29 protein-coding genes are annotated in these 41690 nt (G+C 64.0%); 16 read left to right on the top strand and 13 right to left on the bottom strand.

Features of this window, described 5'->3' with window-relative positions; genetic code table 11:
• The first annotated feature begins 183 nt into the window (after window positions 1–183).
• The 3 genes from HX830_RS13840 to HX830_RS13830 all read left to right on the top strand — a co-directional run bounded on the left by HX830_RS13840 (window position 184) and on the right by HX830_RS13830 (window position 4664).
• Entirely contained in the window at window positions 184–1104 is a 921-nt protein-coding gene (locus HX830_RS13840; RefSeq protein WP_103499764.1) for a hydrogen peroxide-inducible genes activator, read from the top strand.
• A gap of 5 nt (window positions 1105–1109) precedes the next feature.
• The gene (recG, locus tag HX830_RS13835; protein WP_103499765.1) at window positions 1110–3185 is read left to right on the top strand and encodes an ATP-dependent DNA helicase RecG; all 2076 of its coding nucleotides are present in this window, start codon (window positions 1110–1112) and stop codon (window positions 3183–3185) included.
• Between the two features lie 78 nt (window positions 3186–3263).
• Window positions 3264–4664 carry an aminoacyl-tRNA deacylase and HDOD domain-containing protein gene (locus tag HX830_RS13830; RefSeq protein WP_177100779.1) on the top strand — a complete coding sequence of 467 codons (1401 nt, stop codon included), beginning with the start codon at window positions 3264–3266 and terminating at the stop codon, window positions 4662–4664.
• 331 nt (window positions 4665–4995) lie between these two features.
• Here the strand turns inward: HX830_RS13830 and HX830_RS13825 are convergent, their stop codons facing one another.
• From HX830_RS13825 to tagH, 13 genes are all read right to left on the bottom strand, one after another.
• The gene (locus tag HX830_RS13825) at window positions 4996–5373 is read right to left on the bottom strand and encodes an SCP2 sterol-binding domain-containing protein (RefSeq protein ID WP_103495506.1); all 378 of its coding nucleotides are present in this window, start codon (window positions 5371–5373) and stop codon (window positions 4996–4998) included.
• Between the two features lie 140 nt (window positions 5374–5513).
• Window positions 5514–6455, bottom strand: coding sequence for a type VI secretion system-associated lipoprotein TagQ (gene tagQ / locus HX830_RS13820; RefSeq protein ID WP_103495507.1), 942 nt, complete (start codon window positions 6453–6455; stop codon window positions 5514–5516).
• Between the two features lie 85 nt (window positions 6456–6540).
• Complete coding sequence (locus tag HX830_RS13815) at window positions 6541–8268, bottom strand: formylglycine-generating enzyme family protein (protein WP_177100777.1); 1728 nt, start codon at window positions 8266–8268, stop codon at window positions 6541–6543.
• Window positions 8261–9466 (bottom strand): FtsX-like permease family protein, encoded by a 1206-nt coding sequence (locus HX830_RS13810; protein WP_152736661.1) that lies wholly within the window; start codon window positions 9464–9466, stop codon window positions 8261–8263. The genes HX830_RS13815 and HX830_RS13810 overlap by 8 nt, the downstream gene beginning before the upstream one ends.
• Complete coding sequence (locus tag HX830_RS13805) at window positions 9463–10179, bottom strand: ABC transporter ATP-binding protein (RefSeq protein WP_103495510.1); 717 nt, start codon at window positions 10177–10179, stop codon at window positions 9463–9465. Before HX830_RS13805 ends, HX830_RS13810 begins: the two co-directional genes overlap by 4 nt.
• On the bottom strand, window positions 10179–13241 hold the full coding sequence (locus tag HX830_RS13800) for a serine/threonine-protein kinase (RefSeq protein ID WP_177100768.1): 3063 nt from the start codon (window positions 13239–13241) through the stop codon (window positions 10179–10181). The genes HX830_RS13805 and HX830_RS13800 overlap by 1 nt, the downstream gene beginning before the upstream one ends.
• 14 nt (window positions 13242–13255) lie before the next feature.
• Complete coding sequence (locus HX830_RS13795) at window positions 13256–13984, bottom strand: PP2C family protein-serine/threonine phosphatase (RefSeq protein WP_103495512.1); 729 nt, start codon at window positions 13982–13984, stop codon at window positions 13256–13258.
• Window positions 13985–14638, bottom strand: coding sequence for a type VI secretion system-associated protein TagF (gene tagF / locus HX830_RS13790; RefSeq protein WP_152736659.1), 654 nt, complete (start codon window positions 14636–14638; stop codon window positions 13985–13987).
• Window positions 14635–18138 (bottom strand): type VI secretion system membrane subunit TssM, encoded by a 3504-nt coding sequence (gene tssM / locus HX830_RS13785; RefSeq protein ID WP_177100766.1) that lies wholly within the window; start codon window positions 18136–18138, stop codon window positions 14635–14637. The genes tagF and tssM overlap by 4 nt, the downstream gene beginning before the upstream one ends.
• On the bottom strand, window positions 18135–19454 hold the full coding sequence (locus HX830_RS13780) for a DotU family type VI secretion system protein (RefSeq protein ID WP_103495515.1): 1320 nt from the start codon (window positions 19452–19454) through the stop codon (window positions 18135–18137). Before HX830_RS13780 ends, tssM begins: the two co-directional genes overlap by 4 nt.
• Window positions 19455–19460: 6 nt before the next feature.
• Complete coding sequence (gene tssK, locus HX830_RS13775; protein ID WP_177100764.1) at window positions 19461–20795, bottom strand: type VI secretion system baseplate subunit TssK; 1335 nt, start codon at window positions 20793–20795, stop codon at window positions 19461–19463.
• 15 nt (window positions 20796–20810) lie between these two features.
• Window positions 20811–21320, bottom strand: a complete 510-nt coding sequence (tssJ, locus tag HX830_RS13770) for a type VI secretion system lipoprotein TssJ (RefSeq protein WP_177100762.1) — start codon at window positions 21318–21320, stop codon at window positions 20811–20813.
• Window positions 21321–21538: 218 nt separating this feature from the next.
• Entirely contained in the window at window positions 21539–22936 is a 1398-nt protein-coding gene (tagH, locus tag HX830_RS13765; RefSeq protein WP_177100760.1) for a type VI secretion system-associated FHA domain protein TagH, read from the bottom strand.
• A gap of 392 nt (window positions 22937–23328) precedes the next feature.
• Between tagH and tssA the strand changes: the two genes are divergently transcribed.
• The 13 genes from tssA (at window position 23329) to HX830_RS13700 (ending at window position 41385) form a co-directional block, all read left to right on the top strand.
• Window positions 23329–24357, top strand: coding sequence for a type VI secretion system protein TssA (gene tssA / locus HX830_RS13760; protein ID WP_177100758.1), 1029 nt, complete (start codon window positions 23329–23331; stop codon window positions 24355–24357).
• 81 nt (window positions 24358–24438) lie between these two features.
• Entirely contained in the window at window positions 24439–24954 is a 516-nt protein-coding gene (gene tssB, locus HX830_RS13755; RefSeq protein ID WP_103495520.1) for a type VI secretion system contractile sheath small subunit, read from the top strand.
• A gap of 15 nt (window positions 24955–24969) precedes the next feature.
• Complete coding sequence (tssC, locus tag HX830_RS13750) at window positions 24970–26463, top strand: type VI secretion system contractile sheath large subunit (RefSeq protein ID WP_177100756.1); 1494 nt, start codon at window positions 24970–24972, stop codon at window positions 26461–26463.
• Between the two features lie 86 nt (window positions 26464–26549).
• Complete coding sequence (locus HX830_RS13745) at window positions 26550–27038, top strand: Hcp family type VI secretion system effector (protein ID WP_103495522.1); 489 nt, start codon at window positions 26550–26552, stop codon at window positions 27036–27038.
• A 146-nt stretch (window positions 27039–27184) separates the two neighbouring features.
• Window positions 27185–27709: a type VI secretion system baseplate subunit TssE gene (gene tssE, locus HX830_RS13740; protein ID WP_218171289.1), complete on the top strand. Its 525-nt coding sequence runs from the start codon at window positions 27185–27187 to the stop codon at window positions 27707–27709.
• Window positions 27706–29565 carry a type VI secretion system baseplate subunit TssF gene (gene tssF, locus HX830_RS13735; RefSeq protein ID WP_177100754.1) on the top strand — a complete coding sequence of 620 codons (1860 nt, stop codon included), beginning with the start codon at window positions 27706–27708 and terminating at the stop codon, window positions 29563–29565. Before tssE ends, tssF begins: the two co-directional genes overlap by 4 nt.
• Complete coding sequence (tssG, locus tag HX830_RS13730) at window positions 29529–30581, top strand: type VI secretion system baseplate subunit TssG (protein WP_177100752.1); 1053 nt, start codon at window positions 29529–29531, stop codon at window positions 30579–30581. The genes tssF and tssG overlap by 37 nt, the downstream gene beginning before the upstream one ends.
• Window positions 30574–33249 (top strand): type VI secretion system ATPase TssH, encoded by a 2676-nt coding sequence (gene tssH, locus HX830_RS13725; protein WP_177100750.1) that lies wholly within the window; start codon window positions 30574–30576, stop codon window positions 33247–33249. The genes tssG and tssH overlap by 8 nt, the downstream gene beginning before the upstream one ends.
• Window positions 33250–33387: 138 nt before the next feature.
• A complete protein-coding gene (locus HX830_RS13720) occupies window positions 33388–35319 on the top strand; it encodes a type VI secretion system Vgr family protein (protein WP_103499387.1) in 1932 nt (643 codons plus the stop codon).
• 15 nt (window positions 35320–35334) lie between these two features.
• Window positions 35335–35769 carry a DcrB-related protein gene (locus HX830_RS13715; RefSeq protein ID WP_100939801.1) on the top strand — a complete coding sequence of 145 codons (435 nt, stop codon included), beginning with the start codon at window positions 35335–35337 and terminating at the stop codon, window positions 35767–35769.
• Between the two features lie 12 nt (window positions 35770–35781).
• Entirely contained in the window at window positions 35782–40188 is a 4407-nt protein-coding gene (locus HX830_RS13710) for an RHS repeat-associated core domain-containing protein (protein ID WP_177100748.1), read from the top strand.
• Window positions 40189–40205: 17 nt separating this feature from the next.
• The gene (locus HX830_RS13705) at window positions 40206–40820 is read left to right on the top strand and encodes a DUF6707 family protein (protein ID WP_177100746.1); all 615 of its coding nucleotides are present in this window, start codon (window positions 40206–40208) and stop codon (window positions 40818–40820) included.
• Between the two features lie 91 nt (window positions 40821–40911).
• A complete protein-coding gene (locus tag HX830_RS13700) occupies window positions 40912–41385 on the top strand; it encodes an SMI1/KNR4 family protein (RefSeq protein WP_177100744.1) in 474 nt (157 codons plus the stop codon).
• Window positions 41386–41690: the final 305 nt, after the last annotated feature.

Below are 41690 nucleotides of genomic sequence, written 5' to 3'. Positions count from 1 at the left end.
CGCCAAAAGCTTCGCTCCCACAAAATCTCCGCTACGCCCGCACACAAGTTCACGTCCTACCGCCCGAACAAAAACCCACTAAAACCGCCCTGAACGACAATCGTCGTTCTTCCTGCGTCTGATAACGTGCGTCTATCGATTGCAGCCGTTATGCTTGGCCCGGCAACCTCATGGACGCTCGCTATGACTCTTACAGAACTACGCTATATCGTCACTCTCGCCCAGGAACAACACTTCGGCCACGCGGCCGAGCGTTGTCATGTCAGCCAGCCGACCCTGTCGGTCGGCGTGAAAAAGCTCGAGGACGAACTCGGTGTGCTGATTTTCGAGCGCAGCAAGAGCGCCGTGCGCCTGACCCCCGTCGGCGAAACCATCGTTGCCCAGGCGCAGAAGGTCCTCGAACAGGCCCAGGGCATCCGCGAGCTGGCCCAGGCCGGGAAGAACCAGTTGACCGCACCGCTGAAAGTCGGCGCGATCTACACCGTCGGTCCCTACCTGTTCCCGCACCTGATCCCACAACTGCACCGGGTCGCCCCGCAGATGCCGTTGTATATCGAAGAAAACTTCACCCACGTGCTGCGCGACAAGCTGCGCAACGGCGAACTGGACGCGGTGATCATCGCCCTGCCGTTCAATGAAGCCGATGTGCTGACCCTGCCGCTCTACGACGAACCGTTCTACGTCCTGATGCCGGCCTCGCACCCCTGGACCAAGAAGGAAACCATCGACAGCGCCCTGCTCAACGACAAGAGCCTGTTGCTGCTGGGCGAAGGCCACTGCTTCCGCGACCAGGTCCTCGAAGCCTGCCCGACCCTGGCCAAGGGCGGCGACGCGGCCCGGCACACCACGGTCGAGTCCAGCTCGCTGGAAACCATCCGCCATATGGTCGCTTCCGGCCTGGGCATTTCGGTTCTGCCGCTGTCGGCCGTGGACAGCCATCACTACGCTCCCGGCGTGATCGAAGTACGTCCGCTGACGCCGCCGGTGCCGTTCCGCACCGTGGCCATCGCCTGGCGCGCCAGCTTCCCGCGGCCCAAGGCGATTGAAATCCTCGCCGACTCGATCCGCCTGTGCTCGGTGGCCAAGCCTCCCGCAGCGAGCTGATCGACGTGGCTGAACTGTCGCAAGTGTCGGTCACGGCACTCAAGGGTGTCGGCGAGGCCATGGCCGAAAAGCTGGCCAAGGTCGGCCTGGAGAATCTCCAGGACGTGCTCTTCCACTTGCCCCTGCGCTACCAGGACCGCACCCGCGTGGTGCCCATCGGCGCCCTGCGTCCGGGCCAGGACGCGGTGATCGAAGGCGTGGTCAGCGGCGCCGATGTGGTCATGGGCAAGCGCCGCAGCCTGTTGGTGCGCCTCAACGACGGCACCGGTAGCCTGAGCCTGCGCTTCTACCATTTCAGCACCGCGCAAAAGGACGGCCTCAAGCGCGGCACCCATGTCCGCTGCTACGGCGAAGCCCGCCCCGGCGCCTCCGGCCTGGAAATCTACCACCCGGAATACCGCGCCATCAGCGGCGACGAACCGCCGCCGGTGGACACCACCCTGACGCCGATCTACCCGCTGACCGAAGGCCTGACCCAGCAACGCCTGCGCCAACTCTGCCAGCAAAGCCTGGCGATGCTCGGCCCGCGCAGCCTGCCGGACTGGCTGCCCCAGGAACTGGCCCGCGACTACCAGTTGGCACCGCTGGACGAAGCCATCCGCTATCTGCACCAACCACCCGCCGATGCCGATGTCGACGAACTCGCCCTCGGTCATCACTGGGCCCAGCACCGCCTGGCCTTCGAGGAACTGCTGACGCATCAGTTGTCCCAGCAACGCCTGCGCGAAAGCCTGAAGGCCCTGCGCGCACCGGCCCTGCCGAAAGCGCAACGGCTGCCCGGGCAGTTCCTCGCCAACCTCGGCTTCCCACCGACCGGCGCCCAGCAACGGGTCGGCAACGAAGTGGCCTATGACCTCAGCCAGCCGGAGCCGATGCTGCGGCTGATCCAGGGCGACGTCGGCGCCGGCAAGACCGTGGTCGCCGCCCTCGCTGCCTTGCAGGCCCTGGAAGCCGGCTACCAGGTGGCATTGATGGCACCGACCGAGATCCTGGCCGAACAACACTTCATCAACTTCCAGCGCTGGCTGGCACCGCTGGGCATCGAAACCGCCTGGCTGGCTGGCAAGCTCAAGGGCAAGGCCCGGGTCGCCGCCCTGGAGCAGATCGCCGGCGGCACGCCGATGGTGGTCGGCACCCACGCGCTGTTCCAGGACGAAGTGCAGTTCAAGAACCTGGCCCTGGTGATCATCGACGAACAGCACCGCTTCGGCGTCCAGCAACGCCTGGCCCTGCGCCAGAAAGGCGTCGGCGGACGGATGTGCCCGCACCAGTTGATCATGACCGCCACGCCGATCCCGCGGACCTTGGCCATGAGCGCCTATGCCGACCTCGACACCTCGATCCTCGACGAACTGCCGCCAGGCCGCACGCCGGTGAACACCGTGCTGGTGACCGACAGCCGGCGCTTCGAAGTGGTGGAACGGGTGCGTGCCGCCTGTGCCGAAGGCCGCCAGGCTTATTGGGTCTGCACACTGATCGAGGAATCCGAGGAACTCACCTGCCAGGCCGCCGAAACCACCTTCGAAGAGCTCACCGCAGCCCTCGGCGAACTGCGCGTCGGCTTGATCCACGGACGTATGAAACCGGCGGAAAAGGCGGCGGTGATGGCCGAATTCAAGGCCGGTGCCCTGCAACTGCTGGTGGCGACCACAGTGATCGAAGTCGGCGTCGACGTGCCCAATGCCAGCCTGATGATCATCGAGAACCCCGAGCGCCTGGGCCTGGCGCAACTGCACCAGCTGCGTGGCCGGGTCGGCCGGGGCAGCGCCGCCAGCCACTGCGTGCTGCTCTACCATCCGCCACTGTCACAGATCGGTCGCCAACGCCTGGGCATCATGCGCGAGACCAACGACGGCTTTATCATCGCCGAGAAGGATCTGGAGCTGCGCGGCCCCGGGGAAATGCTCGGCACCCGCCAGACCGGGCTCCTGCAATTCAAGGTCGCCGACCTGATGCGCGACGCCGATCTGCTGCCGGCGGTCCGCGATGCCGCGCAAGCCCTGATGGCACGCTGGCCGCAGCATGTCAGCCCGCTACTCGACCGCTGGCTGCGCCATGGACAGCAATACGGCCAAGTGTGATAGACCTCACAGTTTATAGACCATTAGGACGGCCAAGCTGGTTATACTGGGAAAATTGTAGGAACCCGGATACAGACCATGACAGAAGTTGCCCTCATCGATGCAACCCCGCACACCCCGTCTGTGGTCCGGCTGCTGCTCGACAAGCTCGCCATCCGCTATAGCGAAGTCCTGGACCACCCTGGTCTGCCGGCCGCGCGCAAGGTCCAGGCCGTGCTGCTCGACGATGCAGTCGGTGCACTGATGGTCCTGTTTCCCCAGGACCAACTGCTCGACCTCAACCGCCTGACCGAATTGACCGGCCGGCGCCTGACGGCGGTGCCCACCGAACGCATGGAACGCATGCTCGGCAAACACAACCTGCACCTGCTGCCGGGCTTGCCCGGACTGACCAGTTCGCCGTGCCTGTACGAAGAGCAACTGCTGCGTGTACCGAGCCTGCTGATCGACTCCGGTGAAGCCGGCCTGCTGCTGGAAATTTCCAGCGACGACTTCAAGGGTATGCTGAGCAAGGCCAGCGCCGCCAGTTTCGGCGAAGCCGTATCCAGTATCCGTCCCAACCTCGACCGCCCTCATGATGACCGCGAGGAAATCACCCAGGCCGTGCAAGCCTTCACCGCGCGGCGGATCCAGCAGCGCCTGGAAGCGACCATCGAGATTCCGCCCCTGGCGGAAACCGCACAAAAGATCATCAAGCTGCGGGTCGACCCCGACGCGACCATCGACGACATCACCGGCGTGGTCGAAACCGACCCGTCGCTGGCGGCCCAGGTCGTGAGTTGGGCGGCTTCGCCCTACTACGCCTCGCCGGGCAAGATCCGCTCGGTGGAAGATGCGATTGTCCGTGTGCTCGGTTTCGACCTGGTGATCAACCTGGCGCTGGGCCTGGCCCTGGGCAAGACCCTGAGCCTGCCCAAGGACCACCCGCAACACAGCACGCCTTACTGGCAGCAATCGATCTACACCGCCGCGGTGATCGAAGGCCTGACCCGCGCCATGCCCCGCGCCCAGCGCCCGGAAGCGGGCCTGACCTACCTGGCTGGCTTGCTGCACAACTTCGGCTACCTGCTGCTGGCCCACGTCTTCCCGCCGCATTTCTCGCTGATCTGCCGGCACCTGGAGGTCAACCCGCACCTGTGCCACAGCTATATCGAGCAGCATTTGCTGGGTATCAGCCGCGAGCAGATCGGTGCCTGGCTGATGCGCTACTGGGATATGCCGGAGGAGCTGTCCACCGCGCTGCGCTTCCAGCACGATCCGAGCTACGACGGCGACTATGCCGCCTATCCGAACCTGGTGTGCCTGGCCGTGCGCCTGTTGCGCAGTCGCAATATCGGCTCGGGCCCGGATGAAGAGATTCCGGATGCCTTGCTGGAACGCCTGGGGCTGTCCCGCGACAAGGCCGACGATGTGGTGAACAAGGTACTGGAAGCCGAAGTGCTGTTGCGCGAACTGGCTTCGCAGTTCAGCCAGGGCTGAAGCGGCGTCTGGAACACCGCTATCGCGAGCAAGCTTGCTCCTACAGGTTCAGCGTCGATCACAAATTGTGCGAACGACACGGAACTGTAGGAGCTTGGCTTGCCAGCGAAGAGGCCCTTGAGACCGCCAAAAGCTTCGCGGGCAAGCCCTGCTCCTACAGTCCGGCGTCGATCACAAATTGTGCGAACGACACGGAACTGTAGGAGCCTGGCTTGCCAGCGAAGAGGCCCTTGAGACCGCCAAAAGCTTCGCGGCGGTGCAGCGTCCCGACAAGCCCTACCCCTACAATTCGGCGCCGATTTCCAGCCATGTGGTGAAAATCAGAGCCGACTCAGGCCTTCTTCTTCCGCGGCTTGAGGTACTTCATCAAGCCCTGGAACCACATCACCAGCGCCGGATTGCCCTTGATCTGGATCGACTTGTCCTGAATCCCCGTCATGAACGCCAGTTGCTTGTTCTTCGCCTGCAGCGTGGCGAAGCCATAGGCGGCATCCTTGAAGGCAATCGCAAACGCAGGCTCCGGATAAGTCCCGGAGCGGCTGCTGATGCGCTGATCCTTGACGATAAAGTGGCGGGCGACCTTACCGTCCAGGGTCTGCAGCTGGAACACCAGGGCCTTGTCGGCCAGTTGCTGCTGGAAGGCGGGGTTTTTACGGCTGGCCCGGGCCATCAACAGACCCAGTGCCCAGAGAAGAAAGCGAAATTTCATGCACACAGCCTCGGCAGAAAAGATTAACGGCCGGCGCAGTGTAGCGCTTTACCTGAAGAACGCCACCGATCTCCCGTTTTACCCGGGAGATCGGCAGGCGTTTAACGCTTATACCGACAAATTGTCAGACGATCCGTAGCTTAGGCATTCGGGCAAGGTACCGGTGCCCAGTCGCCCAGGTCCGGGTTCTTGCACATGCTGTTGACCTGGGACTGACCGCTGGTGGCCACGTCCTGGCTGACGGCTTTCTTGGCGTTGGCGTCCTGGAGGGTCTTCTCGGTAGCCACTGCTTCCTTAGGCACGACCGGCAGCGCCGCCTTCTTCGCCACTTTCACCTTCTTGCCCTTGGTGGTGGTCGGCACGACCGGGTTGCTGTCGGCGGTCGCCACGGTGACCACGTCGGTACGCTGCACGCCGACCTGACGCAGATCCTGCTCATAGGCCTGGGTGTAGTTGTTCAGGTCTTCGGCCGAACGCCCGTTCACGGCGACGATCAGGTCATTGGACTCTTTCAGGCCCGAAACGATTTCCGCCAGGCGCTTGCGACCTTCGGCGTCGCCGACGGTCTTGGCCTTGCGTGCCGACACCAGGTTGGCGAACTCACGCTGGTAGCAGCTCTGCGACGCCTTGGCATAGGCCGTGTTGCGGTCCATGTCGGCGGCACTTTTGTTGATGTCCTGGGCATAGGAGCCGATGCGCTGGTTGTCATCGGTGATCTGCTTCTGCTTCTCGGTGTAGTAACCCGCCGCGCCACCCGCGAGGGCACCGCCGGCCGCGCCGATGGCGGCATTGCGGCCACGCTTGGCCGAGTCGTCGCCGGTCAGCGCGCCGAGAGCGGCACCGCCCAACGCACCGATCACCGCGCCGGTGGCGATCGACTTGGTCATGTCCGAGTCAGTCGCACGCAGGTGCTGCACCGGCTCGTAGCAGGTCGGGTAGAACTCGACCTTGGTCGTCGCGCCGACTTTCGAGGTCGGTGAAGTGGCGCAACCGCCCATCAGCACGGTGCTGAATCCGGCGGCAACCCACAGCGCGGCACGGCACTTGGAGGTCGAAACAAGGGGTTTGCTGGAGAAGATCATGTTTATTTCCCTTTTTTGGTTTTGACTTGCCCGGTACGGCACCCTGCCGTCCGAGTCCCCTCTACACTCGCCGGATACCGACCGCTCATGGCTGCTGGGCGGTCGATGCGAGTAACGCTTTCAAGATCGCCGCCGGATCGGCCCGCTGTTGCTTGCGGTAATCCCCGACATGACGAACGAACAAGGTGGCCCGTGCGACCAGGCTGTTGCCGAGCACGGGTTTGCGATTGAGTTCTTCCTTGACCCGCTGGAACTGCGCCTGGATCACCGCATCGGTATAGCGCGTGGCCGTTGCCAGGTTGTCGATATAGATCGCCACCGCGCCGTCCAGGGCGCTGGTGCCGTTCTCGATGGCCCCGGCGAACAGCTTGGCGGCGGCATCGTCCTTGGCATCGACGGCCTGCTGGCGGCTCTTCTTCAGGTTGGTCAGGCGAATGTTGTAGTTATTGACCGTCTCGGCCACCAGGGCCGCCGACTGGATCAGGTTGCCGGCCGCCTCTTCACGCTGGCGGGCGATCAACGAGACGTTGCGCTTGAGCTCTTCGTTGACCAGCCCCAGCTCGGCTTGCAGCTTCGGGTCGGTGCTGGCGGAAATGATCCCGTCCAGGCGCTTGGTCGGGTCCTGGGCGTCGTCGATGGCGTCGGTCAGGGACGCCAGGCGGCCTTCCTGCTGCCATTGGCTGAACAGCTCCTTGTAGCGCGAGCGCGGCGCCGAGAGCGCGCCGACGGCCACGCGGAAACCGGTGGTCTCGTTGCTCTGCTCGGTGCCGTCGGCGGCGAACAGCGGGTACTCGCGGCGCATGCCGGTAAACAACGTGCCCTCGCCTTCCAGGTAGTTACCGCCCTTGACCACAAAACCGCCGTAGGTGCCCTGGCGGCGTCCGGCATGCACCAGCTGGAAGGATTCCTGGACCATCTGCGCGGCGTTGCCGATCACGTCGAACATACCGATGGGATTGGGCAGCTTGGTGCCGATCGGCATCAGCCGCGCCGCCTGGCCGGTGCCGCCGGCCACCTGGTTGAACACCGCGTAGTCGGACAGCGGCCCGTCGCTGTCGCTCCCCGGCGCCCGCCGTGGAAACAGGCGGCCTTCCAGGTCCTGGCGACTGACCGCCTGGGCGCCACGGGCAGCGAACTCCCACTCGACTTCGGTGGGCAGGCGGACAAAGCCCAGGCCACCGTCGTCAGCCGACGAGCCACGGCCGCTGACCGGCAGCAGGTCGCGGTGATACTTCATCAACCAGGCGCTGTAGACCGCCGAGAAACGCTCGGCGTCAAAACGCGAGACCTTGACCTTGGGCAGGCGCCCGGCCACGCCACTCGGCGCATCACAGGCCGGCGCCGGCTCGCCGCTGGCCAGGGCTTGTGCCTGGGCCATCACCAGGGCGTACTGGCGCGCCGTGACCGGGTACTTGCCGATGAAATAGAACATCGGCTTGAGCGGCGAGTCGGCGTCGGTCTTCGGCAGGGTCGGGGCAATGGATTTCTGCCAGGCGCCGGGCAGGTCCTTGAGGGTGAACTGACCGTTGATAAAGTCGCGGCGATAGCCGGAAATAAACGACTGCTTGTAGCCCGGTTCATCCTCGCTGAAGGGATAGCCGAGGCTGATCTCACGGTCATCGAGGGTGCCGCGCGCCAATACATAGACCGCGCGAAACACCATCTCGCCCTCGCAGGGCAGCGGCAGGCTGATGTCATCGGCCAGGGGCTTGGGGTTGTCGAGTTTTTCGCTGTCCTCATCGGCCCGCGCCCAGGCCCCCAGGCACAGGGAAGCGATGAGAACCGCCAGGGCCGCGCCGCGCAACTTATACATCTCTGATTCCTTCCGAAGCTTCTATCCGCGCCACGCGCCAGCCCCCCAGGGCGGCAGCCAGAGCACAGACCGCCAACACGCTGAAAAGTGCCAGCAGGTAGTGCGGCAACAACAGGCGGCTGGCGTACTCGCCGGCCGCCTGTACGAACAAAAGGTTCAGGCCCCACTCCGCCACGCCGTAGAGCACGTCACTGAGCAGTACCGCAAACAGGCCGCTGTACAGCGCTTGCAGCACCACGAACAGCAGCAGTGCGCGGGTGCCGAGCCCGAGCAGACGCAACACCGACAGCTCGCGGCGCTTGCGCTCGACCGCCGCCAGGGCGCCGGCGAAGAGCGCCGCGAAGGCACCGGCCAGGGCCAATGCAGCGATGACCCAGAACACGATGCCGAGGTTGCGGCTCAGGGATTGCACCTGGGCAATGGTCTGGGCCTGGGTCGAGACCAGCAGGTTGCGCTCGGCGAAATAACGTCGCAGCGGCTCGACATCGGTCAGCCCGCGGGCATACAGGCGAAACCCCGGATAGACCCGTTGCGCGGCGGTGCCCGCCGGTTCCCCGGCCCAGCCAAGCACCGGCACGCCAAGGCCGTCGCGATAATCCTCGGCGGCCTCCAGCAGACCCAGCGGGGCGAACAACGCATCACGCTCGAAGGCCTCCAGCGGCAACACCGCCTGCACCTGAATCTGTGTGTGGCGGCTTTCCAGGCGACCGGCCACCTGCCGGCCGAAAGACACCTGCAACCAGTCGCCGGCCTTCACCCCGAGCTTCTCCGCCGCCGTCTGGCTGAGCAGCATCGCCGCCAGGCCGACCGGCGCGGGCAAGGCGCCGAGCAAGGGATCGCCCTCGGCGGTGGGCAGCATTTCCACATTGACCACCGGCCCCTGGCCGCTGGTCGAAAGATCGGCGGTCGCGGCGATCTGCCGGGTTCGCGGCAAGGCAAAGGCGACGTCTTCACGCTGCCCCAGCCCGGCGATAAACGCCGCACTGAAACGCCCGCCGCCGAGGGGAATGATCTCGCGCACCGTCGGGTCGCGCTCCAGGCGTTCGGTGAGGCTGCTGACCAGGCCGAACTTGAGGCCGAACAGCACCAGCAACGGCGCGATCACCGCCACCAGGGCCAGCACCGCACAGGCCGACAGCCGCCAGTCGGTGCGATAGTCCTGCCAGGCCAGGCCGGCGATCAGGGCGGCGCGGGTCATGGCGTCTGCTCCAGGATCGCCGTCACACCACCGTCGCCATCGCGCTGGCAGGCAATCCGCAATACCGGCACGCCGAGGTCGCGCACCAGGGCTTCGTCATGGGTCGCGATAACGCAACAGGCGCCCTGCTCCCGAGCCTGGTTCAGCAACAACTGCATGACCCGTCCGGCATTCAGCGGATCGAGGGCTGCCGTCGGCTCATCGGCCAACAGCAGCCGTGGACCATGGGCCAAGGCCCGGGCACAACTGACCCGCTGGCGCTGGCCTACTGAAAGCGCCTGGGGCTTCTTGTCCAGTTGATCGGCGATTTCCAGTTGCTCGGCGAGCCGCTGGACACTGCCGTCCTCCTTCATCCCCAGAAGCCGACGCGACAAGGCGATATTCCCGCGCACATCGAGAAACCCCAGCAGGCCGCCGGTCTGCAGCACATAACCGAGCTTTCGGCTGCGCAGGTCCGCCAGGCGATCGTGCTGGCCCTGACGCCAGAGCGCGGCAATATCCTGCGCACCCGCCGAATCGTCGAAGGCAAACAACCCCGCCCGGTCCGGCGCCAACACCAGCGCCAGCAGGTCGAGCAAGGTGCTCTTGCCGCAACCGCTGGGCCCGACCACCGCCCACTGCGCGCCGGGCGCCAGGCTCAGGCGCGGCACCTCCAGGCTGTAACGCTGGGCGCCTTCGCCCCGCGTCTTGCGCACTTCTCGCAGACTGATCATCACGGCAACGTCGACAACGGTACGCGGTACAGCGCATCACCCGGCTCGGCATCGCCGAACCGGACCCAATTGGCCACATCGTTGTGGAAGGTTTCGTAGAGGCGGATCTTCGAGTCCAGTTCGTCGATAAAGTCTTCCTGTTCGGCCACGCTCAGCGACAGCCACAGGTCCTGGGTCATGTTCAGCGACTTGCTGCGGTACGGCAGGCCTTCCAGGTACTCGCCGAGCAGGCCGCCGTCGGCCAGGTTGCCGCCCTTGCGCAGGGCCTGCGGATCGCGGCTCATGTAAGCACTGGCACTGGCGATTTCCTGGAAGAAATCCTTGGGCGAGGTCTGGGTCTTGCGCGCCGCGTCGACGATCAGTTTCAGCGACTGTTGCAGCTCGTTGAGTTGCAGTTTGGTCAGCATCACGCAGACCTGGAACGCCGGTAGCGCCGGATTGGTCAGGTCGCGGTCGGCGGTCCAGGCGCTGACCAGTTGCGGTGCCTGGCTGGCGGCCTTGTGGCCGAGAAAATCCATGTGCATGGCATAACCGATGGCCGCCGTCTTGTCCGCCAGGCTCGGCGAAGCGGCCAGCAGCGGTACGGCCTGGGTCTGGTTGCTGCGCACCTGGTGCACCAGGTTGGCGAACACCGAACCGATTTCGCCGACCCGCTCGCCCAGCTTGTGCACGTCGCCGCCCTGGACCGGGATATACAAATCGCCGATCTGCGGGTTGGCATCGGCGGTCAGGGTCCGGTACTGCTGCTCGGCGAACGCATGGTTCTTCTTCCCGGCATCGGTGCGCAGGTGCAAGGCGTAGATCTTGATCTGCTTGCCCAGCGCGGCCTGGCGGATCTCCGCTTCGTTCATTTTGGTGCTGCTGTAGGGATCGTTCTTGCGCAACGAGCCCGCATCGGTGACCAGCAGGATCAGCCGGCCGCCGTAGCCCGACCAGTCCATGCCATCGACCGCCTGCATGACCCCGGCAAAGGAGTCCTCGTTGAACGAGTGACTGGAGATCGTCGACGCTTTCACATCCCGCGCCAGCGCCAGGAAGCGCTCCGGGTCGCGGCCCTGGTCGAGGGTCACCAGGGTCTTGGTCAGGTACTGCAGGCCCGGGGTCTTCTGGATATTGTTGCGAAAGCCGATCAGGCCGAAGCTCACGCTGTCCAGCTCGCCACGCTGGGCAATCTGGCTTTGCAGCTCGTGGACCACGTCGCGGACCTGATCGATATAGGGTTGCATCGACTCCGTGGTGTCCACCACCAGCACGATGGCGGTGCGAAAGGTGTCGGCGGCGACTGCCGGGGCAGCGCCATTGCCGACGGCTTTCGGCGTGCTGCCGGGGTCGATGGAGGCGACATTGAGCAACTGCACCGGCTGGCCGTTTTCATCCAGGCTTTCGCGGGAATCGAAAATCGGCAGCAGGTAGAACTGGTTCTGCGGCACCGCGCTGGCGGCCGGCTCCAGGGCCAGCACGCGCTGGTCATCCTGGGGATTTTTCTGTGCATTGAGCAACAGGTTCTTCGCCGCCGAAGGATTGGCCAGCAGCTTGTCGATATCGGCGGCGTCACGCAGGAACATCACCGGCGCACGCCCGGAGCGCTCGGTAAATTTCAGCACCAGGCTCTGCTTCCAGTCGCTGACCGCATCCTGGGGCAACCAGCCTTCGCTGCGACCGTCAGTGGCGGCACCGACCCGCAGCCAGGCGCTGCCGTCGACAGTCTTGCGCTGGTAGACATAGAGCACCGAGAACGCCGGCAGCGGCTTGTCCGGCTTGGCCCCCGGCTCGCTGGCAAAACTCGCCCCGGGCTTGCTCAGGACCCGCTGGAACAGGGTCTTCTTGCCGGCCATCAACAAGGGGCGCTGGCCGCCGTCGAGATCCGCCGCCACGGCTTGGGTCACGCCAGGTGGCTGGGTCGGCGGCGGGTTGGAAGCCGGTGGCCGATTCAGCACCGACGGTGTTTTTGCCGGTGGCTGCGCCGCTGTGCTCGGCGTCGCGGGATGGCTGTCACGCCCCAACCACCAGTAACCGACGCCCGCCAAACCAAGGGCGGCGGCTACCGCCACGGCGACCAGCGTCAGCACCGGGCCACGCCGTTGTCCGGACTCGGCGGAACGGTCGAGCACCGGCGTAGCCGCGGGTCTTGGTGGCGGCGCAGGTGTCGGGGGCGCAGTGGGAATCTCGATCGACACCGGTGTCAGTCCACCCAGGTCGCTGGCGGGTGGCGCAGTCGGAGTCGGCGGCACAATCGCCAACGGCTGGACCAGAGTGGCATCAAGGTTTTCCGCCGGGAGGTTATCCAGCGCCCGCAGCAGGGCCGCCGCATCCGCGAAACGCGCCGCCGGGTCCTTGGCCAACAGCTGGCGCAGGACTTCCTGGTAGCGCCCATGCTGCAGCGGTAACTCCGGCAGCGGCTCGGTCAGGTGCGCCAGGGCCGTGGACAGTGCATCGGTGCCGATATAGGGCAACTTGCCGACCAGGATTTCATAGAGCACCACCCCCAGCGCATACAGGTCGGAACGCCCGTCGAGGTCCTGGCCCCGGGCCTGTTCCGGGCTCATATAGCTCGGCGTACCCACGGCAAACCCGGCCTGGGTGAACTGGGTGCGATCATCCAGCGACTTGGCGATGCCGAAGTCCGAGAGCACCGCGGTACCGTCGGCGCGAAAGAGGATGTTGGCCGGCTTCACATCGCGGTGCACCAGCCCCTGGGCATGGGCATACCCCAGGGCCGAGGCAATCTGGCGGACATATGCCAAACCCTGCTCAGGGCTCAGCCCCGCCGCGATCCGCTCCTTGAGCGTGCCGTTGGGCAGGTATTCCATGGCCATGTAATACAGCTCGCCGACATTGCCGATATCGTGGATGGTCACGGTGTTCGGATGCGACAGCCGCGCCAGGGTCCGGCCTTCGCGCAGGAAACGCTCGCAGAAGGTCGGGTCGGCGGCCAGGGCGGCCGCCATCACTTTCAGCGCCACCTTGCGCTCCAGCGACCGTTGGGTCGCCAGATAGACGGTTGCCATGGCGCCTTCGCCAATCTCCTCGCCTATATCGAATCCGGGAATCAGAATGTCCATGGTGTCGGGGGTCTTCAGGTGGCTTTGACGACAATCGCCGTGATGTTGTCGGGGGCGCCCCGGGTCAGGCCCAGGTGCACCAGGCTGCGGACCACGTCATAGGGGTCGGCATGGGCCAGCACGTCGCGGATCTCGGCGTCTTCGGCGGTCTTGTTCAAGCCGTCGCTGCACAGCAGGTAGGTGTCGCCGGGCAGTACCTGGAACGGCACCATCGACAACTCCACTTGCGCCTCCACGCCAATCGCCCGGGTGACGATGTTTGCTCGTGGGTGCACCCGCGCCTCGGCCTCGCTGAGCAGGCCGCTGTCCTGCAGGTCCTGGACATAGCTGTGATCGCGGGAAATGCTCTCCAACTGGCCGTCACGCAGGCGATACAGGCGACTGTCGCCGGCCCACAGGCACACGCCTTCGGCCCCACGTACCGCCAACAACACCACGGTGCTGCCCATCATCGCCACGCCACGGTGGGCGGTTTCCTCGCGCACGGCGGCATTGACCTCGGCCAGGCGCGAACGCAAGGCCGAGGTGTAGAGCCCCAGGGCGTCCGAGGGCGGGATGCGCCGCAGGGTGTCGACGATCAGGCTGCTGACGTAGTCCCCCGCCGCGTGCCCGCCCATGCCGTCGGCCACTACCCAGAGCCCGGCGCCGGGCAGCTCCAGGAAGGCGTCTTCGTTGATCTGGCGGACCATGCCGACATGACTGTAGCTGGCCGACTGGTAAGTGATTGCAGGTGTCTGTGCCATTTAGATCGACGCCCCCCTGCCCAAAAGGAAACTGCCGAAATCGGCGGTCGCCGGCAGGCCCGCGCAGCGCATCAGGCCGGCCTCGATCCGCTGCGAACCACGTCCCCACCAGAGGCTGCTGCCGACACAGGCCTGTTCGGCCAGGGCGCTGGCGCGGCTCGCTGCGTCGAGCGCGGCAAAGCGTTGCAGGCCGGCGAACTCGCTGCTCGGTGCCTTGTTGGCGAACGGTAGGCCACCCAGGTCCTGGACACCCTGGTCGAAAGCCTCGAAACCGGCGTCTTCCTCCAGTGTCGCCAGCAACAGGGCTTCGGCCCGTTCGAACCAGGCATCCGCGCCGCCGACCACCGCCGCCAGGGCGTGCTCGGAATCGAGGGCCACGGCCACGGTCAGTGGAAAATAGCGGCCGACCCGGTCGATGCTCGGCATCAACACCCCGGCCACCGCGTCCGGCCCGCAGACGCCCGGCGCCAGCACAAAACGCCAGAGCGGGCTGACCAGGTACACACCCAACCAGTCAGCACCGAGTTGCTGCTGGCTGGCGAGCAAGCCCGAGGCCAGCCAGGCATCCCAGGGCTGGATAAAGCTCTGCGGCAAACCGCGACTGACAAAATCGCCGCGACTGGCCAGCTTGCCGTAGAAACCCACCGTTGTCATAACCGCTCCGGCAGGCTGAAGCCATTGAGCACGCGGCTCTTGAAGGGATTGAAGGCACTGCTGGCGCGCAACTCGTAGGAGATGCTGGCGCCATCCACCCGCAAGCGCAGGTTGAAACGATCCGGCGCGTTGCCGGCCACCAGGTCCGATTGCTCCAGCAGGCGGAACCAGGCCCAGGGCCCGTCCAGGGTGATCCCGGAGCGCCCGCTGGCCGACGGCGGCGTGATCGACAGGCGCACCACGCCGACGCTGCCGGGGTTCGGCCATTGCATCGCCACCGGCCGGCTCGGGCCATGGTCATAACCGACCTGCTGGCCGTCGAGCTCAAGCTGGAACTGGGTGATGGACGCATCCATCGCCACTGGCTTGAGTTCGAAACGTACGGTCGGCTGGGTACCGCCCGAGCGGAAAAACGCATCGCGAATCGCTGCCGCGCGTTGAAAGGTCTGCAACACACCAGGGGCAATCCCGAGTTTCTGCGCTGCCCCCGGCTGCCACCGCCAAGGGGTTGCCGAGGTGTCGACATAGGGTTGCAGATACTTGCGGAAGTAGTTGTCCATCACCCCACCAACGCCGAAGAACAGGCCGAAGTCCTCCAGCGTCGCATCCCGGGCACTGCCGGGCGCCAGCGGATAACGGCCGCTGAGGGATTGTCGGTAGACGTTGACCACTTCGCTGGTCCAGGCCGCGTTCAGTTGATTGCGCACCCCGCCCATCATGCTGTTGGTGGTGGAAGTAACCACCGACTTGACCAGACCCTGGACCAGCGGTGGCTGGCGTTCGGCATTCAGGCTGACCCGCGTGGCGGCGGCCGAGGCCTGGTTCTTCGCCTCACCAAGCAGGGCATCGCCACTGGCACCGGACATGGCGCTGACCTGCACGTAGAGCGCATTCAGGTCCGCCAGCAAGGCATCGATGGCCGCCGGCTCGCCTTCACCCTTGTTGACCAGGGCATTGAGTTCGGCGAAGTGCGCACTCACCGGGTCTTGCGTCTCCACCGGCGCAGCATTGCCCGTCGCCTGTTCCTGACCGAGCAGGGAACCGAGGCGCTGCTTGAGTTGATCGACATTGCCCGCGACCGGCTTGCCTTGGGCCGCCAGCAGACGCTCGTCCTGTTGCAGATCCGTTTCCTTGGCCACCGCCACCAGCAGCTTTTTCAGCGGCGAGGTCGGACCGGAAATCACCCGCAGCACATCCGAGGCCTGGGCCACGCTGGTGATGGGCACGAAGTCGATATCGGCGAGCAAGGCATCCCACTGGCGCAGATAGTCCTGGAAATACAGGCGCCGCACATCCGCCGCGAGGCTGGCGACATTCTGCTGTTCGGCCGGGTCGCGGCCCAGCACCCATTGCTCTTCGGCAACGGTATTGGCCTGGTTCAGGCTGGTCAGCAGAAAGGCCTGGCGATAACCCTTGGCAGTGAAGAAGCCGCTCAGGGGATCGCCCAGGGGCTTGCCGCTCTTGCGACTGAACACCAGCGCCGCATCCCGCCCGGCGGCCTCGTTCAGACGGAAATCCGGCACGCCTTCCGGCAGCTTCTGGCGTTTGACCCGGTCATAGACCCGTTGCGCCACCGGCAGCTGCTGCAGTTGGCGGCGCAGGTCGTCGATCAGCCGTTCGTCCAGCCGGGCATTCGGTGGACGGCGTTCGAACAGGGCTTGCAGATGCTCACCGAGGGCGGCGCGCTGCTCCGGCGGCAAGTCTCGCGGCAAGCTGCGGTCCCAGTCGAGGGCGATCCAGGCCTTGATGAACTGCGGGTCGTAATGCTCGTTGTCGGCCAGCATCAGGTAGGCTTTCAGGCCTTCGTAGAGGAAGTCCGAATTGCCGCCGCCGTGCAGTTGTTCTTCGACCCGGGTCAGCAGGCGCGGTGCGAACACCGCGATCAGCAACTTGCGATAGACGCTGGCGGACTCGGCTTCGAGCATATCGCCCTGGTACAGGCCCAGGCCTTCGGCCCAGTTTGGCGCATCGCCGGCCAGGTGCTTGACCGCATTGAGCAACGGCAGCACCGCCAGCACGTCGCGTTGCGCCGGGCTGAGCTCCTGCACGCTCTGGCCCAGGGGCGCGACCTTCTGGTCGACCTGGGCGATATAGGCCTCGTTGGCGCGGAAACTCACCCACCACAGCGTACCGACCACCAGCACCACCGCAACCGTGGTCGCCAGCACCCCACGGGCCAACCATTTGCGCCGCTGTTCGACCTTGGGGTTGACCCCCACCAGCCCGCGCTCGGCGAAGGCCACGGCGGTGAACAGCTTCTCGATAAAGTAGCTGCGCCCGCTGCCGCTCTGGCGCGCCAACTGCTGGCGGTCGAGGTTCATGCTCTGGGCCATGGCGCCGATCAGGCGGTCGATGGGGCTGCCTTCCTGGGTGCCGCTGGTGAAATACACCCCGCGCAACAAGGCGCGATCTTCATAGGCATTGGGCTTGAACACGCCGTCGAGGAAATCCTGCAAGCAGGTCTTCAACGCACCGAACTGCTGGGGGAAACCGTAGATCAGGTCGCGCCGCGCCGGGTCGCGTTCCTGTTGCAGACGCTCCACCAGCCGCGCATTGAGGCGCTGCTCGAGCCCGGCAAACTCTTTTTGAAAACTCGCCAGCGGACCGGCGGCGTTCTTGCCGTCGTCCAGGTCGAAGGTCATGCCCCAGACCTGGGCCCGCTCTTCCTTGCTCAGGGCGTCGAAGAACTCCATGAACCCTGGCACCAGGTCGAGCTTGGTCAGCATCAGGTAGATCGGGAAACGTACACCGAGCTGGGTGTACAACTCCTGGATACGGGCGCGGATCGCCGTGGCATGGGCGGCGCGCTCGGCGTCGGTGCTGAGCAGCAGGTCCGAGAGGCTGATGGCGATAAAGGCGCCGTCGATGGGACGCCGCGGACGCTGGGTTTTCAGCAGATCGAGGAAACCCAGCCAGGCCGCCTTGTCCACCTGGGCATGGCTGTCCTGGGTGGTGTAGCGGCCGGCGGTGTCCAGCAGCACGGCTTCGTCGGTGAACCACCAATCGCAGTTGCGCGTACCGCCGACACCGCGAATCGCCCCGGCGCCGAACTGCGCGGCCAGGGGGAAATGCAGTCCGGAGTTGACCAGCGCGGTGGTCTTGCCCGAACCCGGCGGGCCGATGATCACGTACCACGGCAGCTCGTAGAGGTTGCGACGTTCATCACCGCCGAGCTTGGCTTTCTTGAGCAACGCCAGGGCCTCGGCCATGCGCTGGCGCAGGGTCGCCAGTTCTTCGGCGGTGGCGACGCTGGCGGGGTCCGGCGGGGTTTCCGCGGCCAGGCTCTGCATGACCTTGGCGGCCTGGCGCCGGGCCTGGATCAGACGGAACACGCGGTAAGCGATCCACACCGCGAAGATCAGGATGATCAGCGTCCAGCGCCGACCTTCCGGCACCAGCACTTCCAGCAGCGGACCGACAAACCAGATGATCAGGCTCAGGGCGATCAGCCCCAACAGCGGAATCACCCAGCGAACGACAAAACTGAAAAACGCCTTCACTCGACGCCCTCCGCCAAGACTGTGATTTCCACCCGACGATTCTTCGCCCGGCCCTCGGCCGTGGCGTTCGAAGCCAGCGGCTCGGTGTCGCTACGCCCTTCGGCGCTGAAGCGTGCAGGCGTGCCGGTTTTCGCCGCGAGGATCTGCAGCACCTGCTCGGCCCGGGCCTGGGACAATGCCCAGTTGGACGGGAAACGCAGGGTGGCGATGGGCCGGTTGTCGCTGTGCCCGGTGATCCGCACCTGGCCTTTCACGTTGCGAATGGCATCGGCGATGCGCAGCATCAGCGGCTGGTAGTCGTCGACAATGCTGGAACTGGCCGAAGCGAAGAGTTCGTCGCCGCGAATCGTCACCACCGAGCGGTCGACCTTGTCTTCCACGGCGACCTTGCCGGCCTTGATGTCATCGGCGAGGAAACCGGCCAGGCGTGGCCGTTCCACCACCTTGGGCTGGATCACCGGACGGTCGATGGTCTGCACCGGGATCTCGCCCAGGGCATGGATATTGCGAAACACCGGCTCGGCGTCGGCGGCCAGCTTCAGGCGCAGGCCGAACAGCAGGACCAGCAACAGCGCCAGGCCGACGGCGATACCGACCCAGGGCGGCATGAACTGGCTCAGGCGATCCCGCACCACCGTCAGGCCGCGCCAATGCGGCGACAGCTCGCGCTCATATTCGCCACGGGCACTGCGGATCGCCGCGCTGGTGCGCTCGCGCAGGGCATCGAGCTGGCTGCGACCGTCGATCATCACCCGGTAGCGGCCTTCGAATCCGAGGCAGATGCACAGGTACAACAGCTCCAGCAGATACAGGCGTTCGCGCGGACTTTGCAGGCAATGGTCGAGCAACTGGAAGACCTTCTCGCCACCCCAGGCTTCGTTGTGCACGGTGATCAGCAGACTCTGCTTGCCCCAGTCGCCGGCACTGCCCCAAGGCGTGCTCAGCACCGCTTCGTCGAGGGCGGTGCACAGCGCGTAACGCGCCAGCAGCACCTCGTTGCGGGCCATACCGGCACCTTCGGCACGCTCTTCGAACTGGCGCAGATAAGCCAGCAATTGCGCCCGCAGGCTGGCCGGCGCCGGATGGGCGATGGTGTTGCGCAGACGCGTCAACAGCGCCAGCAAAGGACCGGCAGCGCTCTCCAGCGGGTTCAGGCCTTGGGACTGGCCGATCGGCAGCGGCGCGGCCGGCACCGACAGCGGTGCCGCCGGTTCGGCGCGGGCAGGCTCCGGCGCCCGGCCACCGGGACGCGGCATAAACTGGGTACGGTCGTTGGCAGGCAAGGGCTGGCCCGACAGATCATCATTGGCATTCATCGCGGCTTATCCTCGGATTGCCCAGAAGGCCAGGTTCAAGCCGGGAAAATCACCGGCGACATGGAAGGCGAAGCCGCCGGAATTCACCAGTTGCTTCCAGTGCTCACTGCCGCGGTCGAGTTCGTAGTAGGTCGACCCGGCATGGAACGGAATCTGTCGTGGCGCCACCGGCAGCGGCAGCAGGCCGATGCCCGGCAGTTGCAGGTTGACCAGGTCGCGGATGTGCTCCACCGAACCGACCTTGCTCTGCTGGGCGAAGCGCCCGCGCAGGGTTTCGCTGGGGATATCGGCGCGCACCACGAGGATGAAGCTGGCGTTGTCGATCAGGCCGCGGTCCGCCAGCATCGCGACGTGGATGCCATAGGCTTTCTCGACAATCGGAATCGGCGTCGCCTTGCTGTCGATCAACATCGACAGGGCTTCGCGCAGGGCCTGCATGACCGGCGCGAAGCTCAACGCCAGATCATCGTGTTGATACGCCGGGAACGTGGCCGGGCGCCGACCGCTGCTGGAGAAGGTGGCAAACTCGCCGGCCAGGCTGACCAGCTCGCTGTACAGGCGCTCCGGGTGCAGGGGACTGATCTGGCTCAGGTGGCTGATCAGCGGCTGGGCGCGGTTGACCAGTTGCAGCAGCATGAAATCGGCAATCTCCGAGGCACCGCCGGCGCCCGAGGCCACCACGCGCCCGGCCAGGGCTTCGCCACGCTGGTGCAGCAGGCCCAGCAGTTCGCTGCGAAACGCCGTCAGCGGCTTGCTCGCGGTCACATCAAGTACCGGCGGCACATAGCTGTCGTCGAGGACCAGGGCGCGGTCGGCGCGCTTTTCCTTGACCCGCACCAGACCGATGGCGGCGTAATCGCCCAGGCCATCTTCGGCGGTCAACAGACGCAAGGCCCGCGAACCCAAGGCCACCGGCGCGCGGTTCTCGAACGGCGCGTTATCGTCACGGACTTCGCGGACCTGGCTCAGGTAACGCGCACCACCCAGCGCCTCGCCTTCGTCGACGGTGTCCCGCGAGCCGGCGCGCTTGAGCGGCAAGGCCAGGTAGACCAGGCCGTCGCGCAGGCTTTCATCGATGGTCAGCGGGCTCGGTGCCAGGTCATCGTGAGGGATATTGAACGGCGTGCCATCCGGCAGCAGGCCCCGGGCCGAGACGATGGCCAGCTTGCCCTGGGCCAGCAAACCCTGGTCGATCAGCAGCTCGGAAAAACCCCAGGCACCGACGGCCAAGGGTCGGCTGCGCGCGTCGATCAGGTTCTCCAGATAGCGGTCATGCTGCTGGAAGTGCTGCGTTCCGATGAACATGCCTTCCGACCAGACCACTCGATTGTTCCAGGACATGGCTTCTCCGTTTGCCTAGGGGGCGGTGCGGGTTGGGGTCACGACAATGGCGCTGCGTACGGCGCGCACATCGAGGCTGATCTGATAGTCGTTGAGCTGCTTGGGCGCGATGGTCAGCAGCGTGCGCCAGAGCGCCTGGTCGACTTCGCGATAGCCCACCACCAGGCCGACCTGGCGGGTCGCGGGGTTGAGGGCTCGTTCGATATCCAGTTGCTCGCCGGGCTGGACCAGGACTTCATCCTGGTCGATCAGGTCGGCGCCGAGGGTCGCCTGGGCGCGGTCGGCCAGGGCGAAGTAGTCGGCGCGGTTGAAGTTGGCACTGTTCTTCAACTCGAAAATCCGCACGCGCACGGGTGCGGGCACGCCGTCGGCGCCGGGGTTGAGCCCGCCAATGGCGTGGAAATGCAGGGAAGCGGTAGCGCTGTCGGCCACGGGGGCGTCAGCAGGCGCTGGGGCAGCCGCGTCCTTGGCACATGCGCCGAGCAGCAGCGTAAGGGCTGCGGCCAGTAAAACTCGGTGAATCATCCTGCGTCCTCAATGACGTTATGAACTTTCCGTTAAATCCTGTTTTGCAGACAACCTTCTAGAGCTGGGGTGCCTGTACTGGCCTCTTCGCGGGCAAGCCCTGCTCCTACAGTTCGCCGCCGAACACAAAATCTGTGTACGACACAACACTGTAGGAGCAGGGCTTGCCCGCGAAGAGGCCCTCAAGATCGCCACCCACCGCTCAGACAACCCCGCAACTACAAACGCTTGCGCAACCGCGCACTGTGCTCCTCGTAAGCCCGACTGAACTCCCGCCCAAACAGGTCCTGGAAATCCTCTTCGGCCTCACGGGAAATATTCGTGTACAGCTCGGTGAACTGCTGCCAGTACTGGGCCTGGCGCGAACCGCTGAACAGGTTCGACAACCCACCGGGCTTGCCCATGCGGGTCTCCAGCGCCGACGGTTCAAAACGCTTGAGCAGGTGCTTGATCGCCGCCTCGACACCCGCCATCACCGCCATCTGGTGCGCCCGCAGGTCATCGAAACTGTCGCTGACCGCCTGGTCCGGCGCCATAAACGCCTGGTTGCCATGACGCAGCAGCAGGAGCAGCGCTTCATCGGCATTCGGGGCGAATTTCAGCGGGTTGTTTTCCACCGGGCGGATCAGCGTCTGCTGCATGCGGAACTCGCCCTTGAGACTGCTGCGGGCCCGCAGCACATCGATCAGGCCCTCGACCATCAGCCGGTAGCTGCGGCCGATGGCTTCCATCTGCGCCTCCACCTGGGCGGTGTCGATACGCAACTGGTCGAGGCCGGCGCCACGCAGGAAGGCTTGCAGCAAATCGGCTTGGGGCGCACCGCTCGACACCGCCACGGGTGCCGGCTGGCTGACCGGGGCCACTGTCGGCGTGGGCATGGGAATCGGTGTCGGCTCGGCGACAGCCTCGGCAATCGCCACAGGAACAGGCGCCGCAATCGGCGCGCTGGCCGGCGCCTTGGGCGTGTCGCCAAACAAGTCCCAGTCTTCGGGAATCACCCCGGCGCCCGGCGCTTTCGGCAGCACCACGGGTGCCGGGCTGATCACCGGCGTGGGCGGTCGAAAGTCATGCTGCTGCGCCGGCACATGGTCCGACTGGGTCGCCGGAGGCACGCTCGCCGGCGCCAGGAAATCAAACAGGTCCGGCAGCGTATCCATCGCCGAACCGCCCTGGAAATGCGCGGCCGGGGTGCTCACCGGCGAGGCGGCCGGAACAGCGGCCGCGCGCCCCATCAGCGCTTCGAAACTGTTGGACGAATCGCCCCCCGACAGGCTGTCCCGGGCCAGCTGCAGGTTGAAATCGATACGCGCACGGATCTCGTATTCACCGATGCGGATGATCTCGCCGTCCTGCAACGGTTCGCTGTTACCTCGACGCAAACGAATACCGGCCTGAACTAACTCCACGCCATTGGTACTGGTGTCCGTCAGATAGTAACGACCATCCTTGTATTGAATAACGCAATGTTTCGAGGAAACCAGCCGCTCCGGATCGGGAAGAACCCAGTCATTCTCGGAACTACGGCCAATTGCCATCACCCCGGTGTCCATGGATTTCTCCGGACATTGACCAGGGGTGATCTTGTGATAACTAGTGATAGTCAAACACAGCGACATTGCGCCTCCTTGCAGTACATCCACGCGCGAGCCACCCGGCACAAACACCTTGCGCCGAGCCCCGCCATGGCCACGAAAATCCGCTAAAAAACCTATCTTTTTCAGCCAGTTCGCCGAATCTAGCGAATTCTACCTACAAAATTATTAAAAACGCACACGCTCTGACTCAGCAGTCGACAGCCTTGACGAGTGTGTCACAACGGTAACAAAGGGCCGATAGCTTACCTTGACAAGCTATAACTACTACACCAAAAATGCACAACTTCTTGTTTACAAGTGATAGCTCAATGATATCACCCTGTATATACCCACGAGAAATATGAGAGTTTTCTGAAGGAACTTTCGGAACAAATGCCTGACTATCCAGCAGGCCGATAAGGAGATCGAATTTGGTGGATGTGCCGTTGTTGCTCGCCGCTGTTTCAGCGAACTCGCCTTGTGGCGAGGATCTGGAATATGACGCGCAATTCTTGCAATTGGAGCGTGATGCCCAAGGTAAACCCGAGCGCATCATGGGCGACTCGGTGCAAGCGGCCGAACCGCCGGCGTGGCGCGCCATCGAGCAGTCGAGCACGGCGCTCCTGCAACGCAGCAAAGACCTGCGCATCAGCCATTTTCTCGTGCAAAGCGCCCTGGCCCTCGACGGTTTTCCGGGACTCGCCAATGCCCTGGCCCTGGTCAGCCAGATGCTCCAGCATTACTGGGCCGAACTCTATCCGCTGCTCGATGCCGATGACGACAACGACCCCACGGTGCGGATCAACGCGCTCTCGGGGCTGGCCTGCGAAACCAATATCCGCCTGTTGCGCGAAAGCGTGCTGACCCGCTCCCGGGCCTTCGGCACCGTGACCCTGCGCGCGGCGCTGAATGCCAGCGGCCTGCAAGGTTTCTCCGACGAAAGCCTGAACGCCGACGAACTGTCCGGCGCCCTGCGCGACAGCGACCCCGAGCAGCTTGCCGCCGTACGCACCGCGCTCAACGAAGCCCGTGGCGCCGTCGACGCCATCGAGCGTTTCGTCAGCGACCAGGTCGGTTCGGCCGAAGGCGTGGATCTCAGCGCCCTGCGCCAGCCGCTCAAGCTGGCCTTGCAGATCCTCGCCGAATACGCGCCCGGCACTGACACCGGCGAATCGACCGCGAACGCATCCGAGCCGGCCCCCGCCGTGCATGGCGAAGACAGCGCCGCCCCGATCGCCCCGCGCGGCGCGCCACCGGGCGAGATCGGCAACCGCGACGATGTCCTGCGCAGCCTCGAGCGTCTGCTGAACTACTACGCCCGCCACGAGCCCTCCAGCCCGCTGCCGGTGCTGTTGAACCGGGCGAAAAACCTAGTGCACGCCGACTTCGCGACCATCGTGCGCAACCTGATTCCCGACGGCCTGTCCCAATTTGAAAACCTGCGGGGCCCCGAGGGCGACTAAGCCCGCCGAGACCGCGCCGCTTAGTTAACGGCAACCACCGATAACGCCAACACCGTCGCTTGAGCGACCAGGAGCAACAACGTGGCGAACACCAGCTCTCAGAAATTCATTGCGCGCAACCGCGCGCCACGGGTCCAGATCGAGTACGACGTAGAACTCTACGGCGCCGAGAAAAAGGTCCAGTTGCCCTTCGTCATGGGCGTGATGGCCGACCTCGCCGGCAAGCCCGCCGAACCGCTGCCAGCGGTGGCCGACCGCAAGTTCCTGGAAATCGACGTCGACAATTTCGACTCGCGCCTCAAGGCCATGCAGCCACGGGTGGCGTTCCACGTGCCGAACGAATTGACCGGCGAAGGCAACCTGAGCCTGGACATCACCTTCGAAAGCCTGGAGGACTTCAGCCCGGCCAACGTCGCGCGCAAGGTCGACGCCCTGAACAAGCTGCTCGAAGCCCGCACTCAACTGGCCAACCTGCTGACCTACATGGACGGCAAGACCGGCGCCGAAGAAATCATCATGAAGGCCATCAAGGATCCGGCGTTGCTCCAGGCCCTGGCGAGTGCGCCAAAGCCCCAGGACTCCGAGCCCAGCGCTTAATCAGGACGAACGATCATGACCCAGTTGCAGCAAGACAACCAGGCGTTGCCCGGCACCAGCACCGAGCCCAGCGAATTCGCCAACCTGCTGATGCAGGAATTCAAACCCAAGACCGAGCGCGCCCGCGAAGCCGTCGAGGGCGCCGTGCGCACCCTGGCCGAACAGGCCCTGGCGCAGACCGACCTGGCGTCCAACGACGCCATCAAGTCCATCGAATCGATCATCGCCGCCATTGACGCCAAGCTCACCGCGCAGGTCAACCAGGTGATCCATCACCCTGAGTTCCAGCAGCTGGAAAGCGCCTGGCGCGGCCTGCACTACCTGGTCAACAACACCGAAAGCGACGAACAGCTGAAGATCCGCGTGCTGAACATCGCCAAGCCGGAGCTGCACAAGACCCTGAAGAAATTCAAGGGCACGGCCTGGGACCAGAGCCCGATCTTCAAGAAAATGTACGAAGAGGAATACGGCCAGTTCGGCGGCGAGCCTTACGGCTGCCTGGTGGGCGACTACTACTTCGACCAGTCGCCACCGGATGTCGAGCTGCTCGGCGAGCTGTCCAAGGTCTGCGCGGCGATGCACGCGCCGTTCATTGCCGCCGCTTCGCCGACCGTGATGGGCATGGGCTCGTGGCAGGAACTGTCGAACCCCCGCGACCTGACCAAGATCTTCACCACCCCGGAATATGCCGGCTGGCGTTCGCTGCGTGAATCGGAAGACTCGCGCTACATCGGCCTGACCATGCCGCGCTTCCTGGCACGCCTGCCCTATGGCGCCAAGACCGATCCGGTGGAAGCCTTCGCCTTCGAAGAAGACACCGACGGCGCCGACAGCGCCAAGTACACCTGGGCCAACGCGGCCTACGCCATGGCGGCGAACATCAACCGTTCGTTCAAGCACTACGGCTGGTGCTCGCGGATTCGCGGCGTCGAATCCGGCGGCGAAGTGCAGAACCTGCCGGCCCACACCTTCCCCACCGATGACGGTGGCGTGGACATGAAGTGCCCGACCGAAATCGCGATTTCCGACCGTCGCGAAGCCGAGTTGGCGAAAAACGGCTTCATGCCGCTGCTGCACAAGAAGAACACCGACTTCGCCGCGTTCATCGGCGCCCAGTCGCTGCAGAAACCGGCCGAATACGACGACCCGGACGCCACCGCCAACGCCAACCTGGCCGCGCGCCTGCCGTACCTGTTCGCCACCTGCCGCTTTGCCCATTACCTCAAGTGCATCGTGCGCGACAAGATCGGCTCGTTCAAAGAGAAGGACGAGATGCAGCGCTGGTTGCAGGACTGGATCCTCAACTACGTGGACGGCGATCCGGCCCACTCCACCGAAACCACCAAGGCCCAGCACCCACTGGCCGCGGCGGAAGTGGTGGTCGAGGACGTCGAGGGCAACCCGGGTTACTACACCTCCAAGTTCTTCCTGCGCCCGCACTACCAGCTCGAAGGCCTGACCGTTTCGTTGCGCCTGGTCTCGAAACTGCCGTCGGCAAAAGGGGCGTAAGCCCAAACCCGCAACCACAGCGCACCCGCCCCCACGCGGCGGGTCCTGGCTAATCACATCGTGGTGAAGACCACACTGGAGAAAACATGGCTGTTGATATCTTCATCAAGATCGGCGACATCAAGGGCGAGTCCCAGGACAAGGCCCACAAAGAGGAAATCGACGTCCTCAACTGGAGCTGGGGCATGTCCCAGTCCGGCAACATGCATATGGGCGGTGGCGGTGGTGCCGGCAAGGTCAATATCCAAGACCTGTCGTTGACCAAGTACGTCGACAAGGCTTCGCCGAACCTGATGATGCATTGCGCCAGCGGCAAGCACATCGACAAGGTCACCCTGGTGGTGCGCAAGGCCGGCGGCGAAAGCCAGGTCGAGTACATGAAGATCGACCTGGAAGAAGTGCTGGTCACTTCCCTGAGCACCGGCGGTTCGGGCAGCGATGATCGCCTGACCGAAAACGTCACCCTGAACTTCGCCCAGGTCAAGGTCGAGTACCAGGAGCAGAAAGCCGACGGCTCCAAGCAAGGCGGCCCGGTCAAGTTCGGCTGGAACATCCGCTCGAACATCAAGCTCTGACCCCTGCGCCCCTGGCGCTCAGCGTCGGGGGCGTGCGGTGTTACCCCGAATTCGATTCATTCCCGGTGTCCGAGCATGGCCAAGCCTTCGTTTCCCGTTCAGTGGCGCTGCCGCCGCGCAGTGTCCAGCCCCTGTGACGTCGCGCGATGAGCAACGTGGCGAGCGACCTCACCCTGCGCGAACGCCTGCAACCGTCGCTGCTCGACCGCCTGACCGACGACGAACCGGGCACTCTCCAGGAAGGCAGCGACAAACGCGTGCTGTCCCTGAGCCAACTCAAGGCCTCGGTGCTGCGTGACCTGACCTGGCTGCTCAACAGCACCAGCCTGCTCGACGCCGACGCCACCCTGCACACCCCGGCCGGCACTTCGGTGATCAACTACGGCCTGCCGGCGCTGGCGGGCAACAGCGCGTCGAGCATCGATGTGGCCGCCCTCGAAGGCCTGATCCACACCGCCATCACCACCTTCGAACCGCGCATCCTCAGCCATACGCTGCGGGTCCGGGCCCAGGTCGCCCACGGCGAGATGAACCACAACGCCCTGAGCTTCGAGATCGAAGGCGATCTCTGGGCATTGCCGGCCTCATTGCCGCTGCTGCTGCGCACCGACCTCGACCTGGAATCCGGCCATGTCCGCGTGGTGCCCGCCGAGCAACGGAGACGTTCATGAACCCGCGCCTGCTCGACCTGTACAACCAGGAGCTGCAACACGTGCGCGAAAGCGCCGCCGAGTTCGCCAAGGAATACCCGAAGATCGCCGGACGCCTGACGCTGTCCGGGCTCGATTGCGCCGACCCCTACGTCGAGCGCCTGCTGGAAGGTTTCGCCTACCTCACCGCGCGGGTGCAGCTCAAGCTCAATGCCGAATACCCGACCTTCACCCACAACCTGCTGGAAATCGCCTACCCGCACTACCTGGCGCCGACACCGTCGATGACCGTGGTGCAGTTGCAGACCGATCCGGACGAAGGCTCCCTGGCCGGCGGTTTCACCCTGCCCCGGGACAGCGTGTTGCGCGCCACCTTGGGCAAGGACACCCAGACTTCCTGCGAGTACCGCAGCGCCCACGCGGTGACGCTGTGGCCGTTGCAGGTCAGCCATGCCGAGTACTTCGGCAACCCGTCGGCGGTGCTCGGGCGCCTGGCCGCCAGCGAGCCGAAGGCCAAGGCCGGCCTGCGCCTGACCCTGCGCAGCGGCGCCGAACTGCCGTTCAACCAGCTCGACCTGGACAGCCTGCCGCTCTACCTCAACGGTGCCGACGAGCAGCCGTTTCGCCTCTACGAGCAACTGCTGGGCAATGCCTGCGCGGTGTTCGCCCGTGCCCCCGGTGGGGATTGGGTCGAACGCCTGCCCGCCGATGCCCTGCGCGCCTGCGGCTTCGACGACCGCGAAGCGGCGATGCCGGTGGTGGCACAAGCCTTCCAGGGCTATCGGCTGCTGCAGGAATACTTCGCCCTGCCCCAGCGCTACCTGTTCGTCGAATTCGCCGAACTGGGCCGCGCGGTCAAACGCTGCGCCGGCCAGGAACTGGAACTGATCGTGCTCTTCGAGCGCTTTGACCCGAGCCTGGAAAGCAGCGTCGGCGCCGCGCAGTTCGTGCCCTTCTGCACCCCGGCGATCAACCTGTTCCCACGTCGGGTGGACCGTATCCACCTGTCCGAGCGGGTCAACGAACACCATGTGATCGCCGACCGCACCCGGCCCATGGACTTCGAGATCCACTCGCTGACCGGCGTCACCGGCCACGGCACCGGGCCCGACCAGCCGTTCCTGCCGTTCTATGCCGTGCGTGATCCATCCCGTTATGGCCGCGACCAGGCCTACTACACCCTGCGTCGCGAACCACGGGTGCTGTCCAGCGAACAACGGCGCAAAGGCACCCGCTCGACCTACGTCGGCAGTGAAACCTTCATCAGCCTGGTGGACAACCGCCAGGCGCCCTACGGCCACGACCTGCGCCAGCTGGGCGTCAGCGCCCTGTGCACCAACCGCGACCTGCCGCTGTTCATGAACGTCGGCAGCGGCAAGAGCGACTTCACCCTGGCCGACAGCGCGCCGGTCTCGGCAATCCGCTGCCTGGCCGGCCCCAGTCGCCCAAAGGCCAGCCATGCCCACGACAACCAGGCCTGGCGCCTGATCAGCCAGCTGTCGCTGAACTACCTGTCGCTGAGCGAAGCCGGCCAGGGTGCCGCCGCCCTGCGCGAATTGCTGCGCCTGTATGGCGAAAGCAACGACGCCGCCCTGCAATTGCAGATCGAGGGCCTGCGCGAGGTCAGCAGCAAACCCTGTACCCGGCGCCTGCCGATGCCCGGGCCGATCGTCTTCGGCCGTGGCCTGGAGATCACCCTGGAGTTCGATGAAAACGCGTTTCGCGGCACCGGGGTGTTCCTCCTCGGCGCGGTGTTCGAACGCTTCCTGGCACGCTACGTGTCGATCAACAGTTTTACCGAGACGGTGATCCGTACCACCGAACGCGGCGAGATCATGCGATGGAAAGCCAAGCCCGGACGCCGTCCGACCCTGTGAGCACGCTCACGGCGATGCAGGCCGAACCCTGGGAATACGACTTCTTCCAGGCATTGCGGCGTATCGAGTGCGAATCGCCGCACCTGCCGCGCTTCGGCCATTCCCAGCGCCTGAGCGACGACCCGCTGCGCCTCGGCCAGCAGCTCGACTGCGCCTTCGCCCCGGCGACCCTGGCGTCGATGACACCGGCCAGCGAGACCACACCGGCGCGACTCGAACAGTTCTTCTTCGGCCTCGGCGGCCCCAACGGCCCGTTGCCGCTGCACCTGACCGAGTACATGCGCGAGCGCCAGCGCAACAATGCCGACAGCACCAGCAAGCGCTTCCTCGATGTGTTCCACCATCGCCTGCTGAGCCTGTTCTACCGGGCCTGGGCCGAAGCGCGGCCGACCGTCAGCCATGACCGCCCGGACGACGACTACTGGTCCGCGCGCCTGGCCGCCCTCAGTGGCCGGGGCATGCCCAGCCTGCTGAAACAGGGGCTGATCCCGGACACCGCCAAGCTGCACTTCAGCGGCCACCTCGCCGCCCAGACCCGCTACCCCGACGGCCTGCGCGCCATCCTCCAGGAGTATTTCGGGCTGCCGGTGCAGATCGAGGAGTACGTCGGCCAATGGCTGCACCTGCCGGAGCGCAGCCGTGTCGGCGTCAGCGCGCACCAGCTGGGCGTCGACTTCTGCATGGGCCAGCATGTCTGGGACCGCCAGCACAAATTCCGCATCCGCGTCGGCCCGCTCAAGCTGGCCGACTACATGGGCCTGCTGCCCGACGGTGAACCCTTCCGCCACCTGGTGGCCTGGGTCGCCGAATACCTGGGGCACGAGCTGGACTGGGACCTGAACCTGGTCCTGGAACAGCCGCAAGTGCCCAAGCTGCAACTCAACGGCCAATTCCGCCTGGGTTTCAACACCTGGCTCGGCCAACCCCAAGAAGACGCCAAGGACCTGATCCTGGCCCGGCACTACGCCGATCAGGCCACCTCGGCCCACCATTCAAGGAGCCCGGACCATGGGTGAAATCAGCCGCGCCGCGTTATTCGGCAAACTCAACAGCGTTGCCTACAAGGCCATCGAAGCCGCCACGGTGTTCTGCAAACTGCGGGGCAATCCGTATGTGGAACTGAGCCACTGGCTGCATCAGTTGCTGCAATTGCAGGACTCGGACCTGCACCGCCTGATCCGCCAGTTCAACATCGAACCGGCGCGCCTGGCCCGCGACCTGACCGACGCCCTGGACCGCCTGCCGCGCGGCTCGACCTCGATCACCGACCTCTCGTCCCACGTCGAAGAAGCCGTGGAACGCGGCTGGGTCTATGGCAGCCTGATGTTCGGCGAAAGCCAGGTACGCACCGGCTACCTGATACTCGGCATCCTCAAGACCCCGAGCCTGCGCCATGCCTTGCTGGCGCTGTCGTCGGAGTTCGACAAGATCAAGGTCGAGGCCCTGAGCGAACGCTTTGACGAATATGTCGGCGACTCGCCGGAAAATCACCTGGGTGCCAGCGACGGCTTCACCGCCGGGGCGGTGCCGGGCGAAGCCAGCGGCGCCATGGCCCCCAGCGCCATGGGCAAGCAGGAAGCCCTCAAGCGTTTTACCGTGGACCTGACCGAGCAAGCCCGCAGCGGCAAGCTCGACCCTATCGTCGGTCGCGATGAGGAGATTCGCCAGTTGGTGGATATCCTGATGCGTCGGCGCCAGAACAACCCGATCCTCACGGGCGAAGCCGGCGTCGGCAAGACCGCCGTGGTCGAAGGCTTTGCCCTGCGCATCGTCGCCGGCGACGTGCCGCCAGCCCTGAAAGATGTGGAGCTGCGCAGCCTCGATGTCGGCCTGCTGCAGGCCGGCGCAAGCATGAAAGGCGAGTTCGAACAGCGCCTGCGCCAGGTCATCGAAGACGTCCAGGCCTCGCCCAAGCCGATCATCCTGTTTATCGACGAAGCCCACACCCTGGTGGGTGCCGGTGGCGCCGCCGGCACTGGTGACGCGGCCAACCTGCTGAAACCGGCACTGGCCCGTGGCACCTTGCGCACCGTGGCCGCGACCACCTGGGCCGAGTACAAGAAACACATCGAGAAAGACCCGGCCCTGACCCGCCGTTTCCAGGTGGTGCAGGTCGCCGAGCCGTCGGAAGACAAGGCCCTGCTGATGATGCGCGGCGTTGCCTCGACCATGGAAAAACACCATCAGGTGCAGATCCTCGACGAAGCGCTGGAGGCCTCGGTCAAGCTGTCGCACCGTTATATTCCGGCGCGCCAGTTGCCGGACAAATCCGTCAGCCTGCTGGACACCGCCTGCGCCCGGGTTGCCATCAGCCTGCATGCGGTGCCCGCCGAAGTGGATGACAGCCGTCGACGTATCGAAGCGCTGGAAATCGAGTTGCAGATCATTGCCCGCGAACATGCCATCGGCGTCGATACCGCCGCGCGACGCAGCAACAGCGAGAACCTGTTGAACGCCGAACGCGAGCGCCTGGCCGAACTGGAAGTGCGCTGGGCCGATGAGAAAGCCCTGGTGGACGAACTGCTCGCCACCCGCGCCGAGCTGCGCGCAAGCGCCGGCGTGGTGGACATCGATATCGAGCTGGGCCACGCGCTGCGGGAAAAACTGGTCGATCTGCAACAGCGCCTCAGCACCCTGCAAGGCGAAACCCCGTTGATCCTGCCGACCGTGGACTATCAGGCTGTGGCTTCGGTGGTGGCCGACTGGACCGGCATTCCGGTGGGCCGCATGGCCCGCAACGAACTGGAAACCGTGCTCAACCTCGACCTGCATCTGCAGAAGCGCATCATCGGCCAGGACCATGCCCTGCGGATGATCGCCAAGCGCATCCAGACCTCCCGCGCCGGCCTCGACAACCCGAGCAAGCCGATCGGCGTGTTCATGCTCGCTGGCACCTCGGGCGTGGGCAAGACCGAAACCGCCCTGGCCCTGGCCGAAGCCATGTACGGCGGCGAGCAGAACGTCATCACCATCAATATGAGCGAGTTCCAGGAAGCTCATACCGTTTCGACGCTCAAGGGCGCCCCGCCCGGCTATGTCGGTTACGGCGAAGGTGGCGTGCTGACTGAAGCCGTGCGGCGCAAGCCTTACAGCGTGGTGTTGCTGGACGAGGTGGAAAAGGCCCACCCGGACGTGCACGAGATCTTTTTCCAGGTTTTCGACAAGGGCGTGATGGAAGACGGCGAAGGCCGGGTGATCGACTTCAAGAACACCCTGATCCTGCTGACCACCAACGCCGGTACCGAACTGATCTCGCATCTGTGCAAGGACGCCGGCAACGTGCCGGACCCGGAGGAGATCGCCAAGGCGCTACGCCAGCCGTTGCTGGAGATTTTCCCGCCGGCGTTGCTGGGGCGGTTGGTGACCATTCCTTACTATCCGCTGAGCGACACCATGCTCAAGGCGATCACCCGCTTGCAGTTGGGACGGATCAAGAAGCGCGTGGAAAGCACCCACAAGGTGGCCTTCGATTTCGACGACGGAGTGGTGGACCTGATCGTTTCGCGCTGCACCGAGACGGAGAGCGGCGGCAGGATGATCGACACCATCCTGACCAACAGCCTGCTGCCGGACATGAGCCGCGAATTCCTCACGCGCATGCTCGAAGGCAAGGCGCTGGCGGGGGTGCGGATCAGTGAGCGGGATAACGAATTGCATTACCAGTTCAGCGACGCGGGCGCCTGATCCGACGTCTTCGCGGGCAAGCTCCGCTCCCACAGTGTCTGTGTCGTTCCCGTATTTTGTGTACGACAGAAGACCTGTGGGAGCGGAGCTTGCCCGCGAAGAGGCCCGCCCGAACACCACAATACCCAGAGATAACCCATGCTATTCACCCAAGCCACCCGCCTGGCCCAGATCAACAGCCCCCTCGGGCCGGATGTCCTGTTGCTCAAGGATTTCGGCGGCGGCGAGGAGCTGGGGCGGCTGTTCGACTACGAATTGCACCTGACCTCCAACGACGGCGCCCTGGACCTCAACCAGTTGCTGGGCAAGCCCATGAGCCTGTCGCTACAGGTCCAGGGCGGCCTGCGCCACTTCCACGGCATCGTCGCCCGCTGCAGCCAGAACGTCAGCCAGGGCCAGTTCGCCAGCTACTCGGTGACCCTGCGCCCCTGGCTCTGGCTGCTGACCCGTACCTCCGACTGCCGGATCTTCCAGCACCAGAGCATCCCGCAGATCATCAAGCAGGTGTTCCGCGACCTCGGCTTCTCAGACTTCGAAGACGCCCTCAGCCAGCCCTATCGCGAGTGGGAATACTGCGTCCAGTACCGCGAAAGCAGCTTCGACTTCGTCAGCCGGCTGATGGAACAGGAAGGTATCTACTACTACTTCCGCCATGAAAAGGACCGCCATGTGCTGGTCCTGGCCGACGCCTACGGCGCCCACCACAGCGCCCCGGGCTACGAATCGCTGCCCTACTACCCGCCGGACGGCCAGCATCGCGAGCGCGACCACCTCAACGGCTGGCACCTGGCCCAGGAAGTCCAGCCCGGCTCCCTGGAACTCAACGACTACGACTTCCAGCGCCCCAGCGCACGGATCGACGTGCGCTCGGCCATGCCGCGCCCGCACACCGCCGGCGACTATCCGCTGTACGACTACCCCGGCACCTACGTGCAGAGCCAGGACGGCGAGCACTACGCACGCACCCGTATCGAAGCGATCCAGAGTCTGCATGAACGGGTCGAACTCAACGGCAACGCCCGCGGCCTGGGCTCCGGGCACTTGTTCAGCCTCACCGGCTTCGGCCGCCAGGACCAGAATCGCGAGTACCTGATCGTCGGCGCCCGTTACTACATCGCCCAGGAAAACCTGGAGTCCGGCGCGACAGGGGCCGGCGCGCAGTTCGAAAGCAGCCTGAGCTGCATCGACGCGCAACAGAGCTTCCGCCCCTTGGCGAACACCGCGCGGCCCACCGTCAAAGGCCCGCAGACCGCCGTGGTGGTGGGCCCGGCCGGCGAGGAAATCTGGACCGACCAGTTCGGCCGGGTCAAGGTGCACTTCCACTGGGACCGCCACGACCAGTCCAACGAAAACAGCTCCTGCTGGATTCGCGTGTCCCAGGCCTGGGCCGGCAAGAACTGGGGCTCGATGCAGATTCCGCGGATCGGCCAGGAAGTCATCGTCAGCTTTCTCGAAGGCGATCCCGACCGGCCGATCATCACCGGCCGGGTCTACAACGCCGAACAGACGGTGCCCTACGACCTGCCCGCCAACGCCACCCAAAGCGGCATGAAAAGCCGTTCGAGCAAGGGCGGCAGCCCGGCCAACTTCAACGAAATCCGCATGGAAGACAAGAAAGGCGCCGAGCAGCTGTACATCCATGCCGAGCGCAACCAGGACATCGTGGTCGAGGTCGACGAGAGCCATGCGGTGGGCCACGACCGCAACAAGAGCGTGGGGCGCGACGAGACGGTGACCATCGGCTCGGTGCGCCTGCGCGCGGTCAAGGACGACGACATCCTGGTGGTCGGCCGCAAGAAGACCGACAGCATCAGCCAGAGCTATGTCATCGAGGTCGGCGAAAACCTGCGCCTGGTCTGCGGTGAAAGCGTGCTGGAACTGAATGCCAGCGGCCAGATCAACCTGAGCGGCGTGCAGATCAGCTTCCATGCCTCGGGCGATGCCGAGTTCAACACCGGCGGCACCCTGCACCTGAACAACGGCGGCGGCCCCGGCGCGTCGCCCGAAGGCCAAGGCGTCAAAGGCAGCATCGACGCCAGCGTCAACGCGATGTTCCCCAAGCCCAAATAACGAGATTCGCGAGCCATGACCTACCGCCTCAATGAATTCCAGTTCGCCCTGCCCGAGAGCGAGCTGCTGGACGCCTCGATCAATATCCTCAAGTTTCCGGAGCTGGGGACTTCGCTGATCGTCAGTCGCAGCCAGCTGGCCGAGGGTGAAACCCTGCAAAGCAACTTCGACGCCCAGCTCAAGCGCCTGGAGCAACAGGTCCAGGAACTGCGCTACCAACCGGGCCAGGCCGTGCGCCTGGGCGCCGATCAGTCGGTGGATGGCATCGAGCTGCGCAGCCAGTTCAGCAAGGGCGCGGAGAAGGTCTTCCAGTACCAGCTCGCGCTGGTGTTGCCGGGCACCCGCAAGATGCTCGCCCTGAGTTACGTCAAGGCTGACAAGTTGGGGGATGCCGAAGCGGCGCATTGGGCGACGATCAAGCAGTCCCTGCAATTCGACCGGGTGGTGTGACGGAAGCCGTGCATGTCTGACGCACTGTGGGCCGCCCGGCTGGGCGATGGACTGTCCCATACCTCGATGATGGCCGATATTCTCGGCGGTGTGCTGGAGGTCGCAGCCAATGTGGCAATCACCGCACTGGCGACGGCAGCGGTGGTTGCCGCGACCGGGATCACCGTTGCGACCGGCGGGCTGGGCGCCTGTGTCCTCGGCGCGGTGGTCGGGGTCATTGTCGGCGTGGCGATGAGCAAGACCGGCGCCGACAAGGGCCTGAGCAAGATGTGCGAGGACATCGGCAACGGCCTCTTTCCGCCCACGGTGCAGGCGACGATTCTCAGCGGCTCCACCGACACCCTGATCAACTCGATTCCAGCCGCCCGCGCCGCCGGTGCGGTGCCGTCCCATGTGGCTCCGGCGGGCACGCCCGAGAGCGAAGACGCCGCTCCCGCCGAGAGTGACAAGGCCGAGGAACCGGGCTTCCTCGATATGGCCAAGGGCTTTTTCTCGCAGATGTGGCGGCCCACGGTGGCGACACCGGCACCCGGTGCGGTGCCCAAACCGCTGGACCTGGTGACCTGCATGAAGCATCCGCCGATGCCGCCGCAGTTTCTTGCCGAAGGTTCGGAAAAGGTCAGCATCAACGGGCAACCCGCCGTGCGCAGTGGCGATCGCAGCACCTGCGATGCCACCGTGGTTTCGGCTGGGCTGATCTCGCCCAATGTCACCATTGGCGGCGGTTCGGTGGTGGTGCGCGAGATTCGCAGCGGCAAGACACCCGGCGTCGGATTGGCGATTACCGCGCTGATGATGCTCAAGGGCAGCAAGGGCAAGTTCCTCAGCAATCTGCCGTGCATGTTGCTGGCCGGGGTCAATTCTTTCGTCACCAGCCAGGCCATCGGTGCGCTGACCAACGCTATCGCGGGTTCGCCGAATCCGGTGCATGCCGCGACGGGCGCCAAGGTGCTGGGCAGCGAGGACGAGCTGGACTTTGTCCTGCCCGGCATCCTGCCCATCGACTGGCAGCGTTTCTACAACAGTCGTGATGAACGTCGCGACACATTGCTCGGTACAGGCTGGAGCCTGCCCTATGAAATCGGCGTGCGTATCGAGGTGCATCCCGAAGGCGGCGAGCGGCTGATCTATACCGATGAACAGGCGCGACGTATCGATATGGGCCCGATTCCGTTGGGCGGCGCGGTGTTCAGTCCGGGGGACGGCCTCGCGGTGCGGCGCAACGGTAATGGACAACTGCTGATCGAAAGCGATGACGGCTTGTATCGTCTGTTCGAACCGACCCTGGCCGATCCTTCGACTCTGCGCCTGAGCCAACTGGGCGACCGCAATGACAACCGGATCTATCTCGATTACGACGAGTCGGGGCGGCTGGTTCGACTGCGCGATACCCTCGATCTGGTGCAAGTGGAACTGATCTACAGTACCCAGTGGCCTCGGCGTGTCAGCCAGATCGAGCGGTTATTTGCCGACCAGCAACGCGAAGTGCTGGTCAGCTACGACTACGACAGCAGCGGCGACCTGGCCGAAGTGCGCGACAGCCTTGGTCAAGTGCAACGGCGCTTTGCCTACGATAACGGGCGGCGGATGGTCGAACATCAGTTGCCTACCGGGCTGCGCTGTTTCTATCAGTGGGCGCAGGTCGAACACCTTGAGTGGCGAGTGATTCGCCACTGGACCGATGACGGCGACGAATATCTATTCGACTACGACCTGAGTAACGGCATCACCCGTGTCACCGATGGCTTGAAGCGTGTGAGCATCCGTCGCTGGAACCCGCAGCACCAGATCACCGAATACAGCGACAACCTCGGCCATACCTGGCACTTCGAGTGGAACGACGAGCGCCAGTTGCTCGGCGCCACCGATCCCCAGGGCGGGCGGCATCAGTTCAGCTACGACGAAGCGGGCAATCTCAGCGCCAGCGTCGATCCGTTGGGGCGCAGCGAGTCGACCTTGTGGCTGGAACACTGGTCGCTGCCGCTGGTGGAGACCGACGCGGCGGGCAACAGCTGGCAATACCGCTACGACCCGCGCGGCAACTGCACCCACGAGACCGATCCACTGGGGCAAGTCACCCAATACCGTTTCGATGCCCAGGGTCAGGTGGTCGAGATCATCGACGCCACGGGTAAAAGCAAAACCTTGCAGTGGAACGACCTGGGGCAGTTGATTCGCCATGTCGACTGCTCGGGTTCGCCGACCACCTTCAGCTACGACCGGCGCGGTCATCTGCAGGTGGTCACCGATGCCCTCGGTGAACGCGTGACCTATCAGCACGATGCCCAGGGTCGTCTGTTGCAGAGCCAGTTGCCGGACGGTCGCGTCGAACAGTACCTGCGCGACGGCAGCGGCCAACTTACCGGTTATGTCAATCCGGCTGGGCACAGCACGGGTTATCAATACGACCGTCGCGGCCAGGTACGCCAACGCATCGATGCCCATGGCCGGCAGGTGCAGTTCGGCTATGACGCCTATGGGCGTTTACAGGCGCTGACCAATGAGAATGGCGAGAGCTATCGCTTTGCCTGGGATGCCGGCGACCGCCTGACCGAACAACGCGATCTCGACGGCAGCGCCCGCTGTTATGCCTATGACATGCTGGATAACGCGATCCGCGTGGAATACGTTCCGGCACCGTTTGGAAATGGGCTAGCGCTGGTACCGACGCAGCCGGTGGCCCCCATCGTCCACCAGTTGGAACGTGATGCGGTGGGTCGGCTGATCGCCAAGGTCACCGATGATGGGCGTACCGAGTACGCCTACAACCCGCAGGACCAACTCACCGCCATCACCTTTACCGACAACGACGGTAATGAACAAAAGCTCGGCTTTGCTTATGACGCCCTGGGCCAGTTGCAGGAAGAACAGAGCGCGGCGGGTAGCTTACGGCATCACTACGATGAGCTGGGCAATCTGATCCAGACGCAGCTGCCGGATGGGCGTTGGCTCAACCGGCTGTATTACGGCAGCGGACATCTGCACCAGATCAATCTGGACGGCCGGGTTATCAGCGATTTCGAGCGTGATCGCCTGCACCGCGAGGTGTTGCGCACCCAGGGCCAGCTCAGCACCCGCAGCGAATACGACCGTGTTGGACGCCTGCGCTCACGCTTGCGCCGCCCTTCCAGCCAGCCATCAGCATTGCCGGCGCCAGCGCAGAAGCATTTCGACTACGACCCCAGCGATAATCTGATCGGCCGCCTCGACCGCCAGCCACGGGGCGACCAACGCCAGTTGCTGCATTACGACGCGACGGGTCGGATCATCGCCAGCCAGGACAGCGTGCAGGGCCAAAGCGAAACCTTCGCCTACGACGCCGCCGCCAACCTGCTGGACGGCCCGTCCGCCAGTGCCGGGCTGGTGGTGCACAACAAGCTGCTGACCTATCAGGACAAGCGTTATCGCTACGACGCCTTCGGCCGGATGATCGAGAAGCGTAGCGGCAGTCAGCGAGTGCAACGCTTTGCCTATGACGCCGAACATCGGTTGATCGAGGTGCGCAACCAGGACGGTGCGCGGGAAACCGTTGTGCGCATGACCTACGATCCGCTGGGGCGGCGTATCGGCAAGACCGAGCACGACAACAACGGCTATCCGCTGGGCGAAACGCACTTTACCTGGGATGGCCTGCGCTTGTTGCAGGAACATCGCAATAGCCAGACCAGCCTGTATCTGTATGCCGATAACGGTTATGAACCGCTGGCCCGGGTCGATGGCAGCGGGGAATTGCAGAAGGTCCGCTATTACCACAACGACCTCAATGGCCTACCCGAGCAACTGACCGAAGCGGATGGAGCCACGGTGTGGCAGGCGCGGTATCGGGTCTGGGGCAACACCCTTGAAGAAATACGTGAGCCGTATTACATCGAGGACCAGAACCTGCGATTCCAGGGTCAGTACCTGGACCGGGAGACCGGGCTGCACTACAACACGTTCAGGTTTTATGATCCGGATGTGGGGCGGTTTACGACGCCGGATCCGATTGGGTTGGCTGGCGGGATCAATCTTTATCAGTACGCGCCCAACCCACTGACGTGGCTGGATCCGCTGGGCTTCAAGGGATGCAGCGTCAAAGCCGGAGACGGCAAAACTCACGACATCGTCCTTGAGCTGACCAAAAAGCAATACAGACAAACATTTGGCCATATCCAGAGTGTTATCAAGTCACGAGGTAAGGACATATTCACTATCAACAGGAAAGGCGCCGATCAGAACAGGAAGACTTCTCTGTCAGGGTTCCCCGCACGTAAAGGAAAGGACAGGGACGAGTTCCCCATGGCCATGCTCAAGGAAGGTGGTGCAGGCGCGAGTGTCAGGTACATCAACCCGAGTGATAACCGGGGGGCTGGGTCCTCCATTGCCCATGCACTCAGCCCTTACCCAGACGGCACCAAAGTAAAATTTATCGTTAAATAATTTTCGGGAGATTCCCTATGAAACTGACCGACGTTCTCGAGATTCTTTCCCAAGGCGACAGCCCCGTGGCGACGTACCTCGAGAAAATTCCTTCAAAATTCACCAAAAGCAGCAAATTGCGTCTGGAAGCGTTCTCCAAGCTGGCTTACGTTTTGTACGTCACCAAGGAGAAAGAGCAGGCAAAATTTATCGTCGACCGACTTGCCGAAGTCCCTTTTGAAAATAACTATGATTATTGGGAATGGGTTGAAAGTGCTTTAGTTCTCAAGGGATTACTGGCCAAGGAAAGTAACGAGACTTCTGCTTACGACAGCGCGCTGGCAAGCGTATTAGAAGCAATGAACAGCGGCAGCGAACTGCAAGTCAAGGTTAAGCTCAGCGTGCATAACCGCTTTTTGGAAGGCGAAACACTGGACGATGAGAAGATACGATTCTACGCGGATAAAGGTGATGCCATTGCAGAGTGCAATGAACGAATCATATTGCTGATAACACTGCTCAAGTTAAAATTTTTTGATACCGAGGCCTCCTATCCTGTTGAAAAAATAGAGCACGAAATCACAGAACAAACAGACCGGATAAACAGCCTCATTTCGACAGTCGGACTGTTCAAAATCACGCCATTCAAGTGAGTTTACGCTCTTCTGCGCCAACGATCCAAAGCGTTGGCCAATAAGATATCTAAATCCAAACGTTGGAGCGCCCCATGAGCGGAGATTAACGATGATCGAAAACACATTCTCGAACGATGAGGCGGCCATTAGCCCGGCAAATCTCGACAATCTGGAGTCTGTAATCGGGAAGAAGCTGCCTGCCCCCTTTCGAGACCACTATCTCAGGTACAACGGCGGTGTTCCGGAGCGGACCTATTGGCTCGGTGAAACCTTTGACGAGCCCTTGGAGGTTGCTGCCTTCAAGCCCCTTGCCAATACATCCGCCACCCTGCTCTCCACTTATCAATCCATGCTGAAGAAGCAGGTTATTCCCGCGCATCTGCTTCCTTTTGCGAACGACTGGGGTGGTAACTTCTTTTGCCTGAATCTTGACTCAGGAGCGATCAGCTATTTCACGACCGATAGCTTTGATAGCGATCTAAACCCTGACGAGAATCAGGTCAGAGCCGAAACGCTGGTCTGCTCGAACTTTACCCGCTTCGTTCAAGGGCTGATCGACGAAGAAGATCTGGACGAAGAATAGGCATTTCCTCGATCAATACTCACCAGGCCAGCCCCTGTCAAAGGGCGAAATATTTTTCCAGAAATCCAATGTTTCCCAGACCCCTCAGGTGTGGGGAACATTGTGCGCTAGTAGAGAGCATGAATATATTCACCCTGAAAATACTTTATGCTCCCTATCTAACAAGATCATAAAAAATGCCGACTGTGATTGAAACCCATGAACGCGCATTTTTTGACTGACACGCAGCTCTATCAAGCTGATCTCAGGAGAAAGACCGGCCAAGACCTTTTTCACATGGGGATGTAGTGGTCAACTGATCCCGG

This window comes from Pseudomonas gingeri (assembly GCF_013385425.1).
Classification (GTDB): domain Bacteria; phylum Pseudomonadota; class Gammaproteobacteria; order Pseudomonadales; family Pseudomonadaceae; genus Aquipseudomonas; species Aquipseudomonas gingeri_D.
The sequence above is the reverse complement of the archived record's forward strand: the minus strand, read 5'-3'. Positions and strand labels throughout refer to the sequence as shown.

Excerpts from the sequence above, each read along its gene's own strand:
- HX830_RS13840 (WP_103499764.1), top strand. The coding sequence starts at position 184 with ATGACTCTTACAGAACTACGCTATATCGTCACTCTCGCCCAGGAACAA.
- HX830_RS13830 (WP_177100779.1), top strand. The coding sequence starts at position 3,264 with ATGACAGAAGTTGCCCTCATCGATGCAACCCCGCACACCCCGTCTGTG.
- HX830_RS13825 (WP_103495506.1), bottom strand. The coding sequence starts at position 5,373 with ATGAAATTTCGCTTTCTTCTCTGGGCACTGGGTCTGTTGATGGCCCGG.
- tagQ (WP_103495507.1), bottom strand. The coding sequence starts at position 6,455 with ATGATCTTCTCCAGCAAACCCCTTGTTTCGACCTCCAAGTGCCGTGCC.
- HX830_RS13815 (WP_177100777.1), bottom strand. The coding sequence starts at position 8,268 with ATGTATAAGTTGCGCGGCGCGGCCCTGGCGGTTCTCATCGCTTCCCTG.
- HX830_RS13810 (WP_152736661.1), bottom strand. The coding sequence starts at position 9,466 with ATGACCCGCGCCGCCCTGATCGCCGGCCTGGCCTGGCAGGACTATCGC.
- HX830_RS13805 (WP_103495510.1), bottom strand. The coding sequence starts at position 10,179 with ATGATCAGTCTGCGAGAAGTGCGCAAGACGCGGGGCGAAGGCGCCCAG.
- HX830_RS13800 (WP_177100768.1), bottom strand. The coding sequence starts at position 13,241 with ATGGACATTCTGATTCCCGGATTCGATATAGGCGAGGAGATTGGCGAA.
- HX830_RS13795 (WP_103495512.1), bottom strand. The coding sequence starts at position 13,984 with ATGGCACAGACACCTGCAATCACTTACCAGTCGGCCAGCTACAGTCAT.
- tagF (WP_152736659.1), bottom strand. The coding sequence starts at position 14,638 with ATGACAACGGTGGGTTTCTACGGCAAGCTGGCCAGTCGCGGCGATTTT.
- HX830_RS13780 (WP_103495515.1), bottom strand. The coding sequence starts at position 19,454 with ATGAATGCCAATGATGATCTGTCGGGCCAGCCCTTGCCTGCCAACGAC.
- tssK (WP_177100764.1), bottom strand. The coding sequence starts at position 20,795 with ATGTCCTGGAACAATCGAGTGGTCTGGTCGGAAGGCATGTTCATCGGA.
- tssJ (WP_177100762.1), bottom strand. The coding sequence starts at position 21,320 with ATGATTCACCGAGTTTTACTGGCCGCAGCCCTTACGCTGCTGCTCGGC.
- tagH (WP_177100760.1), bottom strand. The coding sequence starts at position 22,936 with ATGTCGCTGTGTTTGACTATCACTAGTTATCACAAGATCACCCCTGGT.
- tssC (WP_177100756.1), top strand. The coding sequence starts at position 24,970 with ATGACCCAGTTGCAGCAAGACAACCAGGCGTTGCCCGGCACCAGCACC.
- HX830_RS13745 (WP_103495522.1), top strand. The coding sequence starts at position 26,550 with ATGGCTGTTGATATCTTCATCAAGATCGGCGACATCAAGGGCGAGTCC.
- tssE (WP_218171289.1), top strand. The coding sequence starts at position 27,185 with ATGAGCAACGTGGCGAGCGACCTCACCCTGCGCGAACGCCTGCAACCG.
- tssF (WP_177100754.1), top strand. The coding sequence starts at position 27,706 with ATGAACCCGCGCCTGCTCGACCTGTACAACCAGGAGCTGCAACACGTG.
- tssG (WP_177100752.1), top strand. The coding sequence starts at position 29,529 with ATGGAAAGCCAAGCCCGGACGCCGTCCGACCCTGTGAGCACGCTCACG.
- tssH (WP_177100750.1), top strand. The coding sequence starts at position 30,574 with ATGGGTGAAATCAGCCGCGCCGCGTTATTCGGCAAACTCAACAGCGTT.
- HX830_RS13720 (WP_103499387.1), top strand. The coding sequence starts at position 33,388 with ATGCTATTCACCCAAGCCACCCGCCTGGCCCAGATCAACAGCCCCCTC.
- HX830_RS13715 (WP_100939801.1), top strand. The coding sequence starts at position 35,335 with ATGACCTACCGCCTCAATGAATTCCAGTTCGCCCTGCCCGAGAGCGAG.
- HX830_RS13710 (WP_177100748.1), top strand. The coding sequence starts at position 35,782 with ATGTCTGACGCACTGTGGGCCGCCCGGCTGGGCGATGGACTGTCCCAT.
- HX830_RS13705 (WP_177100746.1), top strand. The coding sequence starts at position 40,206 with ATGAAACTGACCGACGTTCTCGAGATTCTTTCCCAAGGCGACAGCCCC.
- HX830_RS13700 (WP_177100744.1), top strand. The coding sequence starts at position 40,912 with ATGATCGAAAACACATTCTCGAACGATGAGGCGGCCATTAGCCCGGCA.